Annotated in this window: 43 protein-coding genes, 1 tRNA gene and 1 pseudogene (1 of these 45 running past the window's edge); 19 read left to right on the top strand and 26 right to left on the bottom strand. The window is 48.7% G+C overall.

Annotated features, from left to right (window positions below; all coding sequences use genetic code 11):
• The 4 genes from ACO0KV_RS13115 to ACO0KV_RS13100 form a co-directional block, all read right to left on the bottom strand.
• On the bottom strand, positions 1-1,676 hold the 5' portion of the coding sequence (locus tag ACO0KV_RS13115; RefSeq protein WP_423042977.1) for a fimbria/pilus outer membrane usher protein. The gene continues 580 nt to the left of window position 1, outside the view; 1,676 of the gene's 2,256 nt are visible here — the first part of the coding sequence; the start codon lies at positions 1,674-1,676; its stop codon lies beyond the left edge, outside the window.
• Positions 1,677-1,722: 46 nt separating this feature from the next.
• Positions 1,723-2,457: a fimbrial biogenesis chaperone gene (locus ACO0KV_RS13110; RefSeq protein WP_423042976.1), complete on the bottom strand. Its 735-nt coding sequence runs from the start codon at positions 2,455-2,457 to the stop codon at positions 1,723-1,725.
• A 45-nt stretch (positions 2,458-2,502) separates the two neighbouring features.
• Positions 2,503-3,033, bottom strand: a complete 531-nt coding sequence (locus tag ACO0KV_RS13105) for a Csu type fimbrial protein (RefSeq protein WP_423042975.1) — start codon at positions 3,031-3,033, stop codon at positions 2,503-2,505.
• 160 nt (positions 3,034-3,193) lie between these two features.
• On the bottom strand, positions 3,194-4,063 hold the full coding sequence (locus ACO0KV_RS13100; protein ID WP_423042974.1) for a hypothetical protein: 870 nt from the start codon (positions 4,061-4,063) through the stop codon (positions 3,194-3,196).
• A 312-nt stretch (positions 4,064-4,375) separates the two neighbouring features.
• Between ACO0KV_RS13100 and ACO0KV_RS13095 the strand changes: the two genes are divergently transcribed.
• Positions 4,376-5,029, top strand: coding sequence for a histone H1-like repetitive region-containing protein (locus ACO0KV_RS13095; protein WP_423042991.1), 654 nt, complete (start codon positions 4,376-4,378; stop codon positions 5,027-5,029).
• Positions 5,030-5,111: 82 nt separating this feature from the next.
• Here ACO0KV_RS13095 and ACO0KV_RS13090 read toward each other — a convergent pair.
• Together ACO0KV_RS13090 and ACO0KV_RS13085 are read right to left on the bottom strand one after the other, a co-directional pair.
• Positions 5,112-7,109 (bottom strand): annotated as a pseudogene (locus ACO0KV_RS13090) (filamentous hemagglutinin N-terminal domain-containing protein); the annotation flags it as partial.
• Positions 7,110-7,169: 60 nt separating this feature from the next.
• Positions 7,170-8,840: a ShlB/FhaC/HecB family hemolysin secretion/activation protein gene (locus ACO0KV_RS13085; protein ID WP_423042973.1), complete on the bottom strand. Its 1,671-nt coding sequence runs from the start codon at positions 8,838-8,840 to the stop codon at positions 7,170-7,172.
• Positions 8,841-9,567: 727 nt separating this feature from the next.
• On the opposite strand from ACO0KV_RS13085, the gene ACO0KV_RS13080 reads away from it, so the two are divergent.
• From ACO0KV_RS13080 to ACO0KV_RS13060, 5 genes are all read left to right on the top strand, one after another.
• The gene (locus tag ACO0KV_RS13080) at positions 9,568-11,442 is read left to right on the top strand and encodes a beta strand repeat-containing protein (RefSeq protein WP_423042972.1); all 1,875 of its coding nucleotides are present in this window, start codon (positions 9,568-9,570) and stop codon (positions 11,440-11,442) included.
• Positions 11,420-12,436, top strand: coding sequence for an ice-binding family protein (locus ACO0KV_RS13075; protein WP_423042971.1), 1,017 nt, complete (start codon positions 11,420-11,422; stop codon positions 12,434-12,436). Before ACO0KV_RS13080 ends, ACO0KV_RS13075 begins: the two co-directional genes overlap by 23 nt.
• Positions 12,437-12,538: 102 nt before the next feature.
• Positions 12,539-13,684: an OmpA family protein gene (locus tag ACO0KV_RS13070; RefSeq protein ID WP_423042970.1), complete on the top strand. Its 1,146-nt coding sequence runs from the start codon at positions 12,539-12,541 to the stop codon at positions 13,682-13,684.
• Between the two features lie 128 nt (positions 13,685-13,812).
• Positions 13,813-14,706, top strand: a complete 894-nt coding sequence (locus tag ACO0KV_RS13065; RefSeq protein ID WP_423042969.1) for a YihY/virulence factor BrkB family protein — start codon at positions 13,813-13,815, stop codon at positions 14,704-14,706.
• Positions 14,707-14,988: 282 nt separating this feature from the next.
• On the top strand, positions 14,989-16,644 hold the full coding sequence (locus ACO0KV_RS13060) for a methyl-accepting chemotaxis protein (RefSeq protein WP_423042968.1): 1,656 nt from the start codon (positions 14,989-14,991) through the stop codon (positions 16,642-16,644).
• 133 nt (positions 16,645-16,777) lie between these two features.
• On the opposite strand, the gene ACO0KV_RS13055 is transcribed toward ACO0KV_RS13060, so the two are convergent.
• From ACO0KV_RS13055 to ACO0KV_RS12980, 16 genes are all read right to left on the bottom strand, one after another.
• Positions 16,778-17,347 carry a sterol desaturase family protein gene (locus tag ACO0KV_RS13055; protein WP_423042967.1) on the bottom strand — a complete coding sequence of 190 codons (570 nt, stop codon included), beginning with the start codon at positions 17,345-17,347 and terminating at the stop codon, positions 16,778-16,780.
• Between the two features lie 332 nt (positions 17,348-17,679).
• Complete coding sequence (locus ACO0KV_RS13050; RefSeq protein ID WP_423042966.1) at positions 17,680-19,047, bottom strand: DUF3422 family protein; 1,368 nt, start codon at positions 19,045-19,047, stop codon at positions 17,680-17,682.
• A 307-nt stretch (positions 19,048-19,354) separates the two neighbouring features.
• Positions 19,355-19,690, bottom strand: coding sequence for a hypothetical protein (locus ACO0KV_RS13045; RefSeq protein ID WP_423042965.1), 336 nt, complete (start codon positions 19,688-19,690; stop codon positions 19,355-19,357).
• 50 nt (positions 19,691-19,740) lie between these two features.
• Entirely contained in the window at positions 19,741-20,472 is a 732-nt protein-coding gene (locus ACO0KV_RS13040) for a DUF4852 domain-containing protein (protein ID WP_423042964.1), read from the bottom strand.
• A 52-nt stretch (positions 20,473-20,524) separates the two neighbouring features.
• Positions 20,525-21,334: a hypothetical protein gene (locus ACO0KV_RS13035; protein WP_423042963.1), complete on the bottom strand. Its 810-nt coding sequence runs from the start codon at positions 21,332-21,334 to the stop codon at positions 20,525-20,527.
• Between the two features lie 359 nt (positions 21,335-21,693).
• Positions 21,694-21,789, bottom strand: a tRNA-Sec gene (locus ACO0KV_RS13030).
• A gap of 46 nt (positions 21,790-21,835) precedes the next feature.
• Entirely contained in the window at positions 21,836-23,770 is a 1,935-nt protein-coding gene (gene selB, locus ACO0KV_RS13025) for a selenocysteine-specific translation elongation factor (RefSeq protein ID WP_423042962.1), read from the bottom strand.
• A complete protein-coding gene (gene selA / locus ACO0KV_RS13020) occupies positions 23,767-25,230 on the bottom strand; it encodes an L-seryl-tRNA(Sec) selenium transferase (RefSeq protein ID WP_423042961.1) in 1,464 nt (487 codons plus the stop codon). Before selA ends, selB begins: the two co-directional genes overlap by 4 nt.
• Positions 25,227-26,237 (bottom strand): formate dehydrogenase accessory protein FdhE, encoded by a 1,011-nt coding sequence (gene fdhE / locus ACO0KV_RS13015; protein WP_423042960.1) that lies wholly within the window; start codon positions 26,235-26,237, stop codon positions 25,227-25,229. Before fdhE ends, selA begins: the two co-directional genes overlap by 4 nt.
• A gap of 219 nt (positions 26,238-26,456) precedes the next feature.
• Entirely contained in the window at positions 26,457-27,104 is a 648-nt protein-coding gene (locus ACO0KV_RS13010; RefSeq protein ID WP_423042959.1) for a formate dehydrogenase subunit gamma, read from the bottom strand.
• A complete protein-coding gene (gene fdxH / locus ACO0KV_RS13005; protein ID WP_423042958.1) occupies positions 27,097-28,047 on the bottom strand; it encodes a formate dehydrogenase subunit beta in 951 nt (316 codons plus the stop codon). Before fdxH ends, ACO0KV_RS13010 begins: the two co-directional genes overlap by 8 nt.
• Before the next feature lie 8 nt (positions 28,048-28,055).
• Complete coding sequence (gene fdnG / locus ACO0KV_RS13000) at positions 28,056-31,127, bottom strand: formate dehydrogenase-N subunit alpha (RefSeq protein ID WP_423042957.1); 3,072 nt, start codon at positions 31,125-31,127, stop codon at positions 28,056-28,058.
• A gap of 460 nt (positions 31,128-31,587) precedes the next feature.
• Positions 31,588-32,598, bottom strand: coding sequence for a GGDEF domain-containing protein (locus ACO0KV_RS12995; RefSeq protein ID WP_423042956.1), 1,011 nt, complete (start codon positions 32,596-32,598; stop codon positions 31,588-31,590).
• Between the two features lie 158 nt (positions 32,599-32,756).
• Entirely contained in the window at positions 32,757-33,188 is a 432-nt protein-coding gene (locus tag ACO0KV_RS12990) for a hypothetical protein (RefSeq protein WP_423042955.1), read from the bottom strand.
• A 446-nt stretch (positions 33,189-33,634) separates the two neighbouring features.
• Entirely contained in the window at positions 33,635-34,657 is a 1,023-nt protein-coding gene (locus ACO0KV_RS12985) for an asparaginase (protein WP_423042990.1), read from the bottom strand.
• 598 nt (positions 34,658-35,255) lie between these two features.
• On the bottom strand, positions 35,256-35,714 hold the full coding sequence (locus tag ACO0KV_RS12980; protein ID WP_423042954.1) for a YceI family protein: 459 nt from the start codon (positions 35,712-35,714) through the stop codon (positions 35,256-35,258).
• Positions 35,715-35,984: 270 nt separating this feature from the next.
• Here ACO0KV_RS12980 and ACO0KV_RS12975 point away from each other — a divergent pair, with 270 nt between their 5' ends.
• From ACO0KV_RS12975 to ACO0KV_RS12925, 11 genes are all read left to right on the top strand, one after another.
• Positions 35,985-36,998, top strand: coding sequence for a glycoside hydrolase family 53 protein (locus ACO0KV_RS12975; protein WP_423042953.1), 1,014 nt, complete (start codon positions 35,985-35,987; stop codon positions 36,996-36,998).
• Positions 36,999-37,228: 230 nt separating this feature from the next.
• Positions 37,229-38,377, top strand: coding sequence for a galactonate dehydratase (gene dgoD, locus ACO0KV_RS12970; protein ID WP_423042952.1), 1,149 nt, complete (start codon positions 37,229-37,231; stop codon positions 38,375-38,377).
• Positions 38,371-39,387, top strand: coding sequence for a 2-dehydro-3-deoxygalactonokinase (locus ACO0KV_RS12965; RefSeq protein WP_423042951.1), 1,017 nt, complete (start codon positions 38,371-38,373; stop codon positions 39,385-39,387). The genes dgoD and ACO0KV_RS12965 overlap by 7 nt, the downstream gene beginning before the upstream one ends.
• A 55-nt stretch (positions 39,388-39,442) precedes the next feature.
• Entirely contained in the window at positions 39,443-40,072 is a 630-nt protein-coding gene (locus tag ACO0KV_RS12960; RefSeq protein WP_423042950.1) for a 2-dehydro-3-deoxy-6-phosphogalactonate aldolase, read from the top strand.
• Positions 40,073-40,123: 51 nt separating this feature from the next.
• A complete protein-coding gene (locus ACO0KV_RS12955) occupies positions 40,124-42,661 on the top strand; it encodes a beta-galactosidase (RefSeq protein ID WP_423042949.1) in 2,538 nt (845 codons plus the stop codon).
• Positions 42,662-42,850: 189 nt separating this feature from the next.
• A complete protein-coding gene (locus tag ACO0KV_RS12950) occupies positions 42,851-43,870 on the top strand; it encodes an SMP-30/gluconolactonase/LRE family protein (RefSeq protein WP_423042948.1) in 1,020 nt (339 codons plus the stop codon).
• 44 nt (positions 43,871-43,914) lie between these two features.
• The gene (locus ACO0KV_RS12945) at positions 43,915-44,925 is read left to right on the top strand and encodes a substrate-binding domain-containing protein (protein WP_423042947.1); all 1,011 of its coding nucleotides are present in this window, start codon (positions 43,915-43,917) and stop codon (positions 44,923-44,925) included.
• Position 44,926: 1 nt separating this feature from the next.
• A complete protein-coding gene (gene araG / locus ACO0KV_RS12940) occupies positions 44,927-46,426 on the top strand; it encodes an L-arabinose ABC transporter ATP-binding protein AraG (protein WP_423042946.1) in 1,500 nt (499 codons plus the stop codon).
• A gap of 105 nt (positions 46,427-46,531) precedes the next feature.
• Positions 46,532-47,521, top strand: a complete 990-nt coding sequence (araH, locus tag ACO0KV_RS12935) for an L-arabinose ABC transporter permease AraH (protein ID WP_423042989.1) — start codon at positions 46,532-46,534, stop codon at positions 47,519-47,521.
• A 105-nt stretch (positions 47,522-47,626) separates the two neighbouring features.
• Entirely contained in the window at positions 47,627-48,400 is a 774-nt protein-coding gene (locus ACO0KV_RS12930) for an SDR family oxidoreductase (RefSeq protein ID WP_423042945.1), read from the top strand.
• A 31-nt stretch (positions 48,401-48,431) separates the two neighbouring features.
• Entirely contained in the window at positions 48,432-49,391 is a 960-nt protein-coding gene (locus tag ACO0KV_RS12925) for a LysR substrate-binding domain-containing protein (protein WP_423042944.1), read from the top strand.
• Positions 49,392-49,516: 125 nt separating this feature from the next.
• Here the strand turns inward: ACO0KV_RS12925 and ACO0KV_RS12920 are convergent, their stop codons facing one another.
• Positions 49,517-52,123, bottom strand: a complete 2,607-nt coding sequence (locus ACO0KV_RS12920) for a TonB-dependent receptor (RefSeq protein ID WP_423042943.1) — start codon at positions 52,121-52,123, stop codon at positions 49,517-49,519.
• A 474-nt stretch (positions 52,124-52,597) separates the two neighbouring features.
• Here ACO0KV_RS12920 and ACO0KV_RS12915 point away from each other — a divergent pair, with 474 nt between their 5' ends.
• Entirely contained in the window at positions 52,598-53,701 is a 1,104-nt protein-coding gene (locus tag ACO0KV_RS12915; RefSeq protein ID WP_423042942.1) for a branched-chain amino acid aminotransferase, read from the top strand.
• Between the two features lie 110 nt (positions 53,702-53,811).
• Here ACO0KV_RS12915 and ACO0KV_RS12910 read toward each other — a convergent pair whose 3' ends face one another.
• Entirely contained in the window at positions 53,812-55,080 is a 1,269-nt protein-coding gene (locus tag ACO0KV_RS12910) for an MFS transporter (protein ID WP_423042941.1), read from the bottom strand.
• A gap of 254 nt (positions 55,081-55,334) precedes the next feature.
• On the opposite strand from ACO0KV_RS12910, the gene ACO0KV_RS12905 reads away from it, so the two are divergent.
• The gene (locus ACO0KV_RS12905; protein WP_423042940.1) at positions 55,335-56,120 is read left to right on the top strand and encodes a transglutaminase-like cysteine peptidase; all 786 of its coding nucleotides are present in this window, start codon (positions 55,335-55,337) and stop codon (positions 56,118-56,120) included.
• A 2-nt stretch (positions 56,121-56,122) separates the two neighbouring features.
• Here ACO0KV_RS12905 and ACO0KV_RS12900 read toward each other — a convergent pair whose 3' ends face one another.
• Both ACO0KV_RS12900 and ACO0KV_RS12895 read right to left on the bottom strand, forming a co-directional pair.
• The gene (locus ACO0KV_RS12900; RefSeq protein ID WP_423042939.1) at positions 56,123-57,211 is read right to left on the bottom strand and encodes a DUF1972 domain-containing protein; all 1,089 of its coding nucleotides are present in this window, start codon (positions 57,209-57,211) and stop codon (positions 56,123-56,125) included.
• Between the two features lie 310 nt (positions 57,212-57,521).
• The coding region (locus ACO0KV_RS12895; protein ID WP_423042988.1) for an IS3 family transposase at positions 57,522-57,671 on the bottom strand (150 nt) is incomplete at its 5' end.

Raw genomic sequence — 57,671 nt, 5'->3', positions numbered from 1 at the left:
TCGCCACCCTGGCGTACAACATCCGCCTGAAAACTGCCGTACTTCTGATTGCGTGTAACGCTCGCCTCCTGACGAGAGATATTTTCGGCATCACCATTGAGTACCGCAAGCCGATAACCTGTCCCCTCATCGAGTGGCGTCGCTTGCTGGAAATCTGTGTATAGCGTTTTGGAACCCGCTTGCCGATTGAGCGTGGTACTACCTGAATGACTTTGATCAACATTCATCGTCAGCGCCAACCCGATGGTTGTGCCGACCGTCGACAACGGCTTAATCATGGTTAGAGATAAGAATGCACTATCAGTGATGCGATGCGCATAGTTCAGATTAATGATGCGGGTCAGACTCTCGCCCTGATTCTGTTGGCGCAGATAATTCACTGAAAAAGTTCCATTGGCTAGTGGCGCATTGAGTTGAACTGCGCCAAGTTGTCGCGGAAGATTGGCAATATCGCTGCCGATCTGTCGAAAACTAAGGCTATTGAGCTGTATGCGCGCATTAGCAGACCAAGCGCGACCGAGATAACCGTAACTGAGACTACTCATTACCCCTGGCACCAGTCCCTCTGCGTGACTGACCACCAAGGAGCCTTCGATCACGCTGCTGATGGCAGGCATCAGTCCAGCGACGGAAGCCCCGGTGACCTCTAGCCCTTTTTGTAATTCGATGCGCATCTCTGCTGTCAGGCTATTACTAAGCCCTTGACGATACGTTGCTGTGGCAAAAGGATTGGAATACCCATTATTCGGAAGACTGTAATTCTGTCGGAGCCAGCCGAATTCAATCGAGTCTTTGACAAGACCTTCGCGCAGCAGATCAGGACTGACGAAGAACGGCTGGGAAATGACTTGTTGCCGCCCAAGTAAATCCGTCACCACAATCTTCGCCTCGCCATTGCCTGTAATCACAGGAAGATTCTGAATCGCAAACGGCCCAGCACCAACCTTCTGGTGCGTCTGCAATATATTATTGACGTACACATCGACGGTTGACGGAAGCAGAGTTTTACCTGAAATACTGGGCCGTGGCATCGTAATAAAGTCAGGTCTAACAGCGAAATTTGTCCCATATTGAAAACCGCCAAAAAGTACCCCAAGCCCCCATGTTCCGGTGCTACCAAAACTATCGCCAATGCGTAGTGTTTTGATCTGATCGACCTGATCTATCTCAAAGGTGGTCATCAACCGCGAACTTCCTGCGCTACCAACAGTGAAGCTACTAGTGAGCAATCCCTTGCCACTAAATAGGCCGAGATCAAACAAGGCTTGGTTGGCACTGACACCACCGCCGTGCGTTAATGATAAATCGTAATTAAAATAAGCCCCTGGCGAATAGGGAGCAACGTTTCTCGCTGACACCTTAGCAATATCGAGATGCGTAGGTAAAAAAGTATCGGACGGAGCGATGATATCGACTTCGCCCTGCTCATGATTCCATCGATAGGTCAAACCGTGGATTTTCATCAAATCAAAATAAATGCTCTGGTCTGCCGCAATGATCTGTGACTCACCTGTACGCAAACCCCATATACTGAGAAACGATGCCGAAGCGAACAACTGGCCAGTTTGATCCTGCATAAAAACGACACCAAGGTTGTCCCCAGGTAGATCGTTGACTGTGACTGCAAGAAGTACAGGACGATAGGGTAAATCCGATGGTGCTGCATAGGCGAACATCGCCACATGCTGCACCATTAGCAGCATAACAAAAAGGGAACTAAGCTTACGAACACGTATTCTTAACATCGACCGTAAACGAACCGTGATCCGTGAACGCCGTCACCAAGAAGCTTTTTCCTACAGCGGCCGGTGCGATCTGCGCCAACTTCCAATTTTTATGCGCCTCGGGTAAAAGATAGTCGAAAGTATCCCAACGTGCTAGCTCGTTTCTTTCGGTGACACTTTCCAACACAATGCTGCGAAATTGGGTGTGCACATTGCCAATATTAGTCACCCGGAGTGAAGCACCGTCCACTGCACATTCAAGAGAAACATCAAGCGCTGGTTTAACAACCGCGACGGGCGCGACAAAGACGGGCAAGTCGTGCCGTATCACCAGCCGTGTCTGTGTGTCATTGGGTGAAAACAGCGGCGGTACTTCCTCAACAAGTAAGCGGTAAGCGGCTTCTTTGTTTGCTGGGGGCGCCCCACTTAGACCTACGCGAACAATTTGTTTGGCACCCGGGGCTAAACGAAACGTGACGGGCGTCACGATGAGGTCTTGTGACTGTTTGTAGACATAATTTTGACCATCAATGATCCATTTATTCAGTGTCACTTGCATTACTGATTCTTCAGTGCCGGTATTACGTACGGTCAACACCGCTACTTTTGCAACGTCGGATAGATTGATACGGACCGGTGTCAATTCAATGGATCCTGCCTGGCTACCTGCTGCGGCAACGAATAGTACAAAGGTAAGCAGCACGCATTTTGGATTCCAACGGGAGATATTCATGATAAGCGATCAGTAGGTGAGTTAGTCGGTGAATTAGTCGGTGAATTAGTAGGTGATAGTGACATTGATGGTATCGGCATACGCTACTGCGGTCACATTCTGTCCTGCAAAAATCCGACCATAAGCGGAGATGCTCTGCACGGTTCCTGTGCCGGTTCCAGCGACGGGAACGCTGGCGAGCGTGCCATTACCCCAGATCGTTGTTCTTCCCGTGTCAGAATAAATCGTATAGGAAAGCGATTGTGCACCCGCGCTCATCTTCCGAATGGCGATTGTGGCACCTGTTCCGGCACCAGCATCTAGTGCGACGGAATATGTCGAACCCGAAGTACAGTTGACCGTCACAGTTCCTGTCGCATCGACATTGCCAGCAGTAATCGCTGCGCTCGTTGCACTACCGAACGCCAACGTCGAGGTACCGACAACGCAGGATGACGATACTGTCGCGCTGACGGACATCGGTCCACTTGCCGTCGCGCTGTACGCTATCTGTGTAAAACCAACCATCCCTACCATCACAGCAAAGCGGAATACGCTGATCGTTTTTTTGGCAATGCATTTCTCTGTCTTCATCATTCAACTTTCTTTTTTATGTAGGTATTGGCGAGTTGTGAAACACAGCAAGCGAAACGCCTTATTGCGATCAATCCATCTGTTACGTTCATCATCCATGGACTTTTCCAATCGGACTGTTCGATAACGCACCTCAAACGACACTTTTTTGCAGACAAATCATTTACTCTTTTTTTACGTTCGATATCGTCTTATGCAAGATCATTTCCTTTTGTTCGACGACCCCATACGAGGCAAAAGTTTCGCGCATCGTCTTAATTTCTGGCAGCACATAAACGATCCCGTCTGTCCCTGTAAAAACCGGATGCACGACGTTATCGTAAAAGGAAACTGGGACATTGATACACCCATAGGAAATGCGCTTATCAACAGAGGTCGCCGTTGCTAAACGTTGTAGGCGGCGCTCTGTGGGATTGGTGGTGATCACTCGATGTAGCGCAATACCTGCATCGTAGTCCACCCAAAGAATTTCTTCTCCACGTGCATCACGCCCTAATGCGGCGATAAAGCGCCCCGCTGACGTAGTGCGTTCCTTTGGCCTAATTGCTGAGATTGCGCGGTCGCCAATGCCTGGTACGGTTTCGTCACCATAAGCCATCCCGAGTAATGCTCGGGACGCACCGCGCAAACTTCCATCAACATCAAAGACAAAAACTTTGGCATGGACTTTGTCAACAATCAAGAATGGCTTATGCTGATGATCGCCTGATGTCAGTACCCAATCTGCCATGGACATCACCTTTGATGATGCTTTTTCGTGTTTAAAATTTGCGCGTCGTGGAGAATCTAGAACGACAGCTACGAATGAATCAGGCGCAACATTAACGTTGTCGCTATGGGTGGCGGAACTCAATATCAATTGTACTGAAGCATTGTCTGCCGCTACGGCAAGACAGGGAATAAGACTAGCAAGTAGTACTCCTCCATACATTCTCTTGAGCATGAACACCCCCACCATACAGATATTTGTCAGGTGTAGATGCCATACTTTTTTCCAAGGAGGTAACCCTTGCTGTTGTTGAGAATATCTCATCAGTCTATCTCTACTTCTCGCATCTTCAATGTACTTAATGACGCTCCGGCTTAGGCTTACGTTGAGGTGCTACATAGATCACAGCAGGTGGTGGTGGCGGAACCAATGTGACTACCAACGGAGTAACGACAGGCGGGGCCATTGGCGCTATTACTGGAGGAACAATCGTCAACAGTTGCGGCGGTGTATCCGGTGGTATGAAGACAACCAATGGAGAAACTGGAGGAGTGACCGCAGTTGGAGGCACAACAGATTGGATGATAACTGGCGGCATTTCAACGGGCGTTAAGACGATAGGAGGTTCAACGACCGGTGGCTCGACAACTGGAGGTACAACAACCGGTGGTTCGACGACAGGCGGCACAACAACCGGAGGTACGACAACCGGTGGTTCGACGACCGGCGGCACAACAACCGGAGGTACGACAACCGGTGGTTCGACGACCGGAGGTACGACAACCGGTGGTTCGACGACCGGCGGTACGACGACAGGCGGTACGACGACAGGCGGTACGACGACAGGCGGTACGACGACAGGCGGTACGACGACAGGCGGTACGACGACAGGCGGCACGACGACCGGCGGCACGACGACAGGCGGCACGACGACAGGCGGCACGACGACAGGCGGCACGACGACAGGCGGCACGACGACAGGCGGCACGACGACCGGCGGTACGACGACCGGCGGTACGACGACCGGAGGCACGACGACCGGAGGCACGACGACAGGCGGCACGACGACTGGAGGCACGACGACTGGAGGCACGACGACAGGCGGTACGACGACCGGAGGCACGACGACTGGAGGCACGACGACAGGCGGTACGACGACCGGAGGCACGACGACAGGCGGTACGACGACAGGCGGTACGACGACCGGCGGTACGACGACCGGCGGTACGACGACCGGCGGTACGACGACCAGCGGTACGACGACAGGCGGTACTACGACCGGAGGTATAACAACGGGTGGCGCAGAAATGGCTCCGATCGTATTTGCACTCCCCGCATTCGGTCCGCAGCAAGAAACCGGTAGCGCATAGTCAGTCGCGTTTGTACCAGTAAGGCTATAACCTGTGAAGGTGATTGCTTTAGCTGTACCAATATCTGCCGTATCGAATATGGCGTTACTACTTGGACTAGCGACCAAGGTCACTCCGGCGGGAGAACCCTGCAAAGATGTCAGCGTCGTCGCAGTTGTACCATCGTAGGTTTTGTCTCCTCCAGTCGCAAACACAAGCATATATTGCTTGAGGGTAGAACCTGATGTTAATACAAAATGAGACGAATAATCTGTTGGCGTAGAATAGGAGACCGGATTATAGTCAATCGTCACCGGAGCATTTGGACCAGTCACCGTAATGGGTGGGGTGAGTGGAGCAAAAATGACTGTACCGCCTGCAACGCCGGGACCCGTACCATCAATACCTGCATTTAATACCAAGCCTTGCGGTAGCCCCAAGCTCTGTGCGGGAATAATGCTGCCTCTGGTCAGCGTAATTGCCCCGCCGATATTCAGATTGTTACCGGCGCACATCATGATATTGCCATCCGTCGTCGTTAAGGCAGCGACAGCATTCAAATTAACATCGCGTCCGCCACTCAACAGGACACTGCCATTGGTTGTGACGATGGCGGCATTAATATTAACGTCACGTCCACAACATACCGCAACATTCCCATTAGTCGTTGTGACTGCCGCATTGATGTTAACGTCACGCGCAGCATTCAATGACAGGGTCGTCGTGCTTGGCGCGGCTGTCCACGTTACGGCCTGATTAATATTGATGTCACCATTTCCGGTCGTTGTCGTGTTAAGACTAGTCACTGGAGGGCTTCCGGGTGTTGTGGTGGTAGAACCGTTCGCCGTGCTGATAACAACACTGTTCGTCACCAATAGAGCCGAGAGCGCCGCACCACTGATGTTCGCCGTGGCGCTGCTATCGACAGTAAAATCAAGTGGATCGATCAGCCAAGTACCAATTGCCCCTTGGGGCGCCGCGGTAGTGATTTTGGCGTTATTTGTGACGAACACATTCGCGGCTGACGTTTCAATCGTACCGCCATTGCCACCAGTCGGCGCACTAGCATCGAGCGTACCACTCACATTCACCGTACCGTTTTGCATACCACCAAGAAGCACAATTGTGCCGTTTCGTTTGCCGATGCTTTGTGCCTCAATGATGCCACTATTATTAACGACACTTTGAAAAAGGTTCGTCGTTGCCTGTGCTGTCATTAGCGCATGCCCGCCGTTTGCTTGGATCAAGCCACCATTTTGCACCAACGCGTTCACCACACCTTGGCTCACTGCGACATTGAGCAAGCCGTCACCAGCCACATCAAGTGTCATGACGCTACCAGCTGCGAGAGCTACCGTGCCGAACTTCGCCATGATCGCACCTTGATTGTTGACGTTAGCGCCAAGTAACGCGACATAGCCGCCATCGATATTGGTATTGATCGTTCCCTGATTGAGTATGGTGCTTTTACTTGTACCGGCAAATTGATAGTTGCTTGCCATAAAATCACTGTCCTTGATGTTCAAGGTGGAGGCAACTAAACCACCGACATTCACCGATGCGCCTAAACCGAACAAGATACCGTTCGGATTAATCAGAAATACTTTACCGTTAGCAGTGAGGCTTCCTAGTATGCTGGAAGGGTCTGCACCAATGACGCGATTCAATGCGACCGAATTGCTATTAGGCTGGATAAACTGAACCGATTCACCCACTGCGACATTGAAGCTTTGCCAGTTAATGACAACATGTTGGGTCGACTGCGTAATCGTCGTATTGACACCGTGATTGTTGATGTTGGCACCACCTGATGTGACGATACCGCCACCGGGTCCCGCATAAGCGATGGATCTACATACGAGCACTAAGGAAATGGCCAATGTCGTCAGGATCAGTTGTCGACCAACGTTCCTCACGCTGGCACGTGAGGCGTTTTTTTGCATAACACTTTTTGTGTTTTCAGATACCGTTACAAAGAGGCCAAGCTTATCGTTCCAGACTGATCGATAAATGATGTTCATGATATTTTTCCGATCTTTTCGGTGACTGACTTTAGCCAACGTTGGTTATACTTATCGTTTTCAAAAAAACTTCACAGCCTGGATCCAGAAACGACTCTTTGAGTCTGGGGCGGAGGTCGCTACTGTATTGCCTAACTTATGCGCCCAATAAACCTTCATCGAAAAGTTATTCACCGTCTCCCAGGTCAATCCAACACCAGCACCACTCAGCGTTCGCGAATTCAATTCGGATATCCATGGATGATGGTTAAGCCTTACTGTGCCAGTATCAACAAATCCGACCAATTGGATTTGTCCTGGCATGTGTTCAGAGAACCACCGCAGTCGTTTCCTAAGTTCGACATTAAGCACATAGCCCTGATCCCCGTACGCCTCCCCTTCAGGATAAGCGCGTACTGCATAGGCGCCCCCCAGCTCCATTTTTTCAGAGACATCCAGATTCTTTGTAGCTAATTGCGCATTGATCACACCATAAAGCGAGATCGTGTCAGTCAGGGTCTGGAGCCTTGAGAAATTAAAACCGAACTTGGCATAATGTCCGTTGGTTTGCGCCATCGCCTGATCTTCAGTCAACGTCAGCGGCGAACGTATATCGAGATTTCCGGCAGTCACAGTCCATGCGTAACTACTTAGACCACCGCCCCCCACATTATCTAGATGATTACCATAGAGACTTGCCGTTAAAACGGTTGCTCTCTTATTGACGAAGGTCGATGTCATATCAAGATCATCTTGAAAAGTTCTGGCATCAAGATTGAGCATGAAGTTGAGATTAGTATTGCGCGAACGGATCAGTGGATAACTACCAAATACGCTAGCAATCGTCGCTGTTCCGTGTGCATTCAATCGTTCAAACTCATTACCAAGTCGGTATTGCAGGAGCGAGTATGACGCGCCAATTTGCATCTTGCCGGCAGGCATCTGGTAGGTCACACGGCCGTAATACAGTCCGCCTGAAAACGAATCTAAAGTCCTAAAACTAAGTACGTCACCATGCCCAGATAGGTCGTTCAGATTCACGGTCGCACCTGCACGGTTTGCACCGGTATATCGATTACCTTCGTTATCCGCTTCAATACTTCCTGTCACAGCTTGTCCTGGTTCTACATCAACGATGAGATCCGATACACCAACTGAATTACCGGGAATCAAGGTGGATTTAATGCTGACGCCCGGTAGGTCTGAGAGCAATAAAAGACGATGTTCAAGTGGCACAATGGCAATGGGATCACCGCTATTCAACCCCATGAGTACACCATTTGGCACGCCAGAGACGAGCTTTGTCTGGTTGCGCAGTGTCACCACGCCATAGCGTCCCTCAATGACAGCAATCGTCACCACGCCATCTTTAATGTCCTGCATGGGCAGATAGGCTTGCGCCACAAAATAGCCGTTACGGTGGTAATAGTCGGCAATCTTCATTGCCATACCACGTAACTCTGATAGTGTCATTGCACGATCAGGTGTAAAACCCGTCGTAGCAATGAGCTCTTCTTCGGTATACAAGATTTGCCCAGTCACATGTAGCGACTTGACCAAAATAGTCGCACCGTCCGCGGCAGGAACAGCCTGCATACTATTTTTTTCAACCTCAAATTCCAGTGAATTTTTCTGTGGCACCGGTAAAGGTGGAATCTGTTGCATCTGCCCCCCTGCGCTTGGTAGGTCAACTGCAAAGGCACTTTGGATGAGCGCCAATGAAGTGATCGCAACTATTTTGATTCTTAACATAACCTCTCCTCGCGCTTTTTTATGCAACACCGTTAACTTTTAAAAACGCAACAAAAACAATATTGCGTTGAATCTGAATGTTGAATAGAGCGTAGATATTTGTCAGTGCTCTATCGCACTGATCCGGAACTAAACGTCATCCCTTGTGATATGAATTAATGTTGAAGAAAAAGGGCGAATGAGGAAATCGACACAAAAAAAGAATTTTTTCGGCAGCTCGTATGTGGAAAAAACAAGCTATTCGCTCTTACTGTCATGAGGATAGTACGTCGTATCGTACTGGGTAGGCCTTATCTGTCGAACCAACAAATTGCGTAAATTGTGTGCTACCGCACAGATTCAAACTACCTAAAAGAGAGATAAAGAAATGCTAACGCAAATTCCCAAAAAGAATAGAAAGATTGTTTTAGGAATGATGAAAGAGTGTTACAGCAAGGTGTAGCGTCAAAGTGATGAATCAAGCGAGTGAATTGACATTGTGCAGATGAAATTCTGCAAGGATATCTTTGGTCAATTCCGTTAATAAATAGCTAAATCAATATAGCAATTAAGACCCGCAGAAATATAGATTACCGATGGCTACTCGTTGTCGGCAACACCGAACAGATGTTCGTCTCCAAGCAAGCGTAAATAACTAACGTGGCAAATTAACAGTCGCACTCATTGATTGCATCACGCGGCTAAAGTAAAAATTTCATTCACGGATTCAATCGGAAAAGAGCAGAAAATGAACATACTACAACGCTATTATAAGTCGCTTAATTACCTATTCGCAGTTCTCATAACAACGCTCATAACAACCTTAGTTGCGGGCTGCGGAGGCGGAGGAGGAACAAGTCAAAATCCAATTTTAGGCCTACCTGCGGCCGCACTGGCGAGCGTCACTGTCATGCCATTAACGGCGACGGTTGCGATTGGCGGAGCACAACAATTCGTGGCTACTGCAACGTATAGCGATGGTTCTTCGCGCGATGTGACAGCCACATCAACCTGGACATCTGGCACGACAACTGTCGGCACGGTCAACGGCGTTTCTGGTATGACTAACGGCGTCAGCAGTGGGTCTACGATCATTACTGCCAGCTTTGGTGGCTTGCATGGATCAGCGACGCTGACCGTCTCTCCCGCGTTTCTAGTATCGATGTCGGTCGTTCCAGCTACGCCTGCAATTGCGATTGCGGCCACCCAACAATTCACTGCCATGGGTACTTTTTCCGATGGTACAACCAGTGACATCACGGCAGTTTCCGTTTTTACTTCTGGATCCCCCAGCATTGCGACGACGACAGCGGCGGGTCTCGCAACTGGCGTCTTAGCAGGGACATCAGTCATTACTGCAAGCTCTGGTACTAAAACTGGTACAGCAACCTTGACGGTAACACCGGCAACGCTCTTATCCATTGCGATGACGCCATTGAATCCCGTTTTGAAAATTGCGACGACACAACAGTTCTCTATTACTGCAAGTTATTCTGATGGAACAACAAGTGATGTGACTGCTTCCACCGTATTTACTTCTGCGACACCAACGATCGCAAGTTTTGTATCAGCAAATGGCATGGTAACGGCTGTGGCAGCTGGTTCGTCGGTTGTCACAGGAACTGTGTTGGGAAAATCAGCCAACACCACTGTAACAGTCAGCCCGGCAACACTCACTTCAATCGCAGTCACCCCTGCAACAGCAACTATAGCGGTGGGAAGCGTCAAACAATTTATTGCTACCGGCAATTATTCTGACGGCAGCAGTGCCAACATTACTACCACGGTCAATTGGACATCAGGAACAACAAGTGTCGCTCTTGTTTTACCTAGCGGTGTCGCCAACGGGCTCTCCGGCGGCACATCCACTATCACGGCAGCTCAAGGAGGCTTGACGGGTACAGCGTCGCTCACCGTCACCGCGCAACCCGCAGCGTTGATTTCAATTTCGGTAACCCCGCCATCGGCAACGATTGCCATTGCAGCTACGCAGGCATATACAGCGACAGGTAATTACTCGGATGGGTCCAGCAGCAACATCACTAATTCAGTGACATGGTCCTCAGGTACAACGACTGTCGCAACCATCGTCTCTAGTGGCATCGCGACGGGCGTCGCTGGTGGCATCGCGACGGGCGTCGCTGGTGGCACATCCACCATAACTGCAACATCGAATGGAAAATCAGGCACGGCAGGCTTAACAGTCCAGGCAGGACCAGTGTTAAATGCCATTAACGTGACACCGGCAACTGCCTCTGTCACTATTGGCGCAACACAAAGTTTTATTGCTACTGGTATCTACTCAAATGGCGCCAGTGCTGATATCACAAACAGCGTTACCTGGACATCAGGTACGAATGCCATTGCAACTGTCCAATCGAACGGCGTTGCAACTGGCGTGTCGGCAGGAACGTCGGGCATCGCCGCGATCTTGGGATCAAGTTCGGGTACTGCACTACTGACGGTCCTACCAGCACTTCCGGCAGCGACAGTGACATCCATTGCAGTTACCCCAGCCTTAGCAACGATTGCAATCGGTGGTGCGCAGACATTTATTGCAAAAGCGACCTATTCCGATGGTACGGTCGTCGATGTAAGTCTTGTCGCTGCGTGGACGTGCTAATCCACAGATTGCCACTGTCGTCTCAGGTGGCGCCTCCAGTGGGCTTACCAACGGCATCTCTGGCGGATCCTCTGTGATCACGGCTAGTCTTAGCGGTAAATCTGGAACGGCGACATTGACCGTGACGCCAGCAATCACCTTATCCAGTATTGCCATGACTCCGCTCAACCCTACCGGGCTGGTTGGATCACTGCAGCAGTTTAACGCCATCGGTACTTACTCGAACGGAACGACAAACAACATTACGACCACAGTGACATGGGCATCAAGCGTGACGTCGGTAGCAAGTATTTTACCGTCTGGACAAGCATCAGCCATCGCACCTGGGGTGACAAATATTTCTGCCACACAGGGCGCTCAAAATGCGACAACAACCTATACGGTGACGGCGGCTCCGGCGAGCGTTAATCTTGGTACTGCGGCTAATTTCGCTGTCTTAGCGGGCACCTCGATTACCAATAATTCTGGCGGGATTACCTTAGTCACGGGCGACGTCGGATCTCCTTCACAAACGGTACCACCTGTGCAAACCGCAGGCTTCACTAACTACACGTCAGGAGCAATTCTCACAACGGCACTAGCCGACTTACAGATCGCAATTACCAATGCGAACGCACTTCCATGTACAGTCAGTTCTGCAGGCGGGATTGATTTAGGTGGTCAAACATTGCCACCAGGAGTTTATTGCTACGCTGGAGCAATAACGATTACCGGTACATTTACGATGAATGGTTCTGGCTCTTATGTCTTCCGCACTGGTTCTACCCTCAATAGTGTCGCTAATTCTGCGGTTGCGTTGACAGGTGGTGCAAATGCAGAAAACGTCTTCTGGGTACCAGTCTCAGCAGCCACACTCGGTGCTAACAGTGCGTTCCAAGGAAGTATCCTGATGCAGTCTGCGGCGATCACCATGGGAGACACGGCGACACTACAAAACGGACGCGTCTTGTCAGGTAGCGCCGTAACACTGAAAAACAACGTCATTTCTCGCTAGTCGATATGTAAAAAATAGGAGGGGCTCGCCCCTCTTTCGCGTCAATCATTCCACCATCGAGAACGGACCTTGATGTCGGCCGTTCCCAAGGAGAAAAATATAATGTCTTCAAAAAAATATAGCGTTTTAAGCCTGATCACTGGCTTGCTGCTCGTCAGTCAAGGTTCTCATGCTGAAGCACCATGGACAAACCCTGATTGGGCAGACTGGTCTAACTCAGCCTGGTATGCAGGTGCAGGCGTTGGACGCTCTGCCGCTACCATTGACCAAGACAGGATCACGGCAAGCTTGATAGAAAATGGTGCCAGTAGCGTGATGTTCAATAGTTCGGAACATGACACGGCTTACAAGCTCATGCTCGGTAAGCAAATGAATCAATACTTTGCCATTGAGGGTGGTTATTTTGATCTCGGAAAGTTTAGTTTTAATGCGACGACGATACCTGCTGGCACTCTGAATGGAACGGCAAATTTCAGAGGGCTGAATGTTGATGTGATTGGTTTCTTACCGATCACTGAACGCTTCTCAGTTTTTGGGCTCATTGGGGCAAATTATGCGAGAGCAAATGTCCATTTTACGGGGAACCGCCTCAATGCGGTAACGAATCCAAATCCAACAGAAACAAAACTCAATCCCAAATTTGGACTCGGACTGGAATATAAATTAACCGAAGCCTTATCGCTTCGCGGGGAAGTAGAGCGATATCGCGTCAATGATGCAGTTAACAATCGCGGAGATGTCAATTTTTATTCGATCAATCTCATCTATAAATTTGGCCAGCCAACTTCCCGCCCAGCACCGCCAATGGCAAGAGTAGAACCGCCTGTCAACGTGCCGCCAGCTGCCATCGTGCGGACTGTACCACCACCGCCGCCACCACCAACGCCGACCTCTGAGAAAGTAACCTTCAGTGCAGAAACATTGTTTGATTTTGATAAGTCCATCGTCAAACAAGAAGGAAAAGTTGCACTCATCGATTTATTAAAAAAATTAGAAGGCATGGATACCGAAGTCATGGTGACCGTGGGTCATACCGATTCAATCGGCACCGAAGAATACAACCAAAAATTATCAATGAGACGTGCTGAAGCAGTGAAATCCTATCTCGTTCTTTCTGGTGTTGACGCGTCACGGATCTACACCGAAGGAAAAGGTAAAACTCAACCGATTGCTGATAATAAAACATCAGAAGGTCGTGCACAGAATCGTCGTGTGACTGTGGAAGTGATCGGCTCAAGAAAGCAATAAGAACGGCAAGACGGATACTTTTCAGTTATCAGTGCCGCGTATCCGTCTACTTTTCTTCAATAATTTTTACCCTGTTAATTCATTGGTGTACTCAGACGAATCTTCCCTCTTATTCAACCTAGTACGCAATGACTCTTCACCAACTCTGGAATTTAATCAAAGCCGCCACCTCGTCCTGGATCGACGATTATGCTCAATCCATGGGTGCGGCACTGGCTTACTACACCTTATTTTCGATTGCCCCCTTACTATTAATTGTGATCGCTATTGCTGGTCAAATTTTTGGTATCGAGGCCGCCCGTGGCGAGATCGTCTCGCAATTGCGAGGATTGATGGGAAATCAGGGAGCACAAGCAGTACAGGCCTTGCTAGAAAGCGTTCGCGAACCAGCGGGCAATTTTATTGCGATGACAGTTGGCGGACTGATTTTACTCATCGGTGCGACCTCTGTGTTTGGCGAACTACAGGATGCACTCGATCGTATTTGGCGCGCGCCAAAACGAGATAAAGATGGTATTTGGCACGTCGTGAGATCACGCATTCTTTCCATCGGCATGATCTTGGGTATCGGATTTTTACTCATGGTATCGTTAGTAGCGAGTGCAGCACTGGCTGCGTTAAGTAAATTGTGGGGTCCTCTTTTTTCAGGCTGGGAAGTCCTCGCCAATCTCATTGATATTGTCGTCAGTTTCACTTTTTCCACAACACTATTCGCTATGATTTACAAAGTGATGCCACGCGTTAACGTCGCGTGGTCTGACGTCTGGATTGGCGCGGCAGTGACTGCATTGCTGTTTACGGTAGGTAAATTCCTGATTGGTCTCTACATCGGAAAAAGCGGACTCGCCTCAGGATTTGGTGCGGCTGGTTCGTTAGTCGTTCTTCTTGTCTGGGTGTATTACTCGGCACAGATATTTTTGATGGGTGCAGAATTCACATGGATTTACGCGTTGACCTTTGGCTCCCATCAAAAACAACTCGCCGAAAAAGAAAGTGACGATCAACGGAGCCCCCCACAGTAATTATGTTCGATAACATACCGAAAGCGCGTTCACAGTCAGCTAGGATATGAATGGTTCCCAAAAATGGTCGATATTGATTCTCCAATAACGACCATGTCGCAGAGTTGCTGGGTTTAGGTGAACCTAGATAAATTAGTGCATACTGCGGCCTGCACCGACCTTAACAGTCATATTCAACAAAATTCGCAGCAAGCGCGACGAGACCAACTTCTCCGTTGACTTGCTTGCATCCTATTTGTAACGAAAATATTTCGTTCACAACATACTCTTTTCCAAGGTGCCATGATGAATTCTCATTTCGCAAATAGTCTGACCGTCAGGGCCAGGCTCAGGCTTGGGTTCGGCGTCATTTTGGCTTTGCTGTGCATTGTCACCATCATCGGTGTCGGCGAAGTCAATTCGATTGCCCGTGGACTCATTACTATTGGCGACTTCAATAGCGTCAAGCAGCGCTATGCCATTAATTTCCGAGGTAGTGTTCATGACCGCGCCATCGCCTTGCGCGACGTTGTGCTAGTGCCAACGGATCCTGAATTGCAACTGGTATTAGATCGAATGACGAGTCTCACTGCTGATTATGATAAATCAGCTGGACCACTCGATAAGCTGTTTACAGGTACGAAAGAAATTAGTCATGATGAAAAACAAATTCTGGCGAGTATAAAAGAAACCGAATCACGGACATTGCCATTGATTAAACAGGTGATTTCTCTGCGTAAGTCTGGCGATATTGATCAAGCAAAAATTTTGCTTCTCAACGATGCTAAACCTGCGTTTGTAGAATGGCTGTCACGTATCAATCAACTCATCGACTACGAAGAAAATTTAAATCGTGTCGAATCAACTTCGGCACGTTCAACAGCAAACGGATTTCAGACCTTAATGCTGGTCATGTGCCTTGGTGCAATCTTCTTTGGCGCCATCGTTGCAACCTTCATTGCTCGTACGATTACCAAGTCGATGGGTGGTGAACCAAGCGCTGCGAGCAACATTGCGCAGCATATTGCTGCTGGTGATTTAGCGGCTGAAATTCATATCGAAAGTAATGATCGCACTAGCGTGCTGGCGGCTATGAAAGAAATGCAAGCAAGCTTAGTCAAGATCGTGGGCGAGGTGCGAAGTACCACGGATGCTATCTACAACGGGTCAGCAGAAATCGCGTCGAGCAATCAAGATTTATCTCTTCGCACTGAGCAACAGGCATTAGTTTTAGAGAAGACGACGATCTCAATGACAGAACTGACCTCGACAGTAAAACAAAATGCGGACAATGCCAAACAGGCGAATTTGTTAGCCCTGTCGGCTTCGAGTGTCGCCGTTAAAGGCGGCGCGGTCGTCGAACGTGTCGTCCATACTATGGCGTCAATCAATACATCAGCCAAAAAAATCGTTGATATCATTGGCGTCATTGATGGCATCGCGTTTCAGACGAATATTCTGGCGTTGAATGCCGCGGTAGAAGCTGCACGTGCTGGCGATCAAGGTCGTGGCTTTGCCGTCGTCGCTAGTGAAGTTCGCAATCTGGCGCAAAGAAGTGCCGCTGCGGCCAAAGAAATTAAGGTCCTAATTGGCGATTCTGTCGAAAAAGTCGATATGGGAAGCAAACTGGTGACGGAAGCAGGCAGCACCATGGAAGAAATTGTAGTGAGCGTCAAAATGGTGACTGATATCATGGGTGAAATCATGTTGGCTAGCCAAGAACAGACTACGGGGATAGACCAAGTAGATAGAGCAATTAATGAAATAGATCAGGTGACCCAGCAAAACGCAGCGATGGTAGAGGAAGCGGCAAGTGCCGCATCCCATTTACAAACCTTAGCAACCACCTTATCTGCGCACGTGGCTATTTTTCAATTGAGTCAGACCTCCGACCATTCGGCACAACGTGTAGTGCGTAAGGCATCGGCCAACACAAAACCGATGTTAAAGTTGAAATAATACTGAAGCGGAAATCCAAACTAGAATAACCGCGAATGGGATCATTGCGATGTGGATTTTCCGCTTGAGATAAAATAATTTGTGCAAAAACACACTAACAACCGTCCTGCACAGACCCACATTGAATGGCTAATCAACGTTTGATCTTGACTGGCGTTTTTCGCTTGACGGTTGCGAAGACATGATCCCACAAGGAGCTACTGACTCCATAGTAGCAATCTGGTGCGACGCAATGATGTAAAGCATGCCATTGCTTTCTATTGACCAGCCAGCGATTGCGCCCCTTCCAATGATGCGTTGCATGATGGGTGATGATATACGTGGCATAACCGATGACGACGCCGAGTGTTACAGCGGTAGCATAAAATAAGGGCGCAGAAAACCACAATGGCAAAAAGATCAGAACCAGAATTAGTGATGCACTCACGCTCGTTGGTGTGCCAATGCTCGATTTGGGCTGTTGATGATGGCGCTGATGCCAGGTGCTAAATGGCTTCACGCCATGCAAAATGAAACGATGTGAAAGATACTCTACCGCACTGGCAATCACGATGCCTCCCACCACCAACATGAGACTCAACAGCCATTGATCTGACGGGCATATCACACACAGTTCGAGCGTCAATAATACGGTACTACAGCCATAAAATAAAAAATCGATAGCGATATCGCGACGACTTTGTTCTAACGAAAAAAAAGACATGCCCGCCTTTAAATAATTTATTCGCAACGTCATAGGCAGGTACATCAACGCCCTGCATCCAATTTGCATTCTGGATGCACGCGAATAAAATTACTGTTCGTCAACGTACAGATCCGACCATTGACGTGACTACGCCCTTGCGTTTTACAAAGCGCAGAAAGTGAGCAAGACCGACATGCTCATCAACATGGCAGCATTAAGAACAACATTCAAACAGCGGGAATCGACAACGTACATTTAGCAAGACGCGAACCGTATCTGGGTCATCAATAACGACTTTCTACCCCCCTTATACATCACGGCTCCCGATAATACGATCTGTAACGACGCACTCATTTTACCAAATGTGTCGATATCTTTTTATGCAAACGACGCAGGCCAAGCCAGACGCCAACAACGATGACAGGCAGTGCAATGCCAGTGAGAACATCGGGGTTGATTGACAAACCAGCGGCTTTGATTGCTTTACCAACGTAGCCAAGCAAACCAGTCATGTAATAGGATATCGCGACGACAGACAGGCCTTCAACTGATTGCTGAAGCAAGACCTGCTGCGCTGCACGCTTACTGAGGGATTGCAGGATTTGTCGGTTTTGCTGCTCCTGAACAATGCCAACCCGCGTGCGAAGCAAATCATTGGTTTGCGCAATACGTTCGGCCAGCGCAACTTGGCGGCGGCCGATGGATTGGCAGGTGTTCATTGCCGGGACTAAACGTCTATCCATAAATTCGCCAATGCTTGGCATGCCATGGAAATTGACCTCGCGAAGTTCTTCAATTCGCATCTGCACTAATTTGAAGTATGCTAGTGAAGCGGAGAAGCGGTAATTATTTTCCAGGGCAATCGCTTCTAGACGCGCTGCCAATGCAATGATTTTTTGGAGCAAAACTTGCTCGCCATCGACGTTGAGCGTCGTGTCTGCACTAGAAGAATGCTCGCCTTTGACCATTTCTTCGCACAAGTGTGATAATTCAGCTTCGATGATATTGAGTTCCGGTGCAGATTTTTGCGCGTTCGGCAGTCCAAGCAGCGCCATCATCCGATAGGTTTCGATCTCTAGCACGCGCTGTATCATTCTGCTGGCTTGGTGCTCTGTGAATTGCACGTCACACAAAACAAATCGGCTGAATCCGTCAGGATGAATCAGAAAGTCTGTCCAGACTTCGCCACCGGAGAGGACCTTGCTACCAACAAACATGGACTTGCCAAACAACGATTGCAGCTCTGCCTGCATGGTGGCATTGTCTGCTGAGCCCGCATGGAAAACCACGTGCGCCCCGACCATGACCTGCCCCTGCAAGCTCGCGAGCCATTCATGCGGGACCATCTCGATTGGCATTTGCTCAAACGCTTCTGCTATACCAGGCGCAATGTCGGTTTTTGCAATGGGCTTAGAAGCGAACGTATAGGTCGCAAATTCGGTATGCAATTCCCACTTCAAACGAAAACGTCCAAAGTCGTGATAGAAATATTTTGCCCCCAAACCCGGCGCAACAACACCAAAGTAACTGCATAAATGCACTAATAAAGCATGCTGTGCGTTCTGATGCTCAGCGAGTTCGTTGGAAGCGGACTTCGAATATACCGCCAGATGCGTAAGACACTCTGGTGCATTCAGTGGCATGAACGGCCGCGAGTGAACCTCAGCGGCAAGAGGGACGCGGAGTGCATTGTTTAAATCTGAAAAATTAAAATTCATCGCCAATTAAGCGCCTAGCAACGCTTCCAAAAATACTCATTTCTGAGCGTACTTCGAACAAAAAAACCAGTACTACTACGTAGCGATCAAACACTGTGCAAAAAATCTGTGGATCAACAACCGACACATCAAAGGAATCATACCAAATTCAGACGAAGTCATGACAATCTTCATCAATCACGCGAATCAAACGAATAACACGAATCACGCGATCACCACATCATTGATTGCTATTGTGCACATTTTAATTATCAAAAAAGAACAGCGTTCATGACAACGCTGTTCTTTATCGTGATGCATACAGTGTTTATTGCAGCGACAGCGGCTCGCCTGGCTTAACGCACTTAGGCAGTGAAGCACTAACGAATGAACTCAACATGCCGCAACGGTAGTTTTTTCCTTGGACGTTCGCTGCAAAATAAATCTGTGTTCCATTCATGGTGTTATCTTTTTGAATATCAGATACTTTGACCACTGACGTGGGTACACTGAACACCTTGGACGTTGCGGCGACGATTTCCTCTTCATTGGCGGTACCCAGTCCCATTTTTTGGGCGACGATCGGTGCGAACGAACATCCAGTCAGTAAGCTTGAGGTTGCCATCAGCATGACGACGGATGTTTTTTTGTAAAAACTGATCATAGTATTTCTCACTTTCATTGTTGCTATCTGTGCGCTTGATTAAAAAGTCGTTAAAAGAGTTCAGTGCCATTTTTGTCGACTAAAACAACTTTTAAGATTTGTGCCTTAACGTGATGCTGATCCAGCGTACTGTCTTGCGCGAACGCATAGATGAGCAAATCAAGAGGCTGACCTTGGCTGCGTTTTTCTTCGATGATGCGTGCTTTAGTTTCGTCATCAACTTTGAGCAACTTAAAATCATCACCATTGCTAAATTCAATACGGTAGTCATAGCCCCAACCAAAATTCACGTCATTAGTCAGCGTATGCTGAGGAAATGCTTTTGCCTGAAAGTCGTATTTATCGAGACGAAATTGATCCCATTTCACCTTGATGTAATTGACGCCTTTGGCATTCGCGATCTCCTGATCAATTTTTGGTTTGAGCGCTTTTTGAATATCCTGTTTTTTGAACTCATCGCTGGTAGCACGATAGTCTTGCGAGTAATTGAGCAATAACTTGTCGTAATCAACAGGCAGACTGCTCATGGCGTAATAGGTAAACATGACATCTTTATCACTGGTCAGCTCACGATATTGTGACAAGGGGGTTGCCGGATTTCCCTTTGGCAGTGCTTTGATCTTTGCCTGCTCTGCGGCTTGGGGGGAGGTCGCATCTGCCAGACTTGGTGCTTTATCGCTTTGTGCAGGTGCATTGGTGGTAGCATCATTTTTAGAGCACGCTGTCAACGCAGATACCAAGGTGATGATGCCCAACACGGTAGAGGAATAACGAAAATTCATACTATTTCCTTTTTTAATGGAAAAAAATAATTTAATAAAATGTGGGAATCATTCAGGCTTTGGCTGCCAAAAATCGTGTAATACCAACGAATGCAAGATAGAGGCTGGATAAAACCGACAAGTAGGCGCCCACGCCAACATGAATCGCCCCCATGGCAGCTTTCATCATTTCAGCCATCATCCCATTCATCATCTGAGTGGCCTGTGCACCGCCCCCCAATGCAGAAGAAATTTGTTGCGACGATTTAATACCATCCTCAATACCCAAGTAAAAAGACAGCACCACAAAGAGCATCATTAACAGTGGCAGGCAATTGCCCAAATGTGCTTTGGGGTCTTTCCAGATCTGATAAACAAAGGGACCCACTAGAGACACAAAGACCAAGAAACCGTACAAGCCTGTGTCGTTGCCACCGCCACTCTCGAGCGCTTGTAACATGCCGCCGCTACCGAGATTCAGAATCGTCAGTAGCTTCCAGAAGGTAATTTTGGCGGTGAGATATTGAGATGCCTGTACAGTCATCGTACTCAAAAAGAACCACGAAATCGCCAGCACCGCTGTTGCCACTAGTACGGGCATGCCAACACGGCTCACCAACTGATGAAGCGCTACTGTTCCTGTTTCTTTGGCCGCTTGCAGGGCTTTATCGGCCTGCTCTTTGGCCAGCTGACTTTCGCTGATGACGCTGATGGCGATGACTTTTTTAGTATCGTCAACGTCAAATTCAACAACGCTGTTGATGACAGGTGCGGTCTCTGATTTCCAGACGCCTTCGAGCTGAAACTCAAATTGATCACCTGCACAACCAATCAGGCCTGGCCCATTGTTGGTATCTCGCATAATACGACCACGTTTTTTCATGTCGTGTACCTTTGCTTTCTGTTGAAATATGAATTAAAGAGTGAATTCAAGCGCCATTAACGAGGAATGCACCATCGTTTTATGCCGCTGGGGAGGCTACTGTGAAGCAGCATCTGCAGTCCTATTCGTTGGTGAAATCAAAAACCGGAAAACAATTTTTAAAAAAAATGAATTATTTTTTAAAAGTGCGAAAAAGAAGAGGGAAGGAAGTGAGGTCTGAAATAAACTGTCGGTCCTGGTCATAACTGTATGACCTAGCCCAGCCTATCCCTTTCGCTCGTGCAGGACAGACGTGTCCCCTTGATGTGCGCTCAAATGAGCCATCAAATGGCAACATACGGCCTGTAACAAAAGGGATTTGGCGGAAGACAGTAAGAGTCGAACTTACGAGAGAATGATTGACATCCCCTGACGGGTTTGAAGCCCGCCCGCACCACCGGATACGTGTGCCTTCCATTTTGCGATTACCACGTTGCTGTGGTAATTTTTACTACAGCAATCTTACTGCATAGTTGCGGCTTGCCAAAGACTATCGGTCCGCACGACATGCGCATCGCGTAGGCGGCGAGTATAGCCTACACGGTCAAAGAATTCCAGAAATTGAATCGCCCGCTTACGTCCCATTCCACTGACATCCCTAAACGCGGCCGCATTCAGTTGACGGTACGCGCTGTTTTGCGAAGGTGCAACCGCAATCGATTCGGCTAACTGCGCCAATTCAGCAATCCGCTGCGGATGGCAATATAAGTCTCGGACAATCTGATACACCTGTCCACGCAATGCCAGCTTGCGTAATAAACTACGCACCACCTCTTCATGCCGCTGATGTTCTTTCGCCAGATCACGTACCCATGGTGGATCGAAAACAGCCGCATGCAACGACCGTAGCAAAGCATCCGCTAATGCTTGCTGCTCAGGGTCTAATTCAACACTGTGCTCAGGTAGACGCAACCATGGACCTTGTGCAATCACCCCGCCCGATTGCGTCAGTTTCTCAATGACGGCTCGCCATAACGCATCTTCAATTTCTGGCGCCACAATACGCTTGAGGCGCGGGTGTTGTGGTCCGGTTTCGTCCGGAAAATTCGTATGAAACTGACGCAGTGCATCCACAATCTGTGCGTTTAATGCTGTCAGCGTCGCATCAGAAAGAATAATCGCATCCTCACCTCGCAGATCAATCTCAATGGCATCATCGATTTGATGCAATTGCTCAGACGGTCGCTGTGTCAGCCTGGTCAACATCGAACGCCGGATACCCATGTTGCTATGGGCGATAAGTACACGAGGTTGATCAGTTCCCAAGTAGTCACTGAGGGCATCTAGCCACGCACGTCGCTCAGCGCTGCGGCGTTTGCGCGCAGGACCAAACGGATCAAGAACCCGGCCACCGCCGATGGTGCGCAAGGCCTGCGCGTTACGGATCACAAACCGGTCACCGGGTACGGTATGCACAGGGCGATCAAACACCAATTGCGCGCGCGCACGTTGTCCTGGTTCTATCGTCTCACCTTCAAGCATCAATACCCGCGCCACGCGATGTGCAGCCCCTAGATGCACATGCACTTGTGACCAGGGTTTTAACTGCAAACCAGCGCTCTCGATTAATTGCACATCCACATCGACGCGCTCGCTACATTCTGCCATCGGCGAGGCAACAGCCCAGTCACCGCGCGCCACTTGTTCTTTTTCTATACCGACGACATTCATTGATAGTCGTTGTCCGGCATAGCCTGCTTCTACCGGACGGTTTTGCGCATGGATACTACGCACACGGACTGTCCTGCCTGAAGGCGCAAGCGTGATCGTGTCGCCAATCGCTACCTCGCCGGCGGATGCCGTACCGGCGATGAACAAGCCTTTACCACTTAGGTTAAACACGCGATCAATCGCCAACCTGAACAGACGACGATGCTCTTTCTGCGCCAGCGATTGCGCGACCGTCATTAAATGCGCTTTGAGTTCAGCAACACCGGGATCATGATCCAGATGCGCCTGAGTCGGAAAGATGGGTGCACCAGCAAATGAGGTGGGGGCAAGCAAATGCGTAATCTCGGCTTTCACTGCAGCGATACGTTCCGCATCGACGCGATCGACTTTCGTCAGCGCCACGACGCCGCGCTGAATACCCAGTAGTTCCAGTATCGTCAGATGTTCGCGGGTTTGTGGCATGACGCCATCGTCGGCAGCAATCACCAGCAAGGCATAATCAATGCCGCTGGCACCCGCAGCCATGGTATGAATCAGTTTTTCATGACCGGGTACGTCGATAAGGCCAAGGACATCACCGTTCGGTAAGGGGGTATAAGCATAACCAAGTTCAATCGAAATACCGCGCGCTTTTTCTTCTTTGAGGCGGTCAGTATCGACGCCAGTTAAGGCGCGGCTCAGCGTGGTTTTTCCGTGGTCAATGTGTCCGGCGGTGCCAACAATCATGGTTTCAGCAGCGTGAGTTGGTCAATAAATTCTTGTTGTTCGCCGTCAAGGCAACGTAAATCAAGGCAGAAAGTGTCGTTGGCAATACGGCCAATGACAGGACGTGGTAACTGGCGGAAGGCTTTTTCAAGTCGGCCCATCGGATTGCTAAGTTTGTGACTAGGATTAACACGCATCATCAGTCCGTAGCTTGGCAACTGGTCTACTGGTAATGCGCCACTTCCTACCTGGCTCGACATTTCTTCTCCATGCACCAGATACGCATCACCCAACGCTTGTTGCACAAGCGGGATCAAGGTCTGTGCCTGTTGCTGCATTTCTGCACGTGGTCGCGTCAATAACCGCATCGTCGTCAGACGTTGTGTCAGAAGTTCTGGAGAACGGTATAAAGCAAGTACCGGCTCTAATGCGGCCAGTGTGATTTTACCTACACGCAAAGCCCGTTTTAAAGGATTGCGTTTAATCTGTGCAATCAGATCGGCACGACCAACGATAATCCCTGCCTGTGGCCCGCCGAGTAATTTGTCGCCGCTAAACGTCACCAGATCAGCGCCAGCTTCAATTGCTTCACGGACGGTGGGTTCTCGCACCAAGCCAAATTGTTCCAAGTCGATCAAAGTACCGCTGCCCAAATCAACGGCTGTCGGGATTTTGTGTTCACGACCCAGAGCGGAAATCTCCGATAAATCGACACTCTTCGTAAAGCCAGTAATCACATAGTTGCTGCAATGGACTTTCATCAGCAACGCGGTATCCGCGTTGATCGCGTTACGGTAATCTGCCAGATGGGTACGATTGGTAGCCCCCGTTTCGCACAAACGCGCACCGGCACGTTGCATGATGTCCGGAATGCGGAAGGCACCACCGATTTCGACCAATTCACCGCGCGAGACAATGACCTCTTTGCCCATCGCCATGGTATTCAACAGCAGCAATACGGCAGCGGCATTATTGTTAACGATGGTGGCGGCTTCGGCACCCGTCAGTTCACACAACAATTCTTCGACCAAATCGTCACGGTCACCACGCTTGCCAGTGCTAAGATCAAATTCCAAATTCGTTGCCGACGTCATCGCATCAACAACCGCCTTGATCGCTACTTCTGGCAATAAAGCGCGTCCCAGATTGGTGTGTAATACCGTACCGGTCAGATTGAACATCTTTTTGAGATTGGAACGATCTTGCTTTTCCAGCTTCAGGGTCACTTTATGGATGATGTCACCCACACTTGGTGCTGCATCTACTGTATCTGCTACATCAGTAGCAACGGGCGCAGCATCCTGCGCCAGCGCCGCTTGGCGCATTTCGCTTAATACCGCTTGTACAGAGTGGACAATGCGACTGCGGCCATGCTGCGCAATCAACTCCCCCGCTTCCTGCAATACCTTGTCGACGGATGGCAGACGTACCATCCGTCTGACAACCGATTGATCAGAAGAGGCAGGTACAGCTGATGTCATTCTGTTTCTCCAAACCATAAGAAAGGATTGACGTTACCACGGTTAAAACCTAATTCACTCACCAGCACGTCCAGCGTCAGCGTAGCCAGATCATCGACGAACGGCTCTGCGTTGTAATCGTGTTCTTGATTAAAAATCTTGGTGTAGCACTGGCAATCACCGCAAGTTTCTGCCCGTACATATTTACGGGGATCATTGGCTTTGTTGACCGGCGCCGGCGCCGGTGATGGCGCGTCAATCGGATCAAGCCCCTGATAAGAAATTTTCCCGTTTTGCTCACAGCTCACGCACTTGACGCGCACCATGTGCCACTGACTAGAACACATACCGCACGTCAGATAGCGATAGCCTTGCGACTGACCACCAATACGGATCAGACTCGCGACCGGATGAGAACCGCATACCGGGCACAAGGTAAAGGTTTCTAACATCGGTACTTTTTGCTGATTCAGTTTAGCAGCGCGGGCCGTCCATAAGACTTGCAAGGCAGCGGCAATGAACGGTGCTTGGGCCGGATTCACCTCTTCGTGACGTTGCGCCAAGATCATGTTCGCCTGATCTTCAAGGTCCTCTTCACTTAAGGCGCGGATGCTATCGAGCACGGCATTGAGTTCAGGACGCGCATCGTTGCTCTCGTCGGCAATTTTATCAATCAGTCGATTGAGAATCGTACGCCAGACTGGAGGACGTTTGAGTTGCGCTGCCAATGGCGGCATCATGTGGTCCAGTGCCAGATCCAGAGACTTCTGATCAGGCATATCAAGATCAGCGTCAGTCAGAGACTTTGCAATCTCTGCTTGAGCCAAGATAAGGTCGCGTATGAGCCCCAGATATCCCGCTAAGGCAGAGTTAAACGCGATACCTTCCACCTTGCCATCCACTAAGTCGCGCAACCGCGCCGCACGGGTCGTAAAGAGAGTAGCAGCCGCTTCAGGCAAATGCAAACGCGGAAGCGCCGTATGGTCGAGCGATTCAATTTCGCCACGTTCGATGATTCTTTGTACCAAGATAATTCCAATAGCAGAGCAAAGTGCGACGGCTGTCCGTCACAGGGATAATAGGAATAAGACTATTTTAGACTAGTTTGAAGAATAAAGCCGACGCTGTTTAAAGGCGTCGGCTTTGAAAAACAGAGCACTAACAAAGCAATAACGAGGCGCTTCGGGATCATTAACGGCAATCAATCACCTGCCCTGATCCCTGAGACGCTCTCAGCGACGCCGCGTTTAGTGCTTCTCTTCAGAGGCTTTAACAACCTCATCAAACCACAAACGGTGATGCTTACGTGCCCAGCCCAAACTGACCGAGCCACGCATCATCGCGCCAATCGATCCTTTGACCCAGATCGCTGCATAGATATGCACGATGATGCTCGTCATCAGCACAAAGGCACAAAATGCATGCAGTAATGCAGAAAAACGGATCAATCCAATCGGAAACACCCACGAAAAATAAGCGCGCCAGATCACCACACCGGATAACAGCAAACCAGCCATACAGAAGATCAACACAAAAAACAAGATCTTCTGACCAGCGTTGTAGAGACCGATATGTGGCAGATTTTCTTCACGGTTATGAATAACATCCGGCATTTGCTTCATCCACTGATGATCCACCGGCTCCATGACATTGTGATGCCAGAAGCGGAAGACCAGTACAGCAAACAAACCAAACATCAGCAAACCAATAAAGGGATGCAAGATACGCGTCCATTGTCCACCACCCAGCAGATTACTCAGCCAGAACAAAGATGGATGGAACATCGCTAAGCCGGAAATCGCCAGCAGAATGAAAGTCATGGCTGTTGCCCAATGATAGCTGCGGTCATTGGCGGTATAGCGCTCGATCTTTGATGCATCGTGATGATTACTCATGATGCGCCTCCTCAGATGGTGACGATGTTGCTGCAGTTGCCGCCTTAGCTGCCTTCGCTGCTTCAGCCGCTTCTTGCTCATCCTTTTCAGTCACTTCATTTGGACCAATACGGGTGTAATGGAAGAAGCCGATCACAGCGGCGGCGGCCATACTTGCCACTGCCAGCGGTTTGGACAATCCCTTCCAGATACCGACCATCGGTGAGATGCGCGGTTTATTTGGAAGACCATGGTACAGCGATGGATTATCTGCATGGTGCAATACATACATCACGTGCGTTCCACCCACACCAAGCGGGTCATACAAACCAGCGTTCTCGAACCCACGTGATTTCAGGTCGGTGATACGCTCTTCTGCATGTTGCTTCATGTCTTCTTTGGTACCGAAGACAATCGCACCAGTTGGACAAGTTTTAACGCAGGCTGGTTCCTGACCAACAGCAACGCGGTCAGAACACATCGTGCATTTGTACGCACGACTGTCTTTTTTCGAGATACGAGGCACATCAAATGGGCAACCACTGACGCAGTAACCGCAACCGATGCAATTCTCTTCCTGAAAATCGACAATACCGTTGGTGTATTGCACAATCGCACCCGGTGCAGGACAGGCCTTGAGGCAACCTGGGTCTTCACAGTGCATACAACCATCTTTACGAATCAACCATTCCAGATCGCCGTTCGGATTTTCGTATTCAGAAAAACGCATCACTGTCCAAGAGTTTTCGGTCATGTCAGTAGGATTGTCATACGTGCCGTGGTTTTCACCAACTTCGTCACGCAGATCATTCCATTCCATACACGCTGTCTGGCATGCCTTACAGCCGATACACTTGGTGGTATCGATGAGCTTCGCTACCGTGCCCGTGATGGGTTCACGGACAGACGGTGGCTGCACCGTGGTGGCCGACATACGTTTAATATCAAGAGATTGAAGTGGCATGGGTTCTCCTAGGCTTTTTCTACTTTCACCAAGAAGGATTTGAATTCCGGTGTCTGGGAATTCGCGTCACCTACTTCTGGTGTCAGTGTGTTGACCAAATAGCCTGGTTTGGCTACACCTGTAAATCCCCAATGGATTGGCAAGCCGACCGTTTGGACAGCTTTACCTTCAATCATCAATGGCTTGATACGTTTCGTGACGACGGCCTTAGCCACAATGTGACCACGCTTGGAACTCACTTTGATTTTATCGCCCGCTTTGACACCAACTTGTTTTGCCAACTCTTCACCGATCTCGACAAACTGTTCAGGCTGAATAATCGAATTCAGCTTGGCGTGTTTGGTCCAGTAGTGGAAGTGCTCGGTCAACCGGTAGCTGGTTGCCACGTGCGGGAACTCATCATGCGTGCCTAATTGTTCACGATCACCCGCAAAAATCCTCGCAGCTGGATTGCTGGTGGCGCGTGCATTTTTTGGATGCAATGGGTTGTAACCCAGTGGGTTCTCAAACGGCTCGTAATGCTCTGGGAAAGGTCCTTCATTGAGGCCTTTGGAGGCAAAGAAGCAAGCTACCCCCTCTGGCGTCATAATGAATGGCCCCATACCATTTTCTGGTGGTTCATCCGCCTTAAAGTCAGGGATGTCAGCGCCAGCCCAGTTGGTACCGTTCCACGCAATCAGCTTACGGGTTGGATCAAACGGCTTGCCATTGACGTCACACGATGCACGGTTGTACAACACGCGACGGTTCGCAGGCCATGCCCACGCCCAGTTGAGCGTCTGACCAATCCCTGTCGGATCGCTGTTATCACGGCGCGCCATGTTATTACCTGCTTGCGTCCATGAACCGGCAAAGATCCAGCAACCACTTGACGTAGTACCGTCATCACGCAGCATAGCAAACGATGGTAATTGCTCGCCTTTTTTGACCAGAACCTTCGTTGGATCTTTCGGGTCAGTGACATCCGCCAAAGCGCGACCATTAAACTCTTTAGCAAGTTCGTCCGGACGCGGTGATTTTGGATTAGCGTAAGGCCAAGTCAGATTGACGATTGGATCTGGGTACTTACCGCCTTCGGTTTTGTACATCGAACGCATGCGCAGGAAAATCCCTGACATGATATCGATATCACTACGTGCTTCGCCCGGTGGCTCTGCACCTTGCCAGTGCCATTGCAATACCCGTGAAGAACTGACTAACGAACCGCTTTCTTCTGCGAAGCAGGTGACTGGTAAGCGGAAAACTTCGGTCTGAATCTTACTTGGATCAACGTCGTTGAACTCACCGTAAGGTTTCCAGAACTCTGCCGTCTCGACTGCTAGTGGATCCATCACGACCAAGAATTTGAGCTTGGACAATCCCTCAGAGACTTTTTTCTTATTCGGCGCGGACGCCAAAATATTAAAGCCCTGGCAGACATAACCAGTCATTTTCCCTTGATGCATTAATTCAATGGCTTGCATCATGTCGTATGGCTTGTCCAACTTCGGCAGGTAATCATAGCCCCAGTTGTTTTCAACTTTGGCCGCATCACCCCACCACGTTTTCATCAAACTAACGTGGAACGCACGGTAGTTTTTCCAGTAACTGAGCTGATTTGGACGCAATGGCTTTTTAGCACGTACACCGATGTACGCTTCAAAATCCTGCTCACTTTCGGATGGCAAGGTCATATAACCAGGCAACAGGTTCGACATGAGACCTAAGTCCGTCAAGCCCTGAATATTGGAGTGACCGCGCAACGCGTTCATACCACCACCGGCGATACCGATATTACCCAGCAAGAGCTGTACCATCGCGCCAGCACGGATCGTTTGCGACCCAGTACTGTGATGTGTCCAGCCAAGCGCGTACAGAATCGTTGCAGCACGACCAGGAACTGCCGTGGATGCAAGGGTTTCAGCAACATGCTTGAATTTTTCTGGCGGAACACCACAGACGCGGGAAACCAATTCTGGCGTATAGCGGGAATAGTGTTTCTTCATCAATTGATAGACGCAACGCGGATGGTTCAGCGTTGGGTCAACGACAGCGTAACCGTCTGGACCAATTTCATAGCTCCAGGAGGATTTGTCTGTGTACTTGCCCGCTTTTTCATCGTAGCCGGAATACAGACCATCATTCAACGCAAAGTCTTCGCGCACGACGAATGGCATGTCAGTGTAGTTCTTGACATACTCGTGCTGAATCTTATCGTTGGTTAACAAATAATTAATGATCGCGCCTAGGAAAACGATATCCGTTCCTGTGCGTGTTGCCACATAGTAGTCAGCAACCGATGCGGTACGCGTAAAACGCGGATCAACCACCATCAGCTTTGCTTTGTTATGTGCTTTTGCTTCTGTGACCCATTTAAAGCCACAAGGATGTGCTTCGGCGGCATTGCCACCCATGACAAGAATTACATCGGCATTTTTAATATCAACCCAATGATTCGTCATCGCTCCACGGCCAAACGTCGGGGCAAGACCTGCCACCGTCGGACCATGTCAGACACGCGCCTGATTATCAAATGTCAACATCCCCAAACTACGCATGGTTTTGTGGGTCAGATAACCGGTCTCATTGCTTGAAGCAGAGGCGGCCAGCATACCCGTTGTCAACCAGCGATTGACCGTTTTGCCGTCTGCGGTTTTTTCCACAAAATTGGCATCGCGATCTTGCTTCATCAGCTTGGCGATACGATCTAAGGCATCATCCCAAGAGATTTTTTTCCACTCTGTACCGCCTGGAGCACGATATTCTGGCGCCAGCAAACGGTTTGGACTATGGATGAAGTCAATCAGACTTGCACCCTTAGGGCACAATGTGCCGCGGTTAACCGGATGATCGGCATCACCCTCGATATGGATGATACTGGCCGTGGCATTTTTAGCGCCATCACCCAGTCCGTACATCAGAATGCCGCAACCGACTGAGCAATACGGACACGTATTGCGTGTTTCAGTCGTGCGAGAAAGCTTGTATTGCCGCACTTCCGCAAGTGCTGCTGTCGGCATAAATCCGAGCAGCGCCAGGCTAGAGCCTGCAACCGTTGAACCGGTTATCTTGAGAAACTGACGGCGAGAGATTTGCGTCATGGCTATCCTCGTTCGTGGTTATTACTGTCGAAAAGTAAGAAAACAATTCGAGATATTCTTTGTAAAACAAAAAAATCTTAACATATCTGATGCCGCTGCGCTGAACGCGCCCCATGTGGGGAGAAGGTAAAATACCTGTTTTCACACAGAATGGTGCGAAATTGACGTTAAGCTGCATATACTCGCTATAGCACAAATCTGACTTAATACAATATTTGAGGTCAAAAACTGGTCGTCATTCCAATATCTGAAACAAAATTGTTTTTACAAAAATAGCGGATATACGCGTTACGGAAGTTGTGAAATAGACGCTAAATGAATAATTTATCTTTAACAATTGTTCACATCAGCGGCGATCAGAATCGCTGCTCTCGTCATCACGCAAACAACGATGATTCTCTTTTTACAAAAAAATACCTGACATAACGACGTCAACAAATACTTAACTGTTTACAAATCATCAATCAACGACTTTGACCAAATTGCGTCCTGATTGTTTAGCGAGATAAAGCATCCGATCAGCCTGAGCGAGCCAATCAGAAGGTGCCTTATCTGTGTCCATGAGTGCAACGCCAATCGAAATCGTGACAGGATAATCGTCAATGATGGCAGATTCGCTGACAAGAGTTCGTAGCTCTTCGGCTAATTTAGCGGCTGCTTGGATAGACGCTGATTCAACAATGACGACAAATTCTTCGCCACCATAGCGGAACATCAAGTCAGAAGCCCGGGTGCGAGTACGCATCAAACTGCAGATGCGCGACAGCACATCATCGCCCACCAAGTGGCCGAATTTGTCATTGATTCGTTTGAAATGGTCAATGTCGATCATGAGCATGCTGGACTCATTACGCGATTTTCTGGATTTCGAATACCGCAAAAGGTAAGCGTCAAGCGCCCTCCTATTTCCTGTATCGGTAAGAAAATCTCTTTCAGCCTGCAGGTTCAGCTCTCTGTGCTGGATCGCCGTCCGGAGCGAAAAAATAGAGGCAAACAGATTAATTAATATAATCGTGACCATGATGGTCAGCAGATTGAGCGAAGGTACCTGCCCCATCAGAATCACCATCAAGGCCGACAAAGATGTCGCGTTAATGATGATAGCAGTTCTCGGGCTTGAAATAAAAAAAACAGAAATCATTGTCGGGTAGGCCCACGAAATCAGACTAATCCCGTTCACTTTGACTGCAGCGACCAACCCTGCAGAATAGAATACCGAAACCAGAACACTGGCAAGTTTAAACCGACCAGTCCGCCAGACATAAGTCATGACGCCAAATACACAACCCATAATGAAAAAATCAACCATGGCGGCTAACCACGCATGCTGAGTCAGACGATAGATGGCAAAAGGGAAGATACTTGGAATACTCAGTGCGCACATTAACAGCAAAATAAACTCTTCTTTGCTGCGTTTGCGTAACGAAGCAGTCTTTAACAAGAGTTTTTCTTCGACACTGGCAAAATTCATATTCATCGCCTCGTTAGCTGGCAACTGGAATCAGCCGCCGTACATATCACTCACTATGCATGAGAATTATTTTACGATATTAATGTGTATCAGACTCAGTGAACCATTGAAGGGGTGAAACCAATCTTTTTTCATACAATAATAAAAAACAATGGCAGCTACGCAGCCAGTTGTCTTTCGAGCCAGAGGAGTGCAGACGCCTCGTCGTTAGCGAAATAGTGTGGCTCACCTGACATAATGTACATCTTTGACAACATAAGCTGATGAATTCGCGCGAGAGCAATTGGCCCTTCAAAGACGAGTGCCGTGCCGCAACGCCCCAGTTGACGATGGCCACGAATCATCTCTGCTAACTCATCAATGGATTCTGCAGTGTGCAGTGGCTCACCACTGAGCACGGCAAGCAGAACCCAAGGGGCACCAGATAGTGCCTGAATGATTCTTTCAGCTGCATCACGATACGCATTGACAGCGTGAATATTCCAAGGTCCACAGACGCGGCTGATCATCATTCGCCCTTCAATACGTAGCTCATATTGACCTTGTATCTGATATTGGAACTGATTGTTCGGGGTAGTTATGTTACTCATTATCTTTCATCCTTCCACAACACTGCAGACTGAGCAAACGCTCTCTCAGATTCACTCGTTCTGTCATTGATGGGACGGGTTGATAATGCCGATTGAACGTATTCAACGAGCGTAAAAACGATTCTCAGATCTGGTGCAGTTGTTTATTCTTCTAAAAACACGACACACAATTTTTTGATAAGTAAGCGTGACTCACATCTAGCATCGTCATCGAACCGAGGCAAATTGGCAAGTTAATGATTGCAAAATACATCCCTTATCGCTACATATTGGTGTGTACGTTGAACCATGGATCGAATCAAGTATTCCTTATCGACAAACTCGTCGATATAAAAAAATCATGCCGTCACAATGACGGCATGATTTTTTTACCAGCTGACTTCACCCGCGCCAATGCGGGGTCTTATTGACGTGCAATATCGCTTAAAACAGAATCTGTTAAGCAATTAGTACTGCATAAAAATACGTTGTAGTTCTTTGGTGTCATTTGTACTTGTCATTGCAACACTTGCCAAGATACGTGCTTTTTGTGGATTCAGGTCATGGGCCACCAACCAATCGTATTTATCGTCAGGTTGCTCGGCATTGCGCAAAACAAAACCACCGCCATTCACATGAGAAGAGCGAATAATCTGAATACCCTTGCTACGTAATTCCTGCAACACTGGAACCAACGTACCACTGACGGAACCATTACCCGGACCAGCGTGGATAATGGCCTTGGCGCCAGCCTGTGCAAAAGCGCGATAGGCGGTGTCATTGACGTTACCACTCGCGTACGCAATGTCAACCAACGGCAATGATTTAATTTTATCGATATCGAACTCAGAGCTGGAGGTATGACGCTTATCCAGACGACGGAACCAATAAGTTTTACCTTCAACGATCATCCCTAGGTCACCCCATGGGCTTTTGAATGCGTCTGGGCGGATATTGATCGTTTTTGCGACATCACGACCGCTATTGATTTCATCATTCATCACGACCAAGACGCCACGACCACGGGAGTCTTTATTACCTGCCACGCTCACAGCGTTGTACAGATTCAGCGTGCCGTCAGCGGACATTGCTGTACCAGGACGCATAGAAGCGACGACAACGATAGGCTTATCGCTATGAATTACCAGATTCAAAAAATACGCTGTCTCTTCGGTGGTATCCGTACCATGAGTGATGACTACGCCATCGACATCATCACGTTTGAGTAACTCAGAAACGCGGCGACCGAGGGTCAGTAAATTGTCATTACGCAAGCTTTCGGAAGCCACCTGAAATACCTGTTCACCATGCACGTTGGCGATCTCGTTGAGTTGCGGAATCCCAGCGATCAATTTATCCACCGGTACTTTAGCTGCCTGATAAGTGGCGCTGTTCGTGACATCCGCACCGGCACCAGCAATCGTTCCACCGGTCGCCAAAATCACAACATTTGGCTTGCCATCTGCCAGCGCCACCGACGCCAGTGTCATCGCCCATACAGCAGCACACAACTTTTTCCATGACATTAAATTTTTTTTCATTCTAGGTCTCCTCAACGCATATTTAAATGGGAGTCGAAGTATAGCCAATGCCTTTTCTATCTCAGCTTGCGGTTAACACTTAGCAAAAGTGAAATTAAATTTTCATTCGTATCAGTAAAGAATTCTTAAAGAGCGCATTACTGACTACAAAAGAAGCAGAAAAAATAGCGTTTATGACTGAGCGCAATCAAAAAAATGTGACTGAAAATCTTTTTTCACCCTATCACTGGGCGGTACACCGATTATTTTTCTTATAAATTATTTTGTTTGGAATCTACAACACATAATTTTTTCTCTTGGTTCTGCAAAGCACAGACTTCATTGAGAATGGAACGATGTAAAAAACACTAAATAGCACCATGCTATGTCAGCCACACTAGTCAGCCACACTCTTCCGTAGCGCCGTTGACAACGACGACGGCGACTGCGCTAACAAATGAAAGTGTAGTTCTATATTGTCCGCAGTGAATGGTAATTCCATCGTTGAACCGTCCCCTATTCCGAATTCACTCCCAGAAAAAACGCACGTACCATCGACGATCATCGCTTAATTGTGTGTTACCAGTATGACTGGTGCTGTAATGGTTCTAGTGTGTCCCTTGATGGTGAGCGGGCCTGTAAATTCATAGTTATGTCCCCCTACAAATTTAATACTGGTTGCTGAAAAGATCACCGTTGGAAAAAGATCGACATGAAACCAATTCTTTCCTGTCAATTCACGATAAGAATCGTCCGTCCCAAGTTCAATACTTGTCAGGTCTAAGACAAATAGCGCATGCGATGACGATAAGTGAGAAGGATCGACATTCAACGTCACCGCATATTTTTTTACATGCCCCTCAACCCGTAAGCCCATTTTCTTCAAGCCGATATTTACCCGATTTATTGTCGATGGATGAATGGTAACTTCGCTGGCCAGACTACTGCTGCAGATGATCTGCAAGCCGATGAGAATAAGAGAAAAAATAACGGTAACGATGGGGCCCTTTTTAAGTAATGCGGACATAAAAAATGATTGGCAGCCTAGATGAGCGGTACATTGGCCTAAAAAATACAGGTAATAAACCATCCTATCCGAACTTCAAGCTGATTTAATTGATTACCCCTCTGCTATATCAAATCAGCATACAAACCCACAAATAATTCATACGGCAAGCCATCATCGCGCAGCTAGTATCGTTACACAGAATCCACTTGATCGATTTTGTGTGAGTACCCATTCCATTTAAAAAAAAGAAAACCAGTGCCTTTATCTGGTATTTCTCATCAGGAGACAATGTTGAAATCCAAACAGTTAGCGAAAGCTTTTTTATTCACGGCAGCGCTCTCGGCAATGGCATTGCCCGTCCAGGCGCAAACACAAACAGGTGCCTTTGCTTATGGTGCTGATGTCAGCTGGGTCAATCAGGAAGAAGCCGGCGGATATGCGTTCTATAACGTGAACAAAGTCAAAACAGATCCCTTTGTATTGCTCAAAAATATGAATGTCAATGCAGTCCGTTTGCGCGTCTGGGTGAATCCTGCAAACGGCTGGTGTGATGGTGCGGACGTGCTCTATAAAGCAAAACGAGCAGCGGCCCAGGGGCAACGCATTATGATCGATTTTCATTACAGCGATGTCTGGGCAGATCCAGCGCACCAGACCTTACCAGCAGCATGGGCAAAGGATACGCTGGCACAGCTTAATACCCACGTCTACGGTCATACCTCTGGCATTTTGAGCTACCTGAAAACGAATGGTATTGACGTTACGTGGGTACAAGTAGGGAATGAAATCAACAGCGGTATGCTCTGGCCCCTAGGCAGCACATCTAACTTCGGACAGTTAGCACAACTCATTAACAGTGGCTACAACGCCAGCAAGTCAGTGTACCCCAATGCAAAGGTGATCTTGCATCTCGCTAATGGCTACAACAATGCAAATTTTCAGTGGTTTTTCGATGGCGTCAAAGGGGCAGGAGCAAATTGGGATGTGATTGGCATGTCGCATTATCCTGCGGCTGCCAGTTGGCAAACCTTAGATACAGAACTGGCAGCAAACATGAGCAAGATGGTTGCGCGCTATAACAAACCCGTCATCATTAGTGAAGTGGGCATGGACTACGCACAAGCAAGTGCGACACACAGCATGCTGACGGACGTCATCGCAAAAAACAAAGCGCTGGGCACCTACGGCCTAGGCGTCTTTTACTGGGAGCCAGAAGCGTATCCGGGCTGGCAAGGCTATACGATGGGTGCACTGAATGCCAATGGACAATTTACCGCCGCACTCGGTGCGTATGCACAGTAATCATCAACGGCGTATGCAGATGCTTTCTGTCTGACTACCTAGCGCCTCTAGCGTGCAAGACGCGCTGGGGGCCTTTCTCTATGTCTCCCGCAATATCAAGTGACATAAGAAAACATCATTCAAGATCACGAACGTATTCTAATTTCATATACATCTGAGCAAATTATTCATATTTGCTATCTAGATAATCCGATTAAGATCGTTCACGTTTAATGACAAATAACGAATTCATGAAAATTACCAAACTCACTACATACCGGATTCCTCCTCGTTGGATGCTATTAAAAGTCGAAACGGATGAAGGCGTTGTTGGCTGGGGTGAACCAGTCATCGAAGGCCGTGCCCGCACTGTTGAGGCAGCAGTCAAAGAAATGGAACCCTATCTCATCGGTCAGGATCCAGCGCGCATTAATGATCTGTGGCAAACCATGTATCGCGGTGGCTTTTATCGCGGTGGCGCCATTTTAATGAGTGCAATCGCAGGGATTGATCAGGCATTATGGGATATCAAAGGCAAAACGCACGGACTGCCGGTCTATGAATTGCTCGGTGGTTTAGTTCGTGATCGGATGAAAACCTATAGTTGGGTGGGTGGAGATCGACCTTCAGATGTCATCGCTGGCATTGCCAAACTACGTGAAGCCGGTTTTGACACCTTCAAAATGAATGGCACGGAAGAGTTCGGCATCATTGATACGGCCGCGGCTGTCGATGCGGCGGTAGAACGTATTGCTGAGATCCGCTCGGCGTTTGGTTCATCGATTGAATTCGGCATTGATTTCCATGGTCGCGTTGCAGCACCAATGGCAAAAGTGTTGTTACGTGCTCTGGAGCCGTATCGTCCTTTATTTGTCGAAGAGCCTGTACTGGCCGAACAAGCAGAATACTATCCACGCCTAGCAGAGAGCACGTCGATACCTTTGGCGGCGGGTGAGCGCATGTATTCTCGGTTTGAATTTAAATCGGTATTCAGTCAGGGAGGCTTGTCCATCGTCCAGCCTGACCTGTCTCATGCTGGCGGCATTACTGAATGCTACAAAATTGGCGCAATGGCTGAAGCCTACGATATTGCGCTCGCACCGCATTGCCCGCTCGGACCGATTGCGCTTGCAGCCTGTCTGCACGTCGATTTTGTATCGCACAATGCCGTCCTGCAAGAACAAAGTATGGGGATTCACTATAACAAAGAAGCGGATCTCCTTGATTACGTTGTCAATCGCGAAGACTTTAAAATTACCGATGGCTACATTAATCCCTTGCCAAAACCTGGCCTCGGTGTAGAAATAGATGAAGAGCGCGTCATCGCAGCAAGTCTGAATGCGCCCGACTGGCGTAATCCGTTGTGGCGCCATAAAGATGGTAGCGTTGCAGAATGGTAAGCCAGACAAGCGACGCATTGACGAGCGCTGAGATCGCTGCTGCCCGTTTAATAGGGATTGATTGGGGCAGCACAGGATTAAGATCGTTCATCATCGGCGAGGGAGGCGTTGTTATCGCATCTGCGAAAGCAAAATTGGGCGCGTCTTCCATGCAGGGGAAAGACGCTTTTGCCTCGACGTTTAATGCATGTCTTGGTGACTGGATAGTACAACTCCATCAGGCCGGAAAAAAATTACCTGTCCTGGCCTGCGGTATGGTTGGTAGCAAACATGGCTGGATCGATGTTCCCTATGTCGACTGTCCTGCAAACAGTCATCAGATCGCCCGCCAGCTTGGCGCAGTGGCTGATGTGCCTGTGTCGACTGCCCTCACTTTGTCTACCGATGTATATATCGTTCCGGGCTTGCTTTTTAATCCCATCCACGCCGCGCCCGACGTGATGCGCGGCGAAGAGACGCAAATTGTTGGCGCACTCAACGCGTATCCGGTTCTGCATCAAGAAGCCTGTCTGGTGTTACCTGGTACCCATTCCAAATGGGCCAACGTCAGACAGGGCAGCATCCTCGGTTTTGCGACGCATATGACGGGCGAGTTATTTGCCGTCTTAAGTCAGTACTCAGTATTGGGGCGCTTACTGACGACCGACAGCGACGAACACAACTCGGCCGCATTCATTGCAGGCGTTGAAGCGGCACGCGACCATAGCCAAGCAGGGCTCACCCACCAGTTATTCGCTGTTCGTAGTCTGGGCATTACAGAAAAATTAAACGGCGTTGAGTTAACCGACTATCTATCCGGCTTACTGATAGGACATGAACTCAACGCAGGTCTTGCCTGGCGCACCGACGCGGGGCTAGATTCAGCACCGCTTGTGCTTATTGGTGAAACTGCCTTATGCCAACGCTATCAGCAAGCACTACTCAATGTTGAACAAACGCATTCATTGGTCTTACCCAATACAGCACCACAAGGTCTATGGCATATCGCAAACGCAGCGCAGTTGGTCTGAATGAAGCATAGACGGACGTTAAGCTACCTCACTTTTTTATGGTCTCTTTTATAAAATGAAATCCATTGTCACTCCTTTTGATCTTGCATTTAATCACCTCCCCTTAGTCGCCATTTTGCGCGGCATCACGCCTTTGGAAGTTGAGACGGTGGGCCACGCACTTTATGAAGAAGGCTTTCGCTTAATCGAAGTCCCCCTCAACTCACCGAATGCGTTAGCGTCTATTAAACTCCTCAGACATTGTTTGCCAGCAGACGCGGTCATTGGTGCGGGGACCGTCCTGACACAAGAAGCGGTTGTTCAGGTGCGTGATGCGGGTGGCACACTGATTGTTATGCCACATGCCGATGTCAACGTCATCAAAGCAGCCAGAAATTTGGGACTGTTTTGCTTACCTGGCATTGCGACCCTGACAGAAGCCTTTGCGGCTATCCATGCAGGCGCTGATGCATTGAAAATTTTCCCCGCTGAGTTGATCACACCTGCCATACTCAAAGCCATGAAGGTCGTATTACCGCCAGCATTACCGCTGTTACCGGTTGGCGGCATTACGCCTGAGCGTATGCCTTCCTATCGCGAAGCAGGTGCCGCAGGATTTGGTCTGGGCTCTGTCCTTTACGCACCAGGCATGACTGCGGAAGACGTGGCAAAGCGTGCACGTCAATTTGTTAAGGCGTGGAAATAAATTAAAAATTAAAAAAATTTAAAAATTAAAATCAAGCGGTACGGAGACAGCATGACCCAAAAAAAACAATTAGCGCTATGGATCACTTCACTTTTTTTATCCGTAGGTCACGCAGAGGTACGACCAGATAGCGCACTTCTAAAAATTGATGCAAGTGGTGTTGCTGTGCCGGTTCAGAGTCAGCATTTACGTATGGGTTCAGCAATAGCTCCCAATGGCGAACGCTTAGAAATCAATAACCAATATCTGCTCAAAGCGGGCAAGCCATGGCTGCCCGTGATGGGCGAGTTTCACTACTCACGCAGCCCAGAAAATACTTGGGAGGCCGAACTCCAGAAAATGAAATCAGCAGGCGTCAATATCGTCGCCAGCTATATTATCTGGAACCATCATGAAGAACATGAAGGTCAGTTTAACTGGAAAAAAAATCGCGACTTACACCGTTTTATTGCTCTTTGCGAAAAAGTCGGTTTGAAGGTGGTGGTGCGTGTGGGACCGTGGTCGCACGCAGAAGTACGCTATGGTGGTTTTCCAGATTGGGTCGTCAATGCCATGCCAACCCGTGGCGATGACCCACAGTATTTGCACTATGTAGAACGCCTTTATACACAAATTGCACAACAATTAAAAGGCCAGCTCTGGAAGCAAGGTGGCCCTGTCATCGGCGTACAATTAGAGAACGAATACAATCTAAACGGTCCACAACAGGGCGCGCAGCATATCAAAACGCTCAAAGCAATGGCACAAAAAGTCGGTCTGGATGTACCAATGTACACCGTCACCGGCTGGGATAACACGATTTATCCGCAAGGTGAAGTGGTTCCCGTCTTTGGTGGTTACCCAGATGAACCTTGGGGTGTCTCGACGACGGAATTACCACCGAAAGAAACCTATGCTTTCCGATTTGATAGCCGAGTCAGTGGCGACTTAGGCGCACAAACCGTCGCCACCGCCCCTGGCACCGCAGAAGCCGATGCGCATCTGACACCGTTCTTAGGTGCAGAATATGGTGCTGGCTTACCAGCGATGTATCGTCGTCGCACGGTTGTCTCCGGTGATGACATTGCCTCCATGTTGCCGGTACAACTGGGATCTGGTGTCAATTTGCTTGGCTATTACATGTTTCATGGCGGCCGCAATCCAATGACGAGTGCAGGTACCTCGTTGCAGGAAAGCTCAATGAGCGGTGCTTATAACGATACACCAATGATCAGCTATGACTTTCAGGCGCCATTAGGCCCTGACGGACAACAACGCGAAGTCCTAGAATTATTACGTCCCTACCATTACTTTTTAAACGACTTTGGTGCCTCACTGGCACCGATGATCGTCAAAAAACCAGAGCAAGTCCCCGCCAACGAGACGGATTTACATCCACTGCGTTGGTCAGTACGTAGTCAAGGCGATCATGGTTTTTTATTCGTCAACAATCACGTGCGGCAATATGCAATGGCGGCGCATCCTGAAGTTCGTTTTTCTGTGAAGTTAAATTCAGAAACCATCGATTTCCCGCATTCACCCGTGACGATTGCAGATGGCCGCTATTTCATCTGGCCTCTGAATCTGGACGTGGGAGGTACCACCCTGCGTTATGCAACTGCACAACCTATCGCAACGCTAGATCACGGTACAAACGGGATGACGTTTGTATTTGCCGCGTCAGGGGATATTCCGGTTGAACTTGGTTTTAATGCCAGCGACGCCGCTTATATCAGCGCGCCTAATGCATCGCTGACACAAGACAACGGACATCTCAGGATCGATCATATCCACGCCGGTAGCGATATGACTGTCACGATTCGACGCCCCAACGCAAAACCTGTGCGTCTCCTTATCCTGACCGAGCAACAGGCCCGCCACTTAACCATCGGCGATCTGCAAGGACAACGCCGGTTAATCATCAGCGAGCAGCAATCGTATTTGACACAACGTGGATTGGAATTACGTTCGACCAATAATCGCCGCTTCCATGTGGAGATTTTTCCAGCCATCGCTACTGGCGCGCTGAAAAACACCCTGCCACAACTACATGAAATGGCCGATAAAGGCATCTTTCAGGTCATCGAGGCGGAACAACCTGCTGTCGACCTGACGGTCAACGCATCATTACTCCGTGAGGCAAAACCAGTCGCAGCGGTTATGACAGGCGGTCTCGCTAAAGCCGCACTAGAACCAAAGCCCGAGAGTTTTAGTGCAGCAGCGGCATGGCAACTCTCCCTCCCGAACTTATCATTGCAAAAAGCACTGGCATCACCAGGGGTCGCAGACGTCTTACTGTCGATCGATTTTGTCGGTGATATTGGCCGTCTGTTCAGTGGCGTTGAATTAATCGATGACTGGTATTACTCAGGCTATGGCTGGCAGGTCGGACTCCGACAATATGCCACCAAACTAGCAACGCAACCCGCATCGACGCTGACCCTATCTGTCTTGCCCCTGCGTGCTGATGCGCCGATCTATTTACCAAAAGAGAGTCGTCCTGACTTCAAAGGCGCAGCACAAATCGCGGACTTACATCAGGTCAGACTCATACCGGTTTATCAACTGAGCATCCCTGCTAAAACGTCTGACAAGACAATTTCGCACTAACAAAGGGCATTGTGTTGGTTCTGGCTCATCTATAACAAAACAATATAGATGACAATAAAAAATATATTTGTCTGATATGGCGCTGCTTGCAATAATATATTTCGCAAAAGCAAAACTGGATGAGTACTGATGCCGACGCAGCGCCAGCACCGCCAATAATACACGAGACAAATTAACAAAAGAACACTGATGAGCGCGAGCACTAACACCCTATCGAATAACGTGATGTCATTAGCACTCGCTCAGGAAGCGGTTTTGGGTGAGGGTTTGATCTGGCATGCAAACAGTCAGTCTTGGTGGTGGACAGACATTGAGTCATCGACGATCCATGCGTGGTCTGGGTCCACCGATCAACTACGAAACTATAAATTACCAGACCGTGTCGGCTCCATGGCACATTGCGAATCAGGTCGTATATTGCTCGGCATGACCAAGCGTATTTGCGTTGCCAATGAGTCGGATGTCGCCACTAGCGCCAGCGGCAGCAACAGTGTCAGTGGCCCTGGACAGACGATCAGCAATATGGTCAGCCGGAATTTGCATGTGCAATCGCTGGTCGCCGTTGATGCTGCCGAACCCCGCACCCGCATTAATGATGGGCGTACTGACCGCAGTGGCAATTTTGTTTTTGGTACCATCAACGAATCACCAGAAAAACGGTTGATCGGTAGCTTTTATCAATACTCAACACGCTTTGGATTACGTCGACTGGCCTTACCTGCTGTCGCTATCGCTAACAGCATCTGCTTTAGCCCAGATGGTGCGACGATGTATTTCAGTGACACACTGACGCGTCGCATTTTGCAGTGTGATTACGACGCAAGTGCTGCACGTGTAAAAAATGTCCGTCAGTTTGTCCATGTCAGCGATGTCAATGGCGCCCCCGCGTTTCCTGATGGATCTGTCATCGATCGACATGGTTGTTTATGGAACGCCCAATGGGGCGCGGGACAAATCGTGCAATATGATCCGAGCGGAAAAGTCATGAATCAATTCCGTGTTCCCACTAAAAATCCGACCTGCCCCGCCTTTGGTGGTCCTAACTTAGATGTGCTGATGGTGACCACCGCACGACAAGACATGACACCGCAAGAACAGCAGGAGATGCCACGTGCTGGCAGTCTGTTCAGCATCAAGCTCCCTCACACAACCGGGCTTGCCGACACCTTATTTAATGACCTCACGCACCAGCCGGAAAGAGGCCATTAACGACGTTAAAAATAGATCAGTAAAAAATAATCAGGAGATAAAACATGAAGCACACTACAAGCATATTCAGACACATCCTTCCCGTCTTGACTGGCCTTCTGGTCAGTTCTGTTGGCTTTGCCGCAGAACCGGTTAAACCAGTGACCCCTATCAAAATCGGCTTCTTAGTCAAGCAGGCAGAAGAGCCATGGTTTCAGGATGAGTGGCGTTTTGCTGATCAGGCAGCGCTTGAAAAGGGTTTTACCTTAGTCAAAATTGGCATCCCGAATGGTGAAAAAATGATGGCTGCCATTGATAATTTGGCGGCACAAAAAGTACAAGGTTTCATCATTTGTGCGCCCGATGTCAAATTAGGTATGGCCATTGAACGTACTAGCAAACGTAATGGGCTAAAAGTCATCGCCGTCGATGATCAACTGATTGATGGCGCAGGTAAGCCAATCGCCAGCATTCCTTATATGGGAATCTCGGGATACAACATTGGTAAGCAAGTGGGTGAAGGTCTGCTGGAAGAAATGAAGGCACGCGATTGGAAAGCCGCCGAGGTCGGCGCCTTGCGCATGTCCTATGACCAGCTGCCAACTGCGCACGATAGAACTCAGGGCGCCGTCGATGCCTTAAAAGCAGCTGGCTTCCCAGTGGCCAATATGTTTGATGCCGCCCAAAGTAAAACCGACACCGAAAGCGCATTTAACGCCGCCAATATCGCATTCACTAAACAGGCACACATCAAACATTGGATCATTTTCGGGATGAATGATGAAGCGGTGCTGGGCGCAGTACGGGCAGCAGAAAGTCATGCGCTCAAAAGCGATGCCATCATTGGTATTGGCATCGGCGGCAGCAAAACGGCACTGAACGAATTTGTTAAGCCGGCTGCGACTGGTTTCTACGGCACCGTCTTAATCAGCCCAAAACGTCACGGTTACGAAACCGCGATGAACATGTACAAATGGATTGTTGAGCAACAAGCACCTGCAGCGGTGACACTGACATCAGGAACATTAATGACCCGGCGCAACCAAGCGCAATTACGTGCCCAGAATGGATTGTGAAATGACGTTGGCTTACTTGCAATTTGATCAGGTATCAAAGAATTTTGCTGGCGTCAGAGCCTTAAGTGGCGTCAGCTTTGAAGCACATGCAGGCACAGTCCATGGATTGCTGGGTGAAAACGGTGCGGGCAAATCAACACTCTTAAAAATTCTGGGGGGGCAGTATCGCCCTGATGGTGGCCGTTTGGTGGTCGGTGGTAAAGTGTGCCAGTTCGGTTCTGCGGCAGACGCGATTGCGGCGGGGATTGCCGTGATTCATCAAGAATTGCAATATGTTCCGGAGCTGACCGTCACTGAGAATATCCTGATGGGACGTCTTCCGACACGCTTAGGCATCGTCAATAAAAAAGAAGCGCGCCGTATTGTTGCAGAGCGTTTGACGGAAATGGGCGTCGATCTCGATCCTGACGCGCGTCTCATTGACTTATCGATTGCACAGCGGCAGATGGTAGAAATCTGTAAAGCGGTCATGCAAAATGCGCAAATTATTGCGTTTGATGAACCGACAAGCAGCCTGTCGCATCTTGAAAGTGAAGTGCTCTTCCGCTTAGTTCGTGAACTACGCGCTAATGGCAAAACCTTGATTTATATTTCGCATCGCCTGGAAGAGTTGTATGCATTATGCGATACCTGCACGATTTTCAGAGATGGGAAAAAGATCGTTACCCATCCCGTGATGGCGCAAGTTCAACGCGATACCTTAATCCGCGACATGGTCGGCCGCGATGTGACGGATATCTACGACTATCGCCCGCGTGAGGTCGGCGAAGATCGCCTCAAGATTGTCGCCCTCAGCGGCAAAGACTCGCCTGAAGCAAACAATTTCAGTGTCAAGCGCGGTGAAATCGTTGGCTTCTTTGGATTAGTGGGGGCAGGCCGAACTGAACTGATGCGCTTACTCTATGGCGCCGATCAGCGACTCTCCGGAAAGGTCGAACTTGACGGTGTCGCCGTTGCCGGTTCAGGTCCCTCTGCCGCCATTGATGCGGGTATCGTCTTGTGCCCAGAGGATCGAAAAGAACAAGGAATCCTCGCGCAAGCCTCGATTTCAGAAAACATCAACATCAGTTGCCGTCGACATGACTTATTGGGTGGGCTGTTTTTACGACACAAAAAAGAAGCCGCTTTAGCTGATGCATTTATTCAACGGCTGCGAATTAAAACACCGAACCGTGATCAGGAAATTCGTCTTCTCTCTGGCGGGAACCAGCAAAAAGTGATCCTGGCACGCTGGCTAGCAGAACCAGGCATGAAAGTATTGATACTCGATGAACCCACACGTGGCATCGACGTCGGTGCTAAAAATGAAATTTACCGCATTATTTATGAAGTCGCTGAACGCGGTTGCTGCGTCATCGTTGTCTCATCGGAGTTGCCTGAAGTGCTGGGTATTTCTGATCGCGTTGTCGTCATGCGAGATGGAAAAATCAGCGGACAGTTAGACCGTGCCAATGCGAACGAAACGGCAATTTTAAGTCTCGCACTGGATAAAGCCGCATAACGGCTGACTCTCTGATAGACGCCCCACTTTTTTGCCGACTACTACCTACAGAAATTAACCATTATGACTACCGCCAATTCTTTTAACGCGAAACCGGACGCTGCCATGAATCAGCCATCGCCAAACCAGGCTCAACAACAAACGCAGAACCAGCTCAATCAATACCGTCATTGGCTCGTTGAGCACAGCATGACCCTGGGCTACATCGTGTTGTTTATCGTCTTATCGCTCACCGTCGAGAATTTTTTCTCAGGAACCAACATCATTGGCCTAATGCTCTCCGTGGCGCAAATCGGCATGGTGGCTTGCACGATGATGCTGTGCCTGGCCTCGCGTGATTTTGATTTGTCGATTGGTTCGACCATTGCCTTTTCTGGGGTGTTAGGCGCGATTATTTTGGAACACACCCACAGCATTTTTCTGGCAGTCGGTGGCGGTTTATTGGCCGGTGCCTTGATTGGTGCGGGTAACGGCGTGTTGATCGCCTATCTGCGTGTAAATGCATTAATCGCAACCTTGGCAACGATGCTGATGGTGCGTGGTCTGGCATTTATCGTTTCGCACGGTCAGGCGGTCGGGATTGCCGATGAGGGCTTTATCAGCTTTGGTGATGGTCGTTTGTTTGGCTTACCTTTGCCAGTGTTGGTCACTGGCGCGTGCTTCATTGTCTTTAGCGTTCTCCTTAATCATACGGTCTTTGGCCGTAACACCTTGGCCATCGGCGGCAATCCAGAAGCAGCACGTCTGGCGGGCGTCAAAGTAGAACGTCTGCGTGTCTGGATCTTCTTGTTGCAAGGTCTGGTAACGGCCATGGCGGGCCTGATTCTGGCCTCCCGCATCACTAGCGGACAACCTAATTCTGCGCAAGGATTTGAATTGGATGTGATCTCGGCCTGCGTGTTGGGAGGTGTCTCGCTGCAAGGTGGCAAGGCAAAAATTTTTGGTGTGTTGATCGGTGTGCTGATCATGGGTACCGTTGAAAACGTCATGAACTTAATGGATATCGATGCGTTTTATCAGTATCTGATGCGTGGCTTGATTTTGCTCGTGGCGGTGTTATTGGATCAACTGAAAACGCGTGGCAATCGTTCATAAGATTCTGTACGGCACAGCACAACACAACACAACGCAATACTACGCAACACTAGAAACACAACAATAGAAACATCAACAGAAAACACAACGAGCATAAAGACGACAATGACTAACAGATTACTCAATAAAGTGGCGATCGTCACCGGATCCACACGTGGCATCGGCCGTGCCATTGCCACCCTGTTTGCAGCAGAAGGCGCGTACGTCGTCTTTAACAGCCACCGATTTGATGACGCAGCGGCTGAAATGATCGCAACGATGGATAAAGACCGTTCTCTGTTTATCGAAGCCGATGTCTCTGATCCCGCCTCCATGCAACAACTCGTTGACCAGACGATTGCGCGCTTCGGTCCGGTCGATGTGTTGATCAATAATGCGGGTATGGATGTATTTTCTGAACCGCTTGAAATGACCCCAGCACAATGGCAGCGCTGTTTTGCCGTTGATCTGGAAGGTGCATGGAATACGGCGCGTTCTGTTTTACCTTCCATGTTGGGCAAAGGCGCAGGTAGTATCGTCAATATCGCCTCCGTCCATGGTCATAAAATTATTCCTGGATGTTTTCCGTACCCGGTAGCGAAACATGCGTTAATTGGCTTAACGAAGTCCTTGGGGATTGAGTACGCAGCGCGTGGTATTCGCGTCAATTCGATCTCGCCTGGTTTAATCATGACGGACAATGTCAAAAACTGGCTCAATAGCTGCCCCGATCCTGCAGCAGAAACGGCACGTCAGGCGGCGATATTGCCATGCAAACGCATCGGCACACCGGAAGAAGTCGCTTATACCGCCTTATTTCTGGCAAGCGATGAAGCGCGCTTTATCAACGCGACAGACATCTTAATTGACGGTGGTCGCTCGCAGCTTTATCATGAATAGTACTCACTAAACATTCTATTGATGCTACTGCATGTCTGATCCCCGCGCCGATCGTTTTGTTCGCTCTCACCTCAAAACCCGTCACCTTGTGTTACTGGTAGAACTTGGTCGCCATGGCTCCATCCTTCATGCAGCACAAGCAGCCAATCTGACGCAACCCGCTGCGTCCAAATTATTAGGTGAACTTGAGCATGCGCTCGGCGTTCCGCTATTTGACCGTCTGCCACGTGGCGTCGTTCCAACCAGCTATGGCGAAGTCCTGATCCGACGCGCAGGTGCTGCCCTGTCTGAAATGGATGCAGCACATCAGGAGATCATGGAATTACTCTCTGGTCTTAGTGGTCGTGTCGCCGTCGGCACAGTCATGACGCCATCGATTAATCTGCTGCCGCAGACTGTTCAGTTATTAAAATCACGGTATTCGCGAGTCCATGTCTCAATCACCGTCGATTCTAGCAAAGTGCTCATTGCTCGTCTGCGTGCGGGTGAACTGGATATGGTTATTGGCCGCATTCTTGATTCTGATTCCGCTAATGAACTTAATTTTGAGCCGCTAACAGATGAGCCGCATAGCCTGATTGCACGTGCCGCTCACCCGCTGGTGAACGAACCGGATTTAACGCTAGAACAATTGGTCAATGAAGGTTGGATCATGCCGCCCGCCGGTAGTATCTTGCGTGACCGTTTAACTGCGTTATTTTTATCCCATGGTCTGGATCAACCGATTGAAACCGTAGAGACAACGGCCTTGCCGATGATTACGAATTTACTCATCGGCAGCAATATGATCTCCGCCCTTCCAGAAGAATTAGTGCGTCCTTATATCGATATTGGACTGCTCACAGTGCTGCCGTATGATCTTGGATTACGCATGGACTGGTACGGCATCGTTACGCGCAAACATCACAAATTATCGCCTGGTGCTCAAGCCATGCTGTCTACATTGCGTGATGTGGCGGCAAATCTCTATCAGCAGCCCACTGAGCGCTGAGCGCTGAGCTGGAATGATAGCGCCTCCCTAAAAAAGAACATGTAGATACCCACGTTGCAAAGCAAAAAACTCACCAATTTGCATTGGTGAGTTTTTCTTTATGGCGCTTAAAATGATGTCACTTTTTACATTCTATAGCTCACACCGACATTATAACGACGACCAAATTCACGAATTTGCTGGATGTATTGATTGTTTGGATCGGTATACACCAGTTTTTGATTCGTCAGATTATCCGCCCCAAAATGCACCTGGAGGTTTTTGCTAATCTGTTTGGACAGATTAAAACTCAAGTTTGTTTCTGCACCATTGATAATGAACTGACCAGCGGTCCAAGAAGGATCACGAGTGAAGGCGCTATGATAAGTCGCTCCCAGACGGGCTTCAAAGCCGTCATGCTCGTACCACAAGGTCAGGCCTGCATTGGTTTTCATCAACCCATCAACAGGGAACGTTGCCCCGCCATTGGATTCGGTGATGTTACTGGTGGTGTAAGCATAATTACTGAAGATACCCAGGCCATTAAACGGTGCTGGCAAGCTCGTAAATGCTTGTTGATAGACCAGTTCCAGACCACGGACCTCACCACCTTTACCATTCACCGATTGCGAGATTAAAGCGCTCTGACCGTTGATCGTGCCTTGGTTTTCAACAATCTTGATATACGAATCCATTTTCTTAAAGAAAATGCCTGCCGACAGCAATGAGCCTTTACCAAAATACCATTGATAAGCCAGATCGATCTGATCTGCCAGCATCGGTTTCAAGCCTGGATTACCCGCACTACCCGTCACCGGCTGTTGTGATCCTGGCGATGGGAACCACAACGCTTGCGATGCGCGTAACTCATCCAACGGCGCACGTGACATGGCACGCGCCAGACTAAACCGGAGCTGGTGCTCTTGTTGTGCATCTAACGTAAAGATCAGATTCATACTCGGCAATACTTCAGTATCCGAACCATCCACAGAAACCGGGGTTGCTGGCGCGCCGTTGATTGACTGAACACCCGCGCTGGTATGTGTCGTGCGCACAAAACGCAGACCCAGATTACCGCGGTAGTCTTTACCAAACATCATGCCATCAAGGTCGGCTTGCGTATAGAACGACTCACTACGTTCTTTGACATTCCAGCCGGCTTCCTGATCGTCCAAGGTTGGCGTACGGCCTGCTGTATTAAATACGTTCGATCCAAAAGCAGCTGTCGCTGCCCCTTTAAAGTCATTCAACGCAATAAAGTCTGGCAAACCATTCACATGCACGGTGCTATACGCAGAGTTTGGTATTGCCTGCAATGGGTTCACAGAGTAAGTGAGTTGGTTATAGCTCTTTTCACGATCCGTTGCCCGCACACCGAATTTGATTTGCTTGACATCGCCCAGGTTATCGATTGAACGAATCGCATTCAAATGAAGCGATGTCATGTCATCCTTCACATGACCGATGGTGTTGATACTCATATTCCATGGTGCGTTATACAAGGCAGGATTGCCCGTGACCGCACCATTGAGTGAATAATTCTGAACACCGTTACTCCAGCTAAACGTTGGATTGGTCGACAGTTGCTGCTGCAGACTCTCCCATGAGCTATCACGGCTTGCAGACGATGTAGACAAATCGCCTTCAAACTTCCATTGGCCAGATTTGAATTTGCCATTCAATCCCGTTGCAAAGGTATGTGAATCTTGCGTCCACAAATTGTCGTTATTGTCTACGGTAACACCAGACACCGTCGCGCCAGTAACCACACCATTGACAATCGTCGGATTACTATAGTTAGCGCTGTTACCGCCGTTCCAGTTACCGATCGCCCCTTGGTAATAATGGGAAATTTCTGGCTCTAAAATCGCTTGTTTTTCGTAATACGCATCAGCGGTAATGATCGCGTCTGGTGACGGTTTCCATTCTACTTTTGCCAGTGCGCTGCTACGGGTATCGGTACCACGTTTGACCGAGTCCTGAAAACCCCACGGTGTCTGTACCGGTTGTCCATTACTACCATTGACTGGGCCAGCGCTACCGCCAGTATTAAAACCCCAGCTTTCTTTCATCACTTCTAATGAAGGTTGTTTTTGATAGCTCGCCGCAAATGCCACACCCAAGGTGTGATTATTAAACTGATCGACATACAAAGTCCCTAAGCGTGGACCGGTGCTTTTTGCGCCATCAATGCCATTCGCTAACGGTGCGTACAAACCATCCGCTTTGAGCGTGAATTGGCGCTCTTTAAAATTGAGTGGTGAAACGGTGTGCAGATCAATCGTTGTCGCGATACCGCCTTCAATGAGCTCAGCAGACTGTGTTTTATACACGGCCGCGCCAGTAAGAGACTCAGAAGGAAATTGCTCAAAACGTACTGCACGATTGGGTTCTGGTGAGGCAAGTTCACGGCCATCAAGCGTTGCCGCAATAAAGCGTGGACCCAGTCCGCGTGCCACAATCTGACTGGCGTTACCGCGATCGACACCAGACTGCAAGCCTGGCAGGCGCGCTAAGGATTCAGCGATCGTGGTATCTGGTAACTTGCCAATATCTTCGGAAGAAACCACCTCCATGATATTGTTAGACGCTTCTTTGATCGCAGTCGCACTGTTCATCGAATCGCGCACACCAACCATCGTCACTTGCTGAACGACTTCTTCCTTTGCCGCTGGCGCTTGCTGTGCCATCGCACTTAACACCGGAAGTGTAAACAATCCCCCAATGAGCCAACTCAATTTTTTTTGTTTCATTCTGTCCCCAATATTTTTAGTTTTACATGCCGGCGGAAATAAGAAAAAATCTATTTCAACGCAGTTACGCGATTAACTTCAACGTAGTTCAACGTACTTCAACGTAACAGAGGGAATCGTACTGAATTCAAAAAGCGCAAACCAATATCGAATTTAAAGATTCGTATATTAAATACGTATAGCACTGCCCGAGTATTATCTGTTTCGCTCATGGCTTGCAGTGAAGGGCACAAATTTTAATCTGATAATGACGACAAGGGTGAACTGTCACACTGTGGTTAGAATGATCCACGAATAGTGCGGCAAGGAGCTGAAACGCAGCCAGGGCGGTTTTGCGCAAGTACGGACTGTTTGACATAGGAGGAGTTCCTTAGTAACTTAGAGAGTAACCACCATATTCCCCGCTAACCCCAGGAAATTCATCAATTCGCCCTTCGTTTTGTTCGTTTTCCTCATTTTGACTTGCAAATAATTATGATTTCATCAACACCCACCTTATTAATCACGCCTTCCGATCATCCTGTCAGCGAAGCGCAACGTGCTGAGCGTATTGCTAACCCTAGTTTTGGTCGTATTTTTACAGATCATATGGTGGTGATTCCTTACCGCGATGGCGCGTGGCAACGTGGTGAATTAAAAGCATACGGTCCTTTGAGCCTTGATCCTGCGGCGTCGGCGCTGCACTATGGTCAGGCGATTTTTGAAGGATTTAAGGCATTTTCCCAACCTGATGGCAGCATTAAGACTTTCCGCCCAGCATCCAATAGCGCGCGTTTTAATCTGAGCGCGGCCCGTCTGGCGATGCCAGCGATTCCTGAAGCTTTATTTATGGAAGCAGCTGATGCGCTCATTACGATTGATAAAGAGTGGGTACCTAAAAAAGTCGGCGAAAGTCTGTACTTACGTCCGCTGATGTTTGCAACGGATCCATTCTTGGGCGTACGTCCTGCCAACGAATATCTGTTCGTGTTATTTGCCTCCCCTGCTGGTGCCTACTTCCCACAAGGTGTCAAACCAGTCACGGTCTGGATCAGCGAAGACTACGTGCGCGCTGCACCTGGCGGCACAGGCGAAGCAAAATGTGCAGGTAATTATGCAGCGAGCCTTGTTGCACAATCTCAAGCCCTCGAAAAAGGCTGCGATCAGGTCGTTTGGCTAGATGCGGTTAATCGCGAGAACATTGAAGAAATGGGTGGGATGAATCTGTTTTTTGTGTACCAAGATGGCGACAAAAAACGGGTGGTGACACCAGAACTGACCGGCACCTTGTTATCCGGCATCACCCGCCGCAGCTTGCTGCAAATCGCGTCAGACCTTGGTTATGAAGTGGAAGAACGCAAACTCACGGTCCAACAATGGCGCGATGACATCGCCTCCAGCAACATGACTGAGGTGTTTGCTTGTGGCACCGCAGCGGTTATTACCCCGGTCGGTCATGCAAAGGCGAAGAACTTTGAAATCCAGATCAACAACGGTCAAAACGGTCCAGTGACAATGGCATTGCGCGAAGCACTGCTGGCGCTTCAACATGGTACTGCTGTCGATACACATGGTTGGATGCATCAGGTTTGCGCGTAAGGTTCGTCACTAGACGCACCTCGATCTCATGCTAATAATGCGTGATCGACATCACCGCAAAAGAGGCGATATCGCTCCCTCCCCCGCCTAGGTGGGGGAGCTGAGACACACTAAGGATTAGCTGGTTGCACCCGCCCCGCACGATTCAACACCATCAAGCCCAGTACCACAGTAAAAAACACCACCGTCGCCCCCAGCATCGACCAATGAATCCCCATCCTGCTACCAATCAGTCCCACAAAAATTCCACTAAATAATCGCAAGCCTGCTGACGACATCCCAAACAAGCCCAGCACCTTCCCACGAATCGCATCCGGCGCTTTCATTTGCACAATCGTCTGATTCATACTGCTAAACGACAACTCACAAAAGCCCGCAGCAAACAAACACACCAACGCTAGGTGATAATTACGCGTCGTTGCAAAGCTCCCCAACGCCACCGCCCACGCCATTGCAAAGCCCATCGCCGCGGTCGGTGTCACGCGTGTGAATCTGAACCCCGCTTCCAACGTAATCCCCGCAAACAAGGCCCCAGCCGCATCCGCCGCTAACAACATCGAATACGCCAACCCCGGAGAAATCCCCCCCAGATCCGTCGCAAAGCCCGGCATCTGTGCCTGATAACTATTCCCCACAAAAAAGGATGCCGCCCCCGACAACAAAATCATCACGCCCAAGGTCGGAATTTTTTTCACCGTCAGAATCGTCTGCCAGATATCCATCAAGCCATTCACACGACGCGCTGCCGACTGCTCTAAACGCTTATTGCGATGCGGCGTGGGTGCTCTCATTAACCAGATTAGCAACGGCAAATACAACGCCGCATTCAAAAAGATCCCTTTTGCTGGTCCCAGCGTCGACATAATCAAACTGCCCACGCCAGGCCCCACTAGCACCCCAAAATACCGCGCCGTCGCATTTAAACGCACCGCGCTCGCCAGCTTCTCAACACCCACGATGTCATACAGCAGAACCTGACTGGACGTCATCCAGAACACCCCCGCAAATCCGTGCAACACCAGTAACGCCATCGCCCACGGAATCGTCAACGTATCAGTAACAAAGAAATAGCCCCACCCCAACGACACCAACGCAAACAAACCGCCACCGATTTGAATCAAACGCCGCGAATCAAAGCGATCATTCAGTGCCCCCACGCCCACAGAAAACAATAAAAACGGCAACCAATGCGAAATCACCGCAAAGCCACCCAAAGTTGGCGACTGAAACTTCTGAAAGGCAACCCAGTAGCTAATGACATGCTCAACGTTATCCGCCATCATCGTCAGCACAAACGTCGCCACAAAGATCGGAAAACTCGGAATTTTTAAGGCCTCAAACGCCTGATGCTTGACTACCGGGGGAGTATGTTGGGACATCGCTGATGAAATATAAAAAAATTAAGTAGTCAGAATTATAAATTTGATCGCTGTTCCCTGTGTGGAGAAATACGGAATTGATCCTTTTCAAGGCATAAGCAATGATTTTTTTGCAAATTTATTCTACACTCGCTAAGACAAACGTTAAATGTAAATCAACATACAAAGAAAGCGAATAAATGCTCTTCGTCAACAGCGTTTCATCCATGTATGATGCGTAGTGTGAACACGTAGCGACCTGATTGGCAGCACCCATGTCCAACACACATCAGCAGTTGCCACCAACGACACCGAGAATCCGTTTTATTTACCCTAGCCCAAGCAAAGTTCCACCAATGGCCGTTTCAAAAAAAATCCGCTATGTCGTCGTACCCTTGGTACTCAGCTGCCTGCTGATCTCGCCGGCGATGTCTGGGTTAGTCGACTTTACGAGCGGATTATATGCGTGGGCAACCAAGCGCTTTGGTAACGCCGCCGTCGGCCATCTGCAAGTCATGCAAGTGACCGTGCGCCAAATGAAAACCGCCGCCGGTCCCAACTTTACGGCCACCTTGTTAAAGTCCAAAGATATCCAGCTAGAGTCACCCTTCTTACGCAAAACCAATGATTTCTACAATCAGGTGCCGTACTTCTCAGATATGGAACATTGGGGCGTGGAAGACTACTGGGCAACCCCTGTTGAATTGGTCGCCTCATTAGGCGGCGATTGCGAAGACTACGCCATCGCTAAATATATGACTTTAAAAGAACTCGGCGTCCCGGTCGAACGCCTGCGCATCACCTACGTCCGCGCCATCAACATCGGCGAAACCCACATGGTCCTTGCCTACTACCCCACCCCCGACGCCGACCCCTGGATCCTCGACAACCTCATCCCCGAAATCAAACGCGGCTCCGCCCGCACCGACCTCGTGCCAGTCTACAGCTTTAACGACGACGACCTGTGGCTACCCAACGGCACCACCAGAAAAGGCGGCGCCACCACGGTGCGTTTGTGGAAGGATGTGATTGAGAAGATGGATCGGGAGAGTAAGTTGTGAAGTTAAGAAGACATTAATGAAAAATACTGCTGTGCAACAATATGCCAAGTATATCGGCGCTCTGCTATTTCTTTCATAAATGCTTCAATATTTTCGAACTTTTGCAAATCACAAGCATGTATTAACGCTAGCAAATCATTGCTATCTTTAAAATAAAGTGCTTTATTTTCTGTTGTGCTTCTGTTGAAATCACAATCAAAAGCTAAAATAATCTTTCCAAAATGCATAGCCTCAACCAAGGTAGGATTCGTTCCACCAGCAGAGTGACCATGAATAATATACGAGGCATTCTGTCTAAACGTTTTCAGTTTTGATAATTCATACACAGGATTCAACAAAATTAAATTCGTGAAATCACGATATTTAATTTTAAGATTCAATCCATACTCACTGCTATCCCAATTACCTATAATCACAATTGACTTGGATGGGGTTCTGGAGAACGCATCTAAGATGATGTGAATATTATTTTCTGGCTCGATGCGGCAAACAGAAAATGCATAACTACTTGGTAAATTAAAATTGGCAATAGAATCTCTTTCGACGGACATTGCATGATCACCGCCGTAGGCAATGACATGACTATCAACATCATATGTTCGCTTTACATAGTCCCCAATGACACTATTATCTGCTACAACATCATGAGAAAAAAGTACCGCCAACTTCTCAGAAAAACGTAAATAATGCTTTGCAAGCCCTTTCCACTTCTCTCTGCGCCACTCAATACCATCAATATTTGTAACGATTCTCGCCGATGAGAGCAATCTAACCAAAGGTAATGCGAGAGCACCTGAAACACCTAGCAACAAAATAACATCTGAACGCGACCAGATCGAAACTATTAAAGACCAAATATCATATGGAATACTAGATACTCCATTTGCACTCAATGGAATATATTTGAGCTTTGCTTTTAGATAAAATTTTCGTTGAACTAGATAATGTTTGGAGCTACAGAATACCGTTAATGAGTCATCCAAATGTTCCGATGCATGAAACCGAACCAAATTATCACATAGAGTTTCGAAGCCGCCATAACTAGCAGGGACACCGACACTACCTATAATTGCAATTTTCTTATCGCTCATACCATTTTATTTGCCAGTTATTTATTTACGACACCCATTATTTGGCTATTCAAAGATAGTTCTCCGAACCTAGTCATTCTTTTAATTAAGTATCCCATTTGACATCAGGCTTCAACTCAATTAAAACGGCGTACCCGATTCGAAAAAATCTAAATTGAAAAAACAATGTTGCAATAATTGCAATTTGAGAAACATTTTTACTATCACTTATTATAATTGCAATTGCAATTGCAATGGGAAAAAAAATATTTTCAGTAAATAGGTATTAGGGTAACCTTCCCTCGATAATTAGTTCACCATCAGGTGAATGTCATGCAGCGAGATTCTCTTGAATTTGTTTCTTCATCCAGTCTTCCAGATATTGAACGGGAGAGCGGTAACCTAATGTCGAATGCTGCCGTGTTCGATTATAAAACACCTCAATATATTCAAAGCTCGCAGCTTTCATTGCATCATGGGT

Origin of the sequence: Undibacterium sp. RuRC25W (assembly GCF_049339825.1) — a bacterium.
Lineage (GTDB): Bacteria > Pseudomonadota > Gammaproteobacteria > Burkholderiales > Burkholderiaceae_D > Undibacterium.
This window is presented reverse-complemented; position numbering and strand designations above follow the sequence as displayed.

Excerpts from the sequence above, each read along its gene's own strand:
- ACO0KV_RS13110 (WP_423042976.1), bottom strand. The coding sequence starts at position 2,457 with ATGAATATCTCCCGTTGGAATCCAAAATGCGTGCTGCTTACCTTTGTA.
- ACO0KV_RS13105 (WP_423042975.1), bottom strand. The coding sequence starts at position 3,033 with ATGATGAAGACAGAGAAATGCATTGCCAAAAAAACGATCAGCGTATTC.
- ACO0KV_RS13100 (WP_423042974.1), bottom strand. The coding sequence starts at position 4,063 with ATGAGATATTCTCAACAACAGCAAGGGTTACCTCCTTGGAAAAAAGTA.
- ACO0KV_RS13085 (WP_423042973.1), bottom strand. The coding sequence starts at position 8,840 with ATGTTAAGAATCAAAATAGTTGCGATCACTTCATTGGCGCTCATCCAA.
- ACO0KV_RS13080 (WP_423042972.1), top strand. The coding sequence starts at position 9,568 with ATGAACATACTACAACGCTATTATAAGTCGCTTAATTACCTATTCGCA.
- ACO0KV_RS13070 (WP_423042970.1), top strand. The coding sequence starts at position 12,539 with ATGTCTTCAAAAAAATATAGCGTTTTAAGCCTGATCACTGGCTTGCTG.
- ACO0KV_RS13065 (WP_423042969.1), top strand. The coding sequence starts at position 13,813 with ATGACTCTTCACCAACTCTGGAATTTAATCAAAGCCGCCACCTCGTCC.
- ACO0KV_RS13060 (WP_423042968.1), top strand. The coding sequence starts at position 14,989 with ATGATGAATTCTCATTTCGCAAATAGTCTGACCGTCAGGGCCAGGCTC.
- ACO0KV_RS13055 (WP_423042967.1), bottom strand. The coding sequence starts at position 17,347 with ATGTCTTTTTTTTCGTTAGAACAAAGTCGTCGCGATATCGCTATCGAT.
- ACO0KV_RS13050 (WP_423042966.1), bottom strand. The coding sequence starts at position 19,047 with ATGAATTTTAATTTTTCAGATTTAAACAATGCACTCCGCGTCCCTCTT.
- ACO0KV_RS13045 (WP_423042965.1), bottom strand. The coding sequence starts at position 19,690 with ATGATCAGTTTTTACAAAAAAACATCCGTCGTCATGCTGATGGCAACC.
- ACO0KV_RS13040 (WP_423042964.1), bottom strand. The coding sequence starts at position 20,472 with ATGAATTTTCGTTATTCCTCTACCGTGTTGGGCATCATCACCTTGGTA.
- ACO0KV_RS13035 (WP_423042963.1), bottom strand. The coding sequence starts at position 21,334 with ATGAAAAAACGTGGTCGTATTATGCGAGATACCAACAATGGGCCAGGC.
- selB (WP_423042962.1), bottom strand. The coding sequence starts at position 23,770 with ATGATTGTTGGCACCGCCGGACACATTGACCACGGAAAAACCACGCTG.
- selA (WP_423042961.1), bottom strand. The coding sequence starts at position 25,230 with ATGACATCAGCTGTACCTGCCTCTTCTGATCAATCGGTTGTCAGACGG.
- ACO0KV_RS13010 (WP_423042959.1), bottom strand. The coding sequence starts at position 27,104 with ATGAGTAATCATCACGATGCATCAAAGATCGAGCGCTATACCGCCAAT.
- fdxH (WP_423042958.1), bottom strand. The coding sequence starts at position 28,047 with ATGCCACTTCAATCTCTTGATATTAAACGTATGTCGGCCACCACGGTG.
- ACO0KV_RS12995 (WP_423042956.1), bottom strand. The coding sequence starts at position 32,598 with ATGAATTTTGCCAGTGTCGAAGAAAAACTCTTGTTAAAGACTGCTTCG.
- ACO0KV_RS12990 (WP_423042955.1), bottom strand. The coding sequence starts at position 33,188 with ATGAGTAACATAACTACCCCGAACAATCAGTTCCAATATCAGATACAA.
- ACO0KV_RS12985 (WP_423042990.1), bottom strand. The coding sequence starts at position 34,657 with ATGACACTGGCGTCGGTGGCGCTGGCAGATGGCAAGCCAAATGTTGTG.
- ACO0KV_RS12980 (WP_423042954.1), bottom strand. The coding sequence starts at position 35,714 with ATGTCCGCATTACTTAAAAAGGGCCCCATCGTTACCGTTATTTTTTCT.
- ACO0KV_RS12975 (WP_423042953.1), top strand. The coding sequence starts at position 35,985 with ATGTTGAAATCCAAACAGTTAGCGAAAGCTTTTTTATTCACGGCAGCG.
- dgoD (WP_423042952.1), top strand. The coding sequence starts at position 37,229 with ATGAAAATTACCAAACTCACTACATACCGGATTCCTCCTCGTTGGATG.
- ACO0KV_RS12965 (WP_423042951.1), top strand. The coding sequence starts at position 38,371 with ATGGTAAGCCAGACAAGCGACGCATTGACGAGCGCTGAGATCGCTGCT.
- ACO0KV_RS12960 (WP_423042950.1), top strand. The coding sequence starts at position 39,443 with ATGAAATCCATTGTCACTCCTTTTGATCTTGCATTTAATCACCTCCCC.
- ACO0KV_RS12955 (WP_423042949.1), top strand. The coding sequence starts at position 40,124 with ATGACCCAAAAAAAACAATTAGCGCTATGGATCACTTCACTTTTTTTA.
- ACO0KV_RS12950 (WP_423042948.1), top strand. The coding sequence starts at position 42,851 with ATGAGCGCGAGCACTAACACCCTATCGAATAACGTGATGTCATTAGCA.
- ACO0KV_RS12945 (WP_423042947.1), top strand. The coding sequence starts at position 43,915 with ATGAAGCACACTACAAGCATATTCAGACACATCCTTCCCGTCTTGACT.
- araG (WP_423042946.1), top strand. The coding sequence starts at position 44,927 with ATGACGTTGGCTTACTTGCAATTTGATCAGGTATCAAAGAATTTTGCT.
- araH (WP_423042989.1), top strand. The coding sequence starts at position 46,532 with ATGAATCAGCCATCGCCAAACCAGGCTCAACAACAAACGCAGAACCAG.
- ACO0KV_RS12930 (WP_423042945.1), top strand. The coding sequence starts at position 47,627 with ATGACTAACAGATTACTCAATAAAGTGGCGATCGTCACCGGATCCACA.
- ACO0KV_RS12925 (WP_423042944.1), top strand. The coding sequence starts at position 48,432 with ATGTCTGATCCCCGCGCCGATCGTTTTGTTCGCTCTCACCTCAAAACC.
- ACO0KV_RS12920 (WP_423042943.1), bottom strand. The coding sequence starts at position 52,123 with ATGAAACAAAAAAAATTGAGTTGGCTCATTGGGGGATTGTTTACACTT.
- ACO0KV_RS12915 (WP_423042942.1), top strand. The coding sequence starts at position 52,598 with ATGATTTCATCAACACCCACCTTATTAATCACGCCTTCCGATCATCCT.
- ACO0KV_RS12910 (WP_423042941.1), bottom strand. The coding sequence starts at position 55,080 with ATGTCCCAACATACTCCCCCGGTAGTCAAGCATCAGGCGTTTGAGGCC.
- ACO0KV_RS12905 (WP_423042940.1), top strand. The coding sequence starts at position 55,335 with ATGTCCAACACACATCAGCAGTTGCCACCAACGACACCGAGAATCCGT.
- ACO0KV_RS12900 (WP_423042939.1), bottom strand. The coding sequence starts at position 57,211 with ATGAGCGATAAGAAAATTGCAATTATAGGTAGTGTCGGTGTCCCTGCT.